Origin of the sequence: Chryseobacterium sp. 1B4 (genome assembly GCF_036631475.1) — a bacterium.
GTDB lineage: Bacteria > Bacteroidota > Bacteroidia > Flavobacteriales > Weeksellaceae > Chryseobacterium.
This window is the reverse complement of sequence record NZ_JAPNUF010000011.1, coordinates 1-57,671: the sequence shown is the minus strand read 5'-3', so window position 1 is coordinate 57,671 and position 57,671 is coordinate 1. Positions and strand designations below refer to the sequence as shown.

Here is a 57,671-nt window from a genome sequence, read left to right as displayed (position 1 = left end):
GATGAAAAGCTGCACAAGCTGATCTCAGGAGTGATTCACAAGCAGACTGCTTTCATCCTGAAGGATCCTTATGCGAATGCTTTCTATAACGATGATCAGAAGATCAGTAAATGGAAAGAGTATGATCATACTGATATGAAACCGGGTACCCATGAAAGAAAATGGGAGATAGACTCGCTTTGCTATCCTATCCGTCTGGCCTACCACTTCTGGAAAACAACAGGAGATACAAAACCTTTTGATGCCAACTGGCTGAAGGGAATTAAGCTTACCCTGCAGACCTTTACAGAACAGCAGAGAAAACATGACCTCGGACCCTACAAATTCGAGCGTACAACAGCCTGGGCAACAGATGGAGTTCCAATGGGAGGATATGGGTATCCAACAAAACCGGTTGGTCTTATCAGCTCTATGTTCCGTCCAAGTGATGATGCTACTATTTATGGATTCCTGATTCCGTCTAACTTATTTGCTGTTGTAAGCTTGCGTCAGGCTGCAGAAATGGTTTCTCAGATTAAAAATGAAAAAACGTTGGCTCAGCAACTGAACAGCCTTGCAGATGAGGTAGAGGCAGCCATCAAAAAATACGGAATTTACAATCATCCTGAATTTGGAAAAATCTATGCTTTTGAAGTGAACGGCTTCGGAAGTTATAACCTGATGGATGACGCGAACTGTCCAAGCTTGCTGGGACTGCCTTATCTGGATGCGGTGAAAGCTGATGACCCTGTTTATCTGAATACAAGAAAATTTGTATGGTCAGAAAACAACCCGTTCTTCTTCAAAGGTAAGCTGGCAGAAGGAATAGGAGGGCCGCATATCGGATTGGATATGATCTGGCCAATGAGTATCATCATGAAGGCTCTCACTACCAAAGATAAAAGTGAGATCAGATGGTGTATAGATACCTTACAGAAAACGCACGGAGGAACAGGCTTTATGCATGAGTCCTTCCATAAAGACAATGACAAAAAGTTCACCAGAGAATGGTTTGCATGGGCAAATACCCTGTTTGGCGAATTGTTATGGAAAACCTTTAACGAAAACCCTGAGCTACTGACATAGCCGATCCTTTTATATGGTTTATTCATCTGAGATACTTTCCTGAAAAGAAGGTATCAGGGGAAAGCTATATAAAAATCCAGACACCAAAGCACCTTAAAAAAATTATACAATGAAAAAAATCCATCTTTACCGCACTGATTGCCATGATGCTTCAATCCGGTTCTCTGATCAACGCACAACAGCTTAGCCCTACAGGGATATGCTATGTGGAAGTGAATAACAACAACCTCCTGAATGCAGGAGCGTACAAACTGCAGACATCGAACAGCTATCTGTTCAATGTGGTGAATATCTTTGCGGCCAATATTAATTATGATACCAGCCGTGGAAGAGCTTATCTGTATTCCAATAACAACGTTACCAAAGTGCTTACCAATGCAGATACCTATATAAAGCCCCTTCAGCAAAAGGGAATGAAAGTAGTACTCACTATTTTGGGAAACCATCAGGGAGCAGGAATCTGTAATTTTCCTACCCGTGAAGCCGCAAAAGATTTTGCTTTACAGCTTGCCAATACAGTGAATACCTATGGTCTTGATGGAATTGATTTTGATGATGAATATTCAGAATACGGAAATAACGGAACAGGGCAGCCTAATGACAGCTCTTTTGTAATGCTGGTTCAGGAGCTCAGAGCATTATTGCCGAATAAAATTATTTCATTCTATTACTACGGTCCTGCTGCTTCAAGGCTTTCCTGGAACGGAGCAAGGGTAGGAGACAATGTCAATTACAGCTGGAATGCGATGTACGGAACCTTCTCAGCTCCGAATGTACCTCCGCTTACCAAAGCACAAATCTCTCCGGCAGCTGTATGGATGGGAAATACGTCTAACTCTACAACAACCAGTTTAGCCACTCAGACTAAGAACGGCGGTTACGGAGTATTTATGTGGTATGATCTGCATGGAACCAATGAAACTGCACAGCTTTCAGCAGGAACCCAGACATTGTACGGAGAACCTACTGTTTTAAGCGGTACTTTACAGTCATGGACACAAGGTACAAACTGTGATGCCCCTATCGGGCTGTACACAAGCAATCTTACAGGAACAAGTGCAAAACTGAACTGGTCAGCCGTGGGAACCAATACCTATGATGTTGATTATAAACCAGCTTCTTCAACAACCTGGACGAATGCGGTAACAGCAACGGGTTCCACTTCTGTAACGATTTCCGGATTAACAGCCAATACTGATTACGACTGGAGAATCAGAACCAATTGCAGCGTGAAAAGTGCCTATATGTTTGCTCCAAGGTTTACCAGTGCCTCAGGAACAACTCCTACAGGATCTTATGCCTTATCTCTGGACGGAAGCACAGAGTCAGGAGCTGCCGGCAGTATGAATCTGAGCGGTTCTGCATTATCTTTTGAGGGCTGGATTAAACCTTCGTCCTTCAAATCTGCATCCCCATATATTTCTTCTATTATGGGAACAGAAGTGAGCGACAGCAATTCTGCGTTCCTGAGATTAGGGGATGCCAGCCTGGCGAATAATAAACTTCAGTTTGTGGTAAGTATTAATAATGTACAGCAAAAACTGGCCTCTGCAACAGCCTTAAATGCCAACACCTGGTATCATGTGGCAGCTACTTATGACGGTGCCAATATGAAAATTTACATCAATGGTGTTCTGGATGCGACTAAAGCTCAAACCGGAAGTGTGAATTCAACAGGAGCATTCAATGTAGGATATTTATATAACACGTCAAGGAATTTCAATGGAAAAATAGATGAGGTAAGAGTGTGGAAACGCGCCTTGAGCCAGACGGAAATAAGTCAGAATATGTGTAATGTATCCGTTCCTGCTGCTTCACTGGCTGCTTACTGGAAGTTTAACGAAGGAAGTGGTTCTACTGTTCAGGATACTTCAGGAAACGGAGTGACTTTAACGTTGACGGGTGTAGACTCTTCTAATTGGGGAACAGATCTGCCATGTACAACTGGAAGCTCACTATTGGCGAGAAATGCCGGAAACCAAAAGGCTATAAACCCAGAACAGGTAAATGTCAAAAATCAAATAAAACTATATCCTAATCCGGCAAGCAAATCTTCATCACTGACAGTTTCTGTTCCGGATGAATACAGCAACGGAAAATTGACAATTTATGATTTTAATGGAAGAATCGTAGACACAAAATCACTGAACTCAGGAAACAATCAATACGAATTGAGCAGAATTTCAGCAGGAAACTACATCGTTCAGTTTGAATCTCATGACGGAAGTTTAAAACAATCCGAAAAACTAATTGTAAAATAACAAAACCAGTCATTGGGCTTCGGCCCAATGATTTTCTGCTACAAAATTGATAGACTATGAGAAAAAATTCCTTTTTATTCCCTTAATGGCGCTCATGCTTCAATCTGCTCCGCTGCTCAAAGCACAGCAGCTTGATCCCTTGGGAGTCTGCTATGTGGAAGTGAATAACAATAATATGCTGAATGCAGGTTCCTATACTTTGCAGAACACCAACAGACAGCTTTTTGATGTTGCGATTATTTTTGCCGCCAATATCAATTATGATGTTTCCAAAAGCAGAGCTTACATCTCAAACAATAACAACGTCACCAAAGTCCTGAATGATGTTAATACCTACGTAAAGCCTTTACAGGAAAAAGGAATAAAAGTTCTTCTGGATCTCTTGGGAAACCACCAGGGAGCCGGAATTTCCAATTTTCCTAATCGGGAAGCGGCAAAAGATTTCGCAATGCAGGTGGCTCATACTGTTTATACCTATGGACTGGATGGTGTGGACCTGGATGATGAATACGCAGGATACGGAAATAACGGAACAGGGCAACCTAATAACAGTTCTTTTGTAATGCTTTTGCAGGAATTGAAAGCAGCAATGCCGGATAAACTCATTACATTCTATTATTATGGACCGGCTACAACCAGACAAACTTATAACGGAGATTTAGCAGGAAACTATATCAATTATACATGGAATGCCATGTACAGTACCTACAATGCTCCTGTTGTTCCTCCACTTGATAAATCCAGGATTTCTGCTGCGGCAACATGGATCCAAAACCCCAATCCCGGCTCAACATCCGCCGCTACACTGGCAAGCCTTGCTACCAGCACAAAGAATGACCAATACGGCGTTTTTATGTGGTATGATCTGGCCGGAACCAATGTAGCCAGCTATCTGAGCACAGGGTCTAATATACTTTACAATGAAAATACAATCTTAAGCGGCCAGCTATATTCATGGTCGCAAGGACAAACCTGTGATCCTCCATTGGGACTCGATGTTTCCAATATAACAGGAACTTCAGCTCAACTGAACTGGACTTCCAATGCTTCCCAGTCTTACAATATTGATTACAAGCCGGTCAGTTCAGCAGTATGGACGAATGTAGCCAGCAATTATTCAGGAAACAATATTGTTATTAATAACCTTACCCTGAATACGGATTACGACTGGAGAATACAGTCCGGCTGCTCACCGGCCTTAACAAGTACTTATATTTTCGCACCAAGGTTTAATTCCGGAAGTGGCTGCACTACGCCATCAGGATTAACTTCCGGAAGTTTCCTTGGAAATACGGCTCAACTGTCATGGGATGCAGGAAACGCCACTTCATATACCCTGCAATACAAAACAGCTTCAGCAACAACCTGGTCTGAAATTCCGAATATTACTACCAACTCCTATTCATTACAGAATCTGACCCCAAACACAAACTACGTATGGAAAGTACAGGCTTCATGCGCGGGAGGAACTACAAGTACCTATTCTGCTGAAGGATCATTTAACAGCGGTTTTGCACCGGTTACAAGCCCCGGAGCAAGATCACTTTCTTTTAACGGAAGCACGCATTATCTTAACGCAGGACAATTTAACCTGAGCGGAAATGCTGTGACATTGGAAGGGTGGGTAAAAGTAAATGCTTTCAAAACAGCTTTTCCTTACATTTCATCAGTATTAGGAGTGGAAGTAGGAGATAATAATTCGGCTATGCTTCGTTTCGGAGATGGAAATCTGGCGAATAATAAGCTTCAATTCATTTTGAGCTTCGGTTCATCACAGGTGAAACTTAATACCAATACAGCATTCAATACCAATACCTGGTATCATATAGCAGCCACTTACGATGGCGCAGCCATGAAGATCTATGTCAATGGTAATCTTGATGCAAGCTTTGCGGTGACAGGCAACTTTACGGCAAACGGAATCCTTTATCTGGGTAGGAATTATGATAATTCCCGTACACTCAACGGTTTCCTTGATGAATTCAGAGTTTGGAAACGAGCACTGACACCACAGGAAATATTGAGTAACAGCTGTAGTGTTCCCGCCAATTATACAGGTCTTGAAGCCAACTGGAAAATGGATGAAGGAAGCGGAATGGGAGCCTTAGATGCTACAGCAAATACCCATTTTGCGACCCTGGTCAATATGACAGATGCCAACTGGAGAACAGACGTTGCCTGTACATCATCTCTTGCCGTGAAAGATCTTGAATCTGTAAAAGAGAGCAGTGCCGTTTATCCAAATCCTGTAAAGGGAGGAAATGATATTCACTTTGCCATCAGCGATAACTCTGCAAGTGAAGTGGCATTGTATGATGCTTCAGGAAAACTGTTCAAAAAACAGAATATTGATCAAAATAATAATGCAGTGAATACGCAGGATTTAATCAGTGGTACTTATATTTACAAAATTACATCCTCAAACAGTAAAGTAATATCAACGGGTAAAGTAATTGTAAAGTAAAATTCAGATAATGAAACAGTTATCAGAATTGAAAATATAAAGTCTGAAAATGCAATACAGGCAGGCAGGGGTGGTATTTCCTGTTTGTCTGTTTTTCAGTCAGGGAATTAAAAATTAAAAATAATGCAGAATATAGTAGGAATCGATATCGGAGGGTCGCACATCACGCTGGCTCAGGTAGATCCGGAAAAACGTGAAATTATTTCTTCCACTTATGTAAGAGAACATGTGAATGCTTTTGATAACAAAGAAGTTATTTTTGAGGCATGGGTTTCAGCCATTCATAAAGTGGCTCATGATCTGGTAAAAGAAGATCTTCTGATCGGTATCGCAATGCCGGGACCTTTCGATTATGAAAACGGGATATCCCTTATGCAGCATGGAAAATTTATTGATATCTATCAGGTTAATATCAAAGAAGAACTGGCAAAAAGGCTGGATATTTCTCAGGAGCAGATTCATTTTGTAAATGATGCGGCAGCCTTTATGGAAGGAGAAGTATTCGGAGGATGTGCTCAGGGATTCGACAGGATTTTTGGAGTCACTCTCGGTACCGGATTGGGAACCACTTTCTATAATGGGGAATTTGCTACCGATGAAGACTTATGGGATTCTCCTTTTAAAGATTCTATCAGTGAAGAATATCTGGCGACGCGCTGGTTCGTGAATCACTACAAAGAACTTACCGGTGAGGAAATTTCAGGAACGAAAGATCTTCTGGACAAACCTGCGGAAATACAGAAAAGAATGTTTGATGAATATGCAGATTCTTTCTCTGAATTTATTGTGAAATATGTAGACCATTACAAACCGGAAGTTTTAGTTATAGGAGGAAATATTGCCAAGGCTTATCCTCATTTTGAACAAAGATTTATTCAGAACTTAACAAAGAATAATATTAACTTGCAGGTTAAAATTTCGGCAATATTTGAAGATGCGGCCATTCTTGGAGCTGCCAGCTATGCCTTAAAAAAGCTTATATAAATTAACAAACGAAAAGATACAATGAAGTTTATATTTTCTACTTGCTTACTGTTATTACAGGCCTGGGCTTTAGGTCAGAATGTATCTCCCGTAGATTATGTGAATCCTTTGATGGGGACCCAATCCAAACCTTCTTTATCCAACGGAAATACCTATCCTGCTGTAGGACTTCCATGGGGAATGAATATCTGGACACCGCAGACCGGTAAAATGGGTGACGGATGGGCATATACCTACGATGCAGATAAAATAAAAGGATTTAAACAAACCCATCAGCCTTCTCCATGGATGAACGATTATGGCGCATTTTCCATCATGCCGGGAGTAGGAAAAGTGAAATTTAAAGAAGATGAAAGAGCAAGCTGGTTCAGTCACAAAGCTGAGGTTACGACGCCTTATTTCTACAGTGTTTATCTTGCTGATATCAATGTTACCACAGAATTTACCCCTACGGAAAGAGCTTCTTATTTTAAATTTGACTTTCCAAAAACAGACAGTGCTTACGTAGTTGTCGACGCTTTGAACAAAGGCTCTTACATCAAAATTTTACCAAAAGAAAGAAAGATCCTGGGATATACAACGAAATATTCTACCGGGAAATACGAAAACTTTAAAAACTACTTTGTCATTCAGTTTGATAAAGATTTTGAACTGACAAAAACCTGGAAAGATGATAAACTTGTCAATGACCAATTAGAAATTACCAGTGATCATACCGGTGCTGTAGTAGGTTTTAAGCTTAAAAATAAAGAAACGGTTTATGCAAAAGTAGCCTCTTCATTCATCAGTTTCGAACAGGCAGAACTGAACCTTAAAAGAGAAATCGGTACCAGAAACTTTGAGCAGGTGAAAACCGATGCTAAAAATATCTGGAACAAAACATTAGGGAAAATAGACGTAAAAGGAGGAACAGATCAGCAGATGAGAACTTTTTACTCTTCTTTATACAGAACTTTATTCTTCCCACAGAAATTATATGAAATTGATGCTCAGAATAAAATAAAACACTGGAGCCCTTACAACGGTAAAATTGTTGACGGAAGAATGTTTGCAGGAACCGGATTTTGGGATACTTTCCGTGCTTTGTACCCTTTCCTGAACCTTGTTTACCCAGGCATCAATGTAGAAATGCAGGAAGGATTGGTGAATGCTTACAAAGAAGGAGGATTCTTACCGGAATGGAGCAGTCCGGGATATTCTGATATTATGATTGGAAATAACTCTGCATCCGTAGTGGCAGACGCTTACATCAAAGGTCTTCGCGGGTATGATGTGGAAACGCTTTGGCAGGCTGTAAAACACGGAGCAGATAACGAAGGGCCTATAGAAGCTGTAGGCCGTGCAGGAGTAAAGTATTATAATGAATTAGGCTATGTTCCTTACGATGTAAAAATCAATGAGAATGCAGCCAGAACATTGGAGTACGCTTATGACGATTTTTCAATTTATCAGTTAGGGAAAGCATTAGGAAAGCCAGCTTCAGAAATTGATATTTATAAGAAAAGAGCTTATAATTACAAAAATATATTCGACAAGGAGACAGGCTTAATGCGTGGTAAAAATAAAGACGGTAATTTCCAGAGACCTTTCAATCCTTTCAAATGGGGAGATGCTTTTACAGAAGGGAACAGCTGGCATTACACTTGGTCTGTTTTCCAGGATATCGACGGTCTGGCGGAGCTGATGGGTGGGAAAAAGAAATTTGAAGCCAAATTGGATGAAGTATTTTCATTGCCTCCCGTTTTTGATGATAGCTATTATGGAGGCGTGATCCACGAGATCAGAGAAATGCAGATCATGAATATGGGGCAGTATGCCCACGGAAACCAGCCTATCCAGCATATGATCTATCTGTATAACTTTGCAGGGGCACCTTACAAAACCCAATATTGGGCAAGACAGGTGATGAATAAACTGTATCATGCCACTCCGGACGGATACTGCGGTGACGAAGATAACGGACAAACGTCTGCATGGTATATTTTCTCAGCCCTTGGGTTTTATCCTGTAACGCCGGCAACAGATCAGTATGTGTTGGGAGCTCCTTTGTTTAAAGAAGCAACCATTCATCTCGAAAATGGTAAGAAAATTGAAATAAAAGCTCCTGAAAACAATGCGGAAAACTTATATGTAAAATCTTTGAATGTAAACCAACAGCCTTACTCTAAAAACTGGCTGAGCCACAAGGAACTGATGAAAGGTGCTGTTTTGGATTTTAAAATGGATAGCAAACCTAACAAAGAAAGAGGTTCACAGGAAAAAGATTTCCCATATTCAATGTCAAAAGAAGAATCAAATAAATAATCGCTAATTTAAAAATATAGCTGTATGAGTACAGAAAAAAAGAAATATTCGAGAGAGTAGAAAATATGCTGCAAACACAGGGTTTTAACATTGCAGCAAAAGATGATACAAGACCATGGGGAGGTTTCTTTGTCATTGATGAAACACAGGCACAGGATTTTGCCAACCGGTATTTTGACGGGATTGATGTAGACAGCCTGAGAATAGGAGGAAAGCTGAGCCCGAAAATCCTTATCGTGGCTCCGGAAGCAAGATTAAGCTGGCAATACCACCACAGAAGAGCCGAAATCTGGCAGGTAGTGGAAGGAACCGTAGGCATCAAAAGAAGCAATACTGATGAAGAGGGAGAGTTGAAAGAATATGGTCCGAAAGATCAGGTAAAACTTCAGCAGGGTGAAAGACACAGATTAATCGGCCTTGAAGGCTGGGGAATCGTTGCCGAAATCTGGCAGCATACCGATGCCTCCAATCCTTCAGACGAAGATGATATCGTAAGAGTTCAGGATGACTTTGGAAGATAAATAAAAAAACCGCTTCAATGAAGCGGTTTTTTTATTGGTCAGGAAGCTTGAGGCTGGAAGAGGGAAGTTTCTGGAGGTTATCAGAAGTTTTTATTCTCCTTTATTAATGCTGATGAATTTTACCTGCAGATGGTAAAAATCAAACCTTATAGGTTTCAAAAACCTGTAAGGTTTTGTTTATTCAGAGAGCATCTGTCAGTAATTTATCCCCAATAAGAACTCTACCGGCTAACAGCACTCCCAGCTTCACTCTTCCATCTTCCCGCCTTAAAACGTCGCATCAATTAAAATATCGATTATACAGGAAGTGTATCCCCAATAAGAACTCTACCGGCTAACAGCACTTCCAGCTTCACTCTTCCATCTTCCCGCCTTAAAACGTCGCATCAATTAAAATATCGATTATACAGGAAGTGTATCCCCAATAAGAATTCTACCGGCTAACAGCACTCCCAGCTTCACTCTTCCATCTTCCCGCCTTAAAACGTCACATCCAGCCCCACATAGAAGTTCGCTTTCATAATCGGAGCGTATACCATTCCACCGTCAAAATAACTTCCGAAAGGATTTTTAAAATCTACAATCGCGTTTTTCTGATAATAAGAAGTAAGGTTTTCACCTCCCAGATAAGCTCTGATCTTTTTATTGAAGTTTCTTGATATCTGAGCATTCAAAACAGCATAAGATTCAGAATAGGCTGGCAGCTGAAACTCTGCCGGGTTACTTGATGTATCAGGAAGTCTCTGTTTTCCCACCCAGTTTAAAGTAGTATCAAAGCTCCAGAATCCTCCATTATTATTTTTATTGGTTGAATACGCTAAGTTTACAAATCCTCTGTGCTTTGCCATAAAAGGAACTTCTCTTCTTCCACTGATATAATCAGCCTGTACATCATAGTATTTATAAGCCAGTCTTACCTCAAGATTTTTTACAGGCATGAAATCCCATTGGGTCTGGAATGAATTCGCAAAAGATTTTCCATCCAGGTTATAGAATGTCAGCTGTTGAGGAGATTTATCCAGATCCACCAATACCTGATCCTGGAAATCCGTTCTGAAGAAGTCCGCAATAATGCTGGATTTCCTCCCGAACAACTTAAATTCCTGCTGTAAACTTGCACCGTAATTCCAGGCAATTTCAGGCTTTAAACCGTAAATATTTCCTCCGTTGGGTAAAATATTGATAGCCCTGTTTGAGGCAAAATACTGCTGGCTTTCCGCAAATACATTTGCAGTTCTGAAACCTCGTCCTGCAGAAAGTCTTAAAATTGTCTGAGGCGTGAAGTCATATTTGAAATTAAGCCTTGGGGTAAACTGAGTCCCTGCCAGATTATGAAAATCTACTCTGGAACCTGCTACTAAAGTGTATTTTAAACCTGTTAAAGTATATTCAGCAAAAATTCCCGGCACAATTTCATTTCTTCTCATATCATCCAGTAAATACGTTTCTTTATAGCCGTCATATAAGAAACTTGCACCTGCCTTATACTTATGGTTGGTATTTCCGATGATACTTTCAAAAATTAAATTGGAATAGTACGTATGCTGCTGTCCTGCATAATTTCTCAATCCGAAGAAACTGTCCTGTTGGTGATAAACGTACTGGTTCATCCAGCCGATACTTTGATAAGGCTTTCCCTTAAAAACATACCCCGTCTTATTCCAGACCTGGAACCTTGAAATATCGATTCCTACCCCATAAAAAGGCTGTTTGTCCTGACCCAGTTTTTTATCAAAACCAATTTCTCCCGCCGTTCTTTCATCTCTGATAAAATTAATTCCGAAGTGAGACCCGAATCCCGACTTTTCAAGATCGTTATAATTCAGCAAATAGGCTGCGTTGATCTGTGTTCCTTTCGGTCTGTCCAGAAAGCCGTCATGATTCATATCCGTATTCCCAAAAGTTCCGTTGCCGTGAAGAAGAAAGGTTTGTGACCATTTATCGTTGATAGGAGAAACATTGGTAATATTCACTTCAGCTCTTCCATTAAAATCAGAGAAAAGGTTTAATGATGTTTCCGGAGTCTTTGCATTCTTCAGAAGTTCAGTGTTGATCTGTCCTGTGATACTTTCATAGCCGTTCGTTACGGTACTTCCTCCTTTGGTAAGCTGAATACTTTCAATCCATCTTCCCGGAATAAAATTTAAGCCATAAGCAGAAGCCAGTCCTCTGATTTCTGGTAACTGTTCTTTTGTTAAGCTGGTATATTTCTGATCCAGACCAAGCATTTTCAGCTGTTTTGTTCCTGTAACAGCATTGCTGAAAGAAACGTCCACTGTTGCATTGGTTTCGAAACTCTCTGACAGGTTACAGCAGGCTGCCTTTAACAGCTCTTTTTTATCAATATTAAAAACAAGCCCGGCTTCTTTCTTACTTAAAGCTGTTGCTGCCTTAGAACCGGTTACGACAACTCCATCAATACTTTTTTCATGCTGGGAATGATCTTCTTTAGCTGATGAGGTCTCATGGATGTTATGATCTTCGTGCTTTGTTTCTTCTTCGTAATGTACTGTTGGATTAGCTTCCCCAAAAGTAAAATCCCTGTCATACAGGCAGCATCCCGGAAGACTATGGTAAACAGCATCTGAGGCTTTGTATCTTTCATTGTCGTGACCAGCATCAGCAATAGCTTTTAAAATCTTATCTGATGAGGTTTTTGACGGATCGAAATTTAAAGTAACCGTTTGTTTCTCTGCATTCCATTCAGCAGTACCGGCACCTGCTTCTTTTGCTGCCTTTTCGATTCTGGCTTTACATGACGCACAGTTTCCTCTTACATAGAATTCATTCACTTTTTTAGTGGAAATAGTAGCTTCTGCATGGTGTTCATGATGTGCTTCTGCCTGTGAAGGCTGCAGATCTCTATCGTAATGACAACATCCCGGGAGCCCTTCATAAGTAGTATCAGGAGCCTTGAATTTCTCATTATCATGGCCGGCTTCTGCTACCTTTTTTAAAATATCGTCGGCAGATGTCTTGTCTGTTTCTAACGTTAAGGTTTGAAGATCAACAGAGTAAACTGCTGTTTTAGCCCCTGCTTTTTTAGCAGCATTTTCAATTCTTGTTTTGCACATTTCGCAGTTCCCTTTTACTTTGAACTGGTTTTTAGAAAGTGTCTGAGCAGATATTAATTGTGTAAACAGGAATAATACACCAAGTATCAACCTGGAAATAGATAATTTCATTTTGTTTAAAGTTTAAATTAATTAAAACAGTTCACTATAAGACATAATGAACCCTTGAGATTTAATTAACCTATCTTGGGCGGCTGCCAGATTTCCTTTAAACGGTCTGAAAGATAAGGATCTGAATATTGAAACTGAGCATTCTTATTCGCTTTGTAATAAGACAGTTCCAGACGCAGATTTTTTGAGAAGGGGTTTCAATAAAAGTGTAGCAGGCCACACATGATGAGCAGCAGTCATCATTACATGATTTTTTGTTGTCATGCTGGCTGTCTTTTTTTGAATGATGATTTTTACAGCAGTCCGTTTTTTGGGAAGATTCTGCCTTACAGCATGTTTCCTGCATAGATTGCGCATAGAAGTTATCCTTGGGAATCAAAAAACTCCCAGGCAAAACACTATGGCAAGTAGGTGAAACAGCTTCATCTCTGCAAAAATAAGAAATTTATGGCAAAGGATCACCAACTTTCAGAGAACAGCTGTGCCAGGGTTCACCATGAGCAGGATTTAACTTTGGTTTTTCTCCCATTGCGAGATTCTGTGAAGCAGGCGCTGGCGCTGGGGCCGGAGTTGTCTGTACTGCATTTTGAGCGGGTTGGGGAGCCGGAGCAGGCTTGCTGTTTAATGGCTGCCCTACAGGAATATCACATCGATGGCCAGGTTGCCCGTGAGGCGGATTCATTCCCGGGGCGGTTTTTACCTGTTTTCCGTTATTATCCAGGGTAATTTTTCCTGGTGATACAGCATTAGGATCAATCTGGACAATATTGTTTCCCGTTGTATTTATATTTTGTGAAGCAGGAGTGGCTGTTGCAGGAGCACTGTTTAATGGCTGGCCTACAGGGATATCACAACGGTGTCCCGGCTGTCCGTGTGGAGGATTCATCCCCGGAGCGGTAGCCATAGGAGCCGGGGTTGGATTAGACTGAATGCCTGCCTGATCCATAAGTGCTGTTTTTGAGGTCGTATTAAGGGCTACGTTGGGTTGTCCGGCATTAGCTTCTTCTTTTAAATAAGTAGCTCTTTCATCTTTTTTACAAGATGCAGCTAATAATGATACGGCGATCAAACCTATAAATGTATTCTTCATATCCATGGGTATGAAACAAAATTAGCAAAACATTTTCAATTGTTTTGCTAATTTTATACTTATAATTTGATTTTTGGATTAATTTTTTACCAAAAGCCTAAATCCTTCTCCATGAACGTTGATGATTTCCAATCCTTCATCATCTTTTAACAGCTTACGAAGTTTTGCAATATAAACGTCCATACTTCTTGCGGTAAAATAATTTTCTTTTTTCCAGATTTTTCTTAAAGCAAGATCTCTAGGCATAAAATCATTTCTGTGAATGCAAAGAAGCTTCAATAATTCATTTTCTTTCGGTGAAAGCTTGTACTCCTTATCACCTACTTTTAGCTGTCTCAGCATAGAGTCGAAGAAAATGTTGCTGATCTTGAACTGCTCCTGCTCTTCATTTTCCAGGGTAGAACTTCTCTGAAGAATTGCTTTGATTTTATATAAAAGAAGCTCAGTATCGAAAGGTTTTGTAATGTAATCATCAGCGCCTAACTGGTATCCCTTTAAGATATCTTCTCTCATATTTCTTGCGGTAAGGAATATGATGGGTGTATTTTTATCAATCTTTTTTACGTCTTCTGCTAATGAAAACCCGTCTTTTTTAGGCATCATTACATCAAATATGCAGATGTCGAATTCATTTTCTGTAAATTCTTTAAGTCCCTGCTCCCCGTCAGTGGCAAGAGTTACTTCAAAATTATTGATGGTCAAATAATCTTTAAGCACCGCCCCGAAACTCTGATCGTCCTCTACTAATAATATTCTGTTGCTCATAATTTTAATAATTAATAATTAACAATTAAGAATGAACTTTCTCACTCTATCTTCTATATTTTGATATTTGGTTTAACTTTTATAATGGATGAATGATCATTGATAATTGATGTGAAGAAGGTTTTTTATCATTTATCGTTTATCATCTATCATTTAATTTTCTAGCTCATTGGCAGCTTTATCGTAAACGTACTTCCTTTTCCTTTATGAGAGTCCACGATAATCTGTCCTTTGTGCAGTTCTACAATTTTTTTAACGTAGGAAAGTCCTAATCCCTGTCCTTTTACGTTGTGTATATTTCCGGTTTCTTCCCTGAAGAATTTCTCAAAAATTTTGGTTTTATTCTGAGTATCCATTCCCATCCCCTTATCAGAGATTTCAATCACATACCAGTGCCCTTCATTTCTTGTTTTCACATGTATTTCCGGTGCCTCAGGAGAATATTTATTGGCATTGTCCAGTAAGTTGACCAACATGTTTGAGATATGGAATTCGTCTATTTTAAAATTATAATGAGTGGCGTTGAACTCCTGTGTAAGGGTTCCGTTTCTTTGCTGTACAATCAGATTGAAAGATTCTGTAGTTTTTTTGATAAGCTCTCTTACATTGGTTTCTTTTAAGAACAGCTCTACTTCATTTCTTTCAAGCTTCGACATATTAAGCACGTTTTCCACCTGCTTTTTCATCCTCAGGTTCTCCTGCTTGATCAGTTCGGAATAGTATTTTACCTTATCCGGATTGGTGGCAATTTTGTCATTAGCCAATGAATCCGTTGCGACAGAAATGGTTGCCAATGGTGTTTTAAACTCATGGGACATATTGTTGATGAAGTCGGTTTTTACTTCAGCAAGTTTCTTCTGTCTCATCATATAATTGATGGAAATAATATAAATTCCAAGAATGGTAAGAAGAGAGAGGAATGTTCCCAGCAACATTGGCCAGTTGTTCATCGCAAGGGAATATTCTTTTTAGGGAATACCAGTGCAAGGCTGTATAAGGTATTTTTCTTATCTGCAAACAGAGGAAAGCTGTAAGTATTACTGTCTTTTTTCTTTGTAGGCTTTGTTCGCAATACTTGTAAGTTTGTTGTTGCGGTCAAGAACTCCATATCCGAACTTGGCAGTAATTCCTCTTATTTTAAGTTCCTTCGCAATGACGGAATCAAGTGTTTTTGAATCTACTCTTTTGGTAATCGGAAGATTGTTTCCATATACTTTCACAAATTCTTTCATGGAATAGTCGCCGGTTTCAATTTCCTGGTTAATATCCGTGGTAAGAAGTTCGCGATTGGTAGTATCTCTTTTTATTTTATAGGCTGCTTCGTCTGTATATAAGGTTGTCAGCTTAATAGAATCTCCTTTCTGAGAAATCGGAAGCTGCGTTTTTTCAATAATATTCTTGGAATAGATGATCTGTCTCTGGGTGCCGGAGTCTTCCACCTGCTGAATCGTAGTTAAGGATGGCTGCTTACTGTTGGCAATAATATTTTTTCTGAAATCTTTGTAATCCTGATTCAGGTACTTGTCGGCTTCAATCTCTTCAATACTTTTTGAAGTACTTTCCAAAACTGCATATACTTTGTTTGAAAAATCCTGTTCCAGTACACCGTAATAGCCTTTCAACCAATAAAATTGGAGCGTTACAAAGACAATCAGTGAGATGGTCATAAACACCGAAATTATTGGGATGAATTTGTTATTCATTATTTATTTATATATGTTTTGGAAAAATGAATGTTAAAATTAATTGTTTTAAGACTACGTAAACAAAAAACGAGCCAAAAAATTGTGTTTTTTTTCTTAAAACAGTGTTTTTTAACAATTATTTATGAATTATCTTTTACTTGCCATATGAAAAGTCCTTTCAGTAAATAAAGTCCTAACTTTATTAAAAATTAATATGTATGGAATCTAATATCATTTTCAACAAAGATTTTGATGCGCTCAGTACTTATGTCATGAAAATTTATAAGGCTGATGTTTCAACAGTATGGAACCATTTTACCCAGGCTGAGTTATTGGATCAATGGTGGGGGCCTAAACCCTGGAGATGTGAAACGGTAAGCCAGGACTTCAGGGAAGGAGGGGTTTGGTTTTATGCCATGGTAGGGCCCAACGGGGAAAAAGGATATTCCCGTTCTGAATACGGAGAAATTACAGAGCACAGAAGCCTTGACTGGATGAGTGCTTTCTGTGATGAGAAAGGAAATGTAAATGAGGATTTTCCAAAATCAAAATGGCTGATCGGCTTTACAGAAGTGGAAGAAGGGACCAAAGTAACCATTAATATTCATTACCAGTCTCAGGAAGTGATGAAAAAGATGCTGGATATGGGGTTTGAACAGGGATTTACCATGGGATTGAATCAGTTGGAGGAACTGATCGGATAAATTTAACATACGATAGTTATTGATAAATAAAAGAGGATTTTCCATGGAAAATCCTCTTTTTATTATCGGCAGGGATTAACTTCCTGCTTCATTCTTCAAGCTTCGATCCTTTATAAAAGCTCTTCCTCCTGAAAATACTGAATAATTGCCTTTTTCATCAGCAAGGTCTGCTCATTTGGCTTTAATTCCGGAAGTTCTTCCAGTTTATCAAACTGCGGCCATCCGTCTTCATAGTGTGTGAATTTATAATATCCAAAGGGCTCCAGCAGCCTGCACACAGCAATGTGAATCAGGTTTACTTTGTCGTCTTTTGTATATTTCTGCTGGCCGCTTCCCAGCTCCTGTAACCCTATCAGAAATAAAAGGGTTTCGATGGGAGGGTTCTTCTCAGTCTGAAAATTGTCTTCGAAGAACTGTTCTATTTTTTTCCAATATTCGGACTCGTTCATATAATTGATAAATGATGATTAATGATTGATATTGTTAACGCTTTAATTCTTCTCCTGATTTCTTTTGTAGGCGGAGGTTACTTTAAAATTTCACTGGCTTCTTGCTCTGCACATTGCTCTATAGTTACTTGCTGTAGATGGAACAGATCTGAAGACTTGTTTTCTTATATTTGGATATTCATCAGAATATGGAATACCAGACAACTCATTAATGATAGCAATGGTTAAAGATTGGTCTTTTGTGCAAACATCTGATTGTAGTTGTTGTCTGTGTTCATATCAATTATCGTTTATGAATTATCATTTATTTTTAAAAGAAATGCATACTCCAACGCGTCTTCTTTCAGGGATTCAAATCTTCCGCTTGCTCCTCCATGTCCGGAACTCATATCTGTTTTAAAAATTAAAATATTATCATCTGTTTTCAGCTCTCTCAGTTTTGCGGTCCATTTTGCCGGTTCCCAATACTGTACCTGTGAATCATGGAATCCTGTAGTGATCAGCATGTGTGGATAGTCTTTAGCTTCTACATTATCATAGGGAGAGTAGTCTTTCATATAGTGATAATATTCCTCATCGTTTGGATTTCCCCATTCATCATATTCTCCGGTAGTCAAGGGAATAGTATCATCCAGCATGGTGGTAACAACATCTACAAAAGGAACCTGTGCTACAATCCCATTGAATAACTGAGGCTCATAATTGACCACAGCACCTACCAGCAGTCCGCCGGCACTTCCTCCCATTGCATACATGTGTTTTGATGAAGTATAATTTTCCTTGATCAGATATTTTCCTGCATCAATAAAATCGAAGAAAGTATTTTTCTTGAACAGCATTTTTCCGTCTTCATACCATTCTCTTCCAAGATATTCTCCCCCGCGGATATGAGCAATAGCATAAATAAATCCTCTGTCCAGAATCGATAATCTTACATTCGAGAAGCTGGCGTCCACGGTATGTCCATAACTTCCGTACCCATACAGAAGAAGAGGTGTGTCAGCTGATTTTTTGGTGTCTTTATGATACACTAAAGAAATAGGAATTTTTGTCTTGCCATCCCTTGAATCTGCCCATATTCTTTCCGAAACATAGTTTTCAGGAAAAAATTTTCCGCCCAGGACTTCCTGCTGCTTCAGCAGTTTTGTAGTCTTCTCCTTCATGTTATACTCATAAGTTGAGCTTGGCTGGGTAAGAGAAGTATAACCGTAACGTAAAATTTCTGTATCAAATTCCAGATTGACACCGATATAAGCCGTATATGTTGGATCAGAAAAAGGCAGATAATGCGATTCCTGTGTTGTTTCATCAATGATTTTGATCTGAAGCAATCCTTTTTCTCTTTCTTCAAGAACCAGGTAATCTTTAAAGATTTCAAAGCCTTCCAGCAAAACTTCTGCGCGGTGCGGAATGACATCAACCCAGTTTTCCATACCGCAATTATCAATTTTTGTTTTTACAATCTTGAAATTGAAGGCATCATCAGCATTGGTAATGATATAAAATTCATCCTCATAATGCTCAACCGAATATTCAAGGTCGTCTATTCTAGGCTGGATTATGGTCCATTCTGCAAATACATCGTCAGAAGGAATAAAGCGGTGCTCATCAGAAATAGTGCTTGAGCTTGCAATAAAAATATATTGTAAGGATTTTGTCTTAAATACATTCACATCAAACGTTTCATCTTCTTCGTGGAAGATCAGAACATCATCCGCTGAATCTGTTCCCAATTGATGTCTGTATACCTGGAATGCACGAAGATTCTTATCTTTTCTGATATAAAAGACATGCTGGTTGTCATTAGCCCAGACAGCTTTTCCTGTAGTATTTGGAATTGTATCAGGAAGGATTTCTCCGGTTTTTAAGTTTTTGAAATTCAGCGTGTAAATTCTTCTTCCTACATTATCTGATGAAAAAGAAGCCAGTTCGTTATTGGGACTCACAGCTACACTTCCTACTTCAAAGAAGCTTTCGCCTTCCGCAAGAATATTAACGTCAAGCACAATTTCTTCTTCATTATCAAGGCTTGTGTGCTTCCTGCAGAAAATAGGATATTCCTTGCCTTCTTCATAACGCACAATATACCAGTATTCATTAAAGAAATAAGGCAGAGATTCATCATCCTTTTTATAGCGTGCCTTCATTTCTTCGAAAAGCTCTTCCTGAAGGGCTTCGGTATCTTTCATGATAAATTCCGCGTAAGCATTTTCTTCTTCAATATATTGGATGACTTCCGGGTTTTCTCTTTCATTCAGCCAGAAGTAATTATCGATTCTTTTATCGCCGTGGGTTTCTAATATTTTTTCTATTTTTTTTGCCTGTGGAACTTTCATCCGGATATTTTTATTTTTACGTCTTATATTTTTTCTTTTTTAGAATGTTTTTTCAGAGACGTTTTTATTCAATGTTAATTATTGTTCAAATATAAGAAAGGCTATCAAATTTATGATAGCCTTTATAATTAATATTAATTATAGGGTTATTTTTTTATTGTTTTAATGGTTTTTGTAGTTCCGTCATTTAGTTTTAATATAAGTAAATAGACTCCTTCTTGTACCTCTCCAAGCTGTAGTGATGATGAAGGTTTTTCAATGGTTTTAACCAGGCTCCCTGAAGCATCCACTACTGATATCGATTGTACTTCAGAGATATTGGAAACAGTAAGGATATCAGTAAAAGGATTTGGAGATACCTGGATTTTTTTACTGTTTTCAGAAACTTCATGTGTAGACAATGCCGTATTATCATAAGCTGAAATCTGGAACTCTCCATTGTCTGAGATTGAGTCATATTTCCATACACTTACATACAAGATGGTGCCTGGGATCTGTCCGGTTAATGAGATTGGGGAATAGATATCGTTGCTACAATTAATTTCTGCTAATGAACCGCAAGTTCCTCCGTAAACGGTAAGTACAGGGTCATAAAATGGAGAGCCTGAAGCTTCCTGTGCTTCTATCTTTATATTTCCGCTCTGTGGTACCACTACCGTAAACCATACATTCTCAACAGCATTTGAATTGCAGGATGGCAGAGATCCGTCAGTAATTGCGCCTGCATTGTTTGAAGTGATGGCTCCTGAAGCGAAATCTGTTCCTACTGTTAATAGTTTTGCCTGTGCGCATTTATCATTAGCAGGAGGAATAGGGTCATAAGCTGAAATCTGGAACTCCCCATTGTCTGAGAATGAGTCATATTTCCATACACTTACATACAAGATGGTGCCTGGGATCTGTCCGGTTAATGAGATTGTGGAATAGATATAGTTGTTACAATTAATTTCTGTTAATGAACCGCAAGTTCCTCGGTAAACGGTAAGTACAGGGTCATAAAATGAAGAGCCTGAAGCTTGCTGTGTTTCTATCTTTATATTCCCGCTCTGTGGCACCACTACCGTAAACCATACATTATCAATGGCATTTGAATTGCAGGATGGCAGAGTTCCGTCAGTAGTTGCGCCTGCATTGTTTGAAATGATGGCTCCTGAAGCGAAATCTGTTCCTACTGTTAATAGTTTTGCCTGTGCGCATTTATCATTAGCAGGAGGAATAGGGTCATAAGCTGAAATCTGGAATTCTCCATTGTTTGTATTGGAATCATGTTTCCATACACTTACATACAAGGTAGTTCCAGGAGTCTGGCCCGATAATGATACTAACGAAAACCCTGAGTTGTAATCATCATTACAACCGATTTCGGTTAAAGCACTACAATTGCCGCTGTAAACAGTAAGTACTGAATTATAAAAAAGTGAACCGCCCCAGCCTGTTCTTATTGTGAGACTGCCACTTGCCGGCACTACTACTGTAAACCATACATTGTCGGCAGCTTGTGGGCTGCATGCAGGTAAAGAGCCGTCAGTAGTTGCATTTAAATTTGTAGAGGTGAGTGCTCCAGAGGCAAAGTCTGTTCCCACTGTCAGCGGTATTGCTCCCGAACAGTTATCGTTTTGTGCATTTACAAATACAATAGTTAAAAAGAGTACACCGAATAATAATAATTTTTTCATATTTTTTCTCTTAAAGGTAATGAAAAATTCAATCTGTCAAGAAAAAATATGATTTAACTATTTGATTTACAGGCGTTAAAGTTGTATTATTTTAACTGGTTTTGAAATAAATAAGCCACCTTTTCAATAAAGAAAAGATGGCTTATTTATTTTATACTAAATTATTTATGAAGAGCTTTAATATATTTTTCTAAAGCCATCGTCATAGAAGGTGTTTCTTTTGTAGGTGCCATAAGATCTACTTTTAATCCCGCTTCTTCCGCAGCTGCCAAAGTCGTATTTCCGAAAACACCGATTTTGGTTTCTTCCTGCTTGAAGTCAGGGAAGTTTTGTTGCAGTGATTTGATTCCCTGCGGACTGAAGAAAATCAACATGTCATAATCTTTGACGTTGATATCTGTAAGGTCGCTGCATACGGTACGGTACATAATTGCTCTTGTCCAGTCTACATTAGATGCATCCATGGTTTTTACAATATCCGGACTTAAAACATCTGAAGATGGCAGCAGATATTTTTCAGATGGGAATTTTTTGAAAAGAGGCAACAGATCTGAGAAATTTTTCTCCCCAAAACTGATTTTTCTTTTTCTGTACACAATATGCTTTTGAAGATAGTTGGCAATTGCTTCCGACTGGCAGATATATCTCATCGTATCCGGAACGGCAAAACGCAATTCCTCTGCGAGTCTGAAGTAATGGTCAATCGCATTTTTACTGGTAAAAATAATACCGGTATACTGCGTCAGATCTATTTTCTGTGTTCTGAGCTCTTTATTGTCAACCCCTTCGACGTGGATAAATGGACGGAAATCAATCTTTATTTTTTCCTTCTTCGCTATATCCAGATATGGAGAAGACTCACTAGGCGCTGGTTGAGAAACCAATATAGACTTTATTCTCATCATTGACTTTTATTAAAAAAATAACAACTTCCAAAGCAATAATAATGGTGCGATTTGGAGGGTGCAAATATACAAAAATTTATAATACCATTTCTCCGGAAGAATCTTGTTCTTGTGAAATAAATAGAAAAAAACCTTGAAAATGAATACAAAAGAAAAGAAGCAGAAATAATATAAAAACATTTTATTTCTGTCTATCGGGAAGTAATAGTGGGCTACACAAAGAATTATCAGCAAAAAAGATAAGATGAAATAAAATTTTGTGGAGGTAAAATAAAAAATAGTCCATTTTTTTCCATCCCCTATACTTTGATAAAATAAAAAGCCTAATGTAGATTTTATTACATAAAAAAACAGCACTGCCAGCATAGTATACCCGAATTTATTAAGCTGATATCCGAAAAGCTGAAGGTCCGCAATAAATTTCGGTACAACAGGAACGTACTGTGAAATTAATACAGAAAGGGTAAGGGTGGTTACACAGGATGTGATAATCCAGCTGGGAAGGTTATTACTCGCATCAAAATATTTCTGAAGCAGAAAATCTTTGAGACTGGCATCCCTTTCTATGATGTTCATCATAAAAACATATAAAAAGATACAGCCCACAAGGATAAAGATTACCCAATCATTATGCTCAGGTATTCTTACGTGATTGATGAAGTGTTGTTGTGATGATGGCAAAATTTAAGTTTTTTATTTATTATTTAACTCCGGATTACACAGTGCGGCATACATTTTCCTATTACCTGATCCATGCATCTGCAGTTAAAATATTTGCTCTCATCGATTTTACGTATTGTTCAGATCTGTTGAATAAAAGTTTCTGTTTCATCCGCTTAATCCCCGAGAAATATTTTTGCAAAATTATAGATTATTTTGTATAAAATAAAAAGGTTAAATAAACTATCTTTGCAAACTGAAATGAAAAAACTTGTCATCATCCCAACCTATAACGAAAAGGAAAATATTGAAAATATTATTTCCGCAGTTTTTGCATTGGAGGATGACTTTCATATCCTGGTAGTGGATGATACTTCTCCGGATGGAACGGCAGAGGTTGTAAAAGAATTGCAGAAGAAATATCCGCATTATCTCCACCTGTCAGTAAGACATGTGAAAGACGGTTTGGGAAAGGCATATATTCATGGGTTTAAATGGGCTATCGAAAATAAGTATGATTATATTTTTGAAATGGATGCCGATTTTTCACATAACCCGAATGACCTGCCGAGACTTTTCGAAGCCTGTCTAAATGCAGATATGGCCATCGGCTCCCGCTATTCAAAAGGGGTAAATGTAGTGAACTGGCCTATGGGAAGAGTATTGCTTTCTTACTTTGCCTCAAAATATGTAAGGTTTGTGCTGGGGCTTCCAATTCATGATACTACAGCAGGATTTGTCTGCTTTTCAAGAAAAGTATTGGAAGAAATAGGGTTGGACAATGTAAAATTAAAAGGCTACGGGTTTCAGATAGAAATGAAATTCAGGGCATTTAAAAAAGGCTTCAGAATTGTGGAAGTTCCAATCATATTTACCAACAGAATTTTAGGAGAAAGCAAAATGAACGGCGGAATTATCCATGAAGCTGTTTTCGGAGTATTGAACTTAAAATGGAAATCAATCATCAACAGATTATGAAACTGATGAAAAAGCTGATCTTTATTTTCGTTTTGCTGGGGCTGTTTTCGTGCGGCGATTATATTGATAAGCCTAAAAACCTGGTCGATAAAGGTATGATGGCAGAAATAATTGCTGATCTTGCGATCAATGATCAGGCTATCTATGTATATCCTGACAAAAATATGGAAGCAGGTACAAGAGCTGTCCTGAAATCATATAAGGTAAAGCCTGATGATTTTGTAGACAGTTTCAAATACTATGTAATTAAAGAAGAAATGGATGGGATTGCTAATGATGCACAGGAAATATTACTGAAAAAAGATCCCAAAGCAGATAAATACATAAAGGATAAAATGAAACAGAATGGTGCTGTAATACCTTTAGTAAGGTAAAAGAGCATACGAGTTTCTGTCCTGCAGGAAATCACTGATAAAACAGTGCATTAAAAAAGTATAGAGATGAAATTTTTTACTATAGAAAAGACCTCTGAAGGAAAAGCAAGAGCAGGGAGATTACCACAGATCACGGGAAGATTCAAACACCTATTTTTATGCCAGTGGGAACTGTAGCAAGTGTGAAAACAGTTCATCAGAGAGAATTAAAAGAAGACATTAAAGCCCAGATTATTCTGGGAAATACTTATCACCTTTACCTTCGTCCCGGAATGGAAACGATGCAGGATGCAGGTGGTTTACATAAATTCATGAACTGGGACCTTCCTATCCTTACCGATTCAGGAGGTTTTCAGGTATTTTCACTGGCCAGTAACAGAAAGATGACGGAAGAAGGAGCGAGATTCAAATCTCACATCGACGGAAGTTATCACATGTTTTCCCCGGAGAGATCAATGGAAATTCAAAGACAGATCGGAGCCGATATTTTCATGGCTTTTGATGAATGTACTCCTTACCCATGTGATTACAATCAGGCAAAATCATCCATGGAACTTACCCACCGCTGGCTGAAAAGATGTATTGAATGGACCAATAATAATCCTGAATTATACGGACATAAGCAAAGACTTTTCCCGATTGTTCAGGGATCTACTTATTCCGACCTTAGAAAAATTTCTGCTGAAGTGATTTCCGAAGCAGGAGCAGAAGGGAACGCGATCGGAGGACTTTCCGTTGGAGAGCCAGAAGAAGAAATGTACAGAATCACCGATGAAGTAACAGACATTCTTCCTAAAGAAAAACCAAGGTATCTGATGGGAGTAGGAACTCCATGGAATATCCTTGAATCTATCGGCCTGGGTATTGATATGATGGATTGTGTAATGCCAACAAGAAATGCAAGAAATGCAATGCTTTTCACATGGCAGGGGGTAATGAATCTTAAAAATGAAAAATGGAAACGTGACTTTTCACCTTTGGACGAATTCGGGACCAGTTTTGTAGATCGTGAATATTCAAAAGCGTATCTTCGCCACCTGTTCGTATCTAAAGAATATCTGGCAAAACAGATTGCTTCAATTCATAATCTTGCATTCTATCTGGATCTGGTAAAAGTAGCCAGAGAGCATATCATTGCAGGAGATTTTTATGAATGGAAAAACTCTGTAGTACCGGTTCTCAGACAAAGACTATAAGAAAATATGCTTAAAATTGTAGACAGATATATCATAAAAAAATACCTTGGAACTTTCAGTTTCATGCTCGTATTGTTGTCTATAGTGGTCCTCGTAATTGACGTACAGCAGAAAATCCCAAGGATAGAAAATGCCAAAGCCATTGATCCGAAACTGGATCTGATGTATTTCCTGATCCATTTCTATCCCTTCTGGATTATTAATCTTGTGGTAACCTTTCTTTCCATCCTGGTTTTTATTTCGGTAATTTATTTTACCTCCAGAATGGCAAATAATACCGAAATTGTTGCCATCATCAGTAGCGGAGCCAGCTTTCACAGGTTTTCAAAACCATATCTTCTTACCTCTATTTTTATTGGTCTGATTGCCCTGGTGGTATATCATATGGTACTTCCATGGGCCAATATCAAGAAAAATGAGCTGGAAGCCTATACCTATAATGCAGCCAATAAAGAAAAAATCTTAGGAACCGCTCCGGCTTCTTCACAGCTGAGCAAAACAGAATATATCTTCGTTGATTCCTGGAACAAAAGGGAAAAAAGAGGATCAAGTTTCGTTTATCAGAAATATGATAAAGACAGAAAAATGACCTACGAGCTAAAAGCCAGCGAAGTATATTGGGACAAAGACAAAAAGCAGTTTGTCTTAAATAATTATTTGGAAAAAACAATCAATAAAGACAATTCAGAAAAGCTTAATAACGGAATAGAACTAAGGAAAAACTATGGGCATTCCCCGGAAGAGCTTTTCCCGAACGAGCTTTTGGGGCAGAATAAAACCACTCCGGAACTCTTAAAGTTTATTGAAAGAGAAAAGGCAAGAGGTAACAGTAACCTGAATTCTTACCTGAATGAGCTTCATCAGAGAACTTCAATGCCTGTTTCAATCATCATTCTGACATTTCTGGCGCTTTCCCTGTCATCACAAAAGAAAAGAGGAGGGTTGGGAATTAACCTGGCGATAGGGATTTCATTGGCCTTTATTTTCGTGTTTTCATTTGAAGCTTTAAAAGTAGTTTCGGAAAATAAAAGTCTGTCTCCGGCGCTGGCAATGTGGCTGCCCAATCTGGTCTTCCTGCCGCTTACTCTTTACCTTTATATCAAAAGAGCCAATCAGTAAAGTAATTTTACTTCCTTGTGGTAAAAGGAACGCATCCCGTCTTCCAGCTCTATCCAGAGTTCACCTTTTTCGTCTGCTTTTCGGATGATGCCATTTTGTCGCTCTTTTTCAATTTCAAAGACTGATATCTCATCCTTTCTGAAAAGGTTGGTATTGAATCCATCCAGTATCTCCTGATCAGATGGAATGTTTTTCAGTTTTTCGGACAGGAATTCATGAAGGTTTTGGGCAAGGTCTTCAAGGTCAAATTCTACTCCTGTTTGCGTCAGGAGTGATCCTGCGTTGGATATTTCATCAAAATTTTTCTGCAGAATATTGATTCCGGCTCCTATAATGAAATAATTATTTTGATTAATTTTTTCTTTTCTATTAAAATTCCAACGATTTTTTTACCTTTAAGGATAATATCATTCGGCCATTTGATTTTTACCTCTGAGTCAGACAATTTGGCAAGGAAATCCCGGATTATCATTGCGGTATAGTAATTGAATATAAAGTCGGAGCACAAGATGTTCTGAGTATTCACTGCCAGCGTATATGCCAGGTTTTTCCGGCAGTCTGAGTCCAGGTATTTCCATACTGACCACGGCCTTTAGTCTGATTAAAAGTATGAAGCCCTGTAAAATCTGAATTTCCGTAAAGTAAAAACTTTGATATTTCGTCATTAGTAGAAGAACATTCTTTCAGGTAGAAGAGTTGGCTCATTTAAGAAAACTTTAAGACATTAAGAGGGTAAAAGTAAGGTTAAAGTAAAGAAAAAACAATAAATTTGCAGATTATAGTATTTTTTTAATGAATAAAACAGCAGAAAAACAAGCATTAATAGATAAAATCGTTGAAGCTATCCAGGATGTAAAAGGTGAAGACATAATGATCTTTGATCTTTCCAACATCGAAAATTCCGTAGCAGAAACATTCGTAATATGTAGTGGAAACTCGAATACACAGGTGGCTGCATTGGCAGGAAGTGTTGAGAAAAAGTAAGAAATGAACTGCACGACAGACCTTGGCATGTGGAAGGTGCTGAAAATGCGATGTGGGTACTGGTAGATTACGTTTCAGTGGTGGTTCATATATTCCAGAAACAGGTACGTGAGTACTACGACATAGAAGAGCTTTGGGGTGACGCAGTCATTACCAGAATTGAAAATGAATAATAAAAATTTTAAAAAGTTTAAATGAATAATAAAGGATTCAACTGGTTCTTTCCTATTGCAATCATAGCTCTTTTGCTATTCTTTGGCTCCAATTTCCTTGGAGGCGACAGTGCAAAATCTATTGATGAAGATGGTTTCTTTAGAGAAATGCAGGCGGGGAAAGTCCAGAATATAATTATATACAAAGACATAGAGAAAGCTGATGTTTTCCTGACAAAAGAAGCAAAATCGGCAATGGTTTCCAAAGCCGGAAAAGAAAACAACCCGCTTTCTGCCTTCGAAATGGCTCCTAAAGCAGATTTTTCTGTAAAATATGGAGACCTGCAACTTTTCCTTCAGAAATTTGAACAGATCAAAGCGACCAACCCGGCAATCAAAACAACCAAAGATTACGGAACGGGTAAAAGTGCATTAATGGATATTCTGATTCCTGCACTGGTTTGGATTTCAATTTTAGGATTATTCTATTTCCTTCTTTTCAGAAAGATGGGTGGCGGCGGAGGTCCCGGCGGACAAATTTTCTCTATCGGAAAATCCAAAGCGAAGCTTTTGATGAAAAAGAAAGAATTCAGGTGACATTTAAAGATGTTGCAGGTTTGGAAGGAGCAAAAGAAGAAGTTCAGGAAGTAGTGGATTTCCTCAAAAACTCTGAAAAATATACAAAACTGGGAGGTAAAATTCCTAAAGGTGTCCTGTTGGTAGGGCCTCCGGGAACCGGTAAAACCTTACTGGCAAAAGCTGTTGCTGGTGAAGCCAAAGTTCCGTTTTTCTCACTTTCAGGTTCTGATTTCGTCGAAATGTTTGTTGGGGTAGGAGCTTCAAGGGTAAGAGACCTTTTTGCTCAGGCTAAAGCAAAATCTCCGGCAATTATCTTCATCGATGAGATTGATGCCATCGGACGTGCAAGAGGAAAAATAATTTCTCCGGCGGAAACGATGAAAGAGAAAATACCCTGAACCAGCTTCTTACTGAAATGGATGGTTTCGGAACCGATACGAATGTTATCGTAATGGCAGCAACCAACAGAGCAGATATCCTTGATAAAGCTTTGATGAGAGCAGGACGTTTTGACCGTTCTATCTATGTAGACCTTCCGGAGCTTCACGAAAGAAGACAGATCTTTGATGTTCACCTGAAGAAAATCAAGCTTGATGATAATGTAGACAGAGAATTCCTTGCAAAACAAACTCCTGGTTTCAGTGGAGCAGATATTGCGAACGTTTGTAATGAAGCGGCGCTTATTGCAGCAAGAAATAATCATACTTCAGTAACCAAACAGGATTTCCTTGATGCTGTGGACAGAATCATTGGTGGTCTTGAAAAGAAAATAAAGCAATCAAACCTTCTGAAAAGAGAAGAGTAGCTTACCACGAGGCAGGACATGCAACAATTTCCTGGCTGGTAGAGCATGCATCTCCACTTTTAAAAGTGACTATTGTTCCTAGAGGACGCTCATTAGGTGCAGCATGGTATCTGCCTGAGGAAAGACAGCTTACCACTACTGAACAGATGCTGGACGAAATGTGTGCAACACTGGGAGGAAGAGCTGCAGAGCAGGTAATCTTCAACAATATTTCCACAGGAGCACTTTCTGATCTTGAAACAGTGACGAAGAGAGCGCAGGCCATGGTAACAATCTACGGATTAAGCCCGAATATCGGTAATATTTCTTACTATGACAGTTCAGGTCAGTCTGAATATAATTTCGGAAAACCTTATTCTGAAGAAACGGCTACAAAAATTGATGCAGAGATCAAATCGATTATCGAAAATCAGTATGACAGAGCTGTAAGAATCCTTGCAGATAATAAGGATAAGCTGGATGCTTTAGCCAACAAGCTGCTGGAAAAAGAAGTGATCTTCCGTGAAGATCTGGAAGAAATTTTCGGAAAGAGAGCATGGGATCCGGAATTGACAGAGAAGCCTGTTACCAATACTATTCCTGAAAAAGATCAGCCAATAGCAGAGGCAGCACCTCAGATCAAAGAGAAAGAAGAAGAAAGCGAAATTCAGGCTCCTGAAAGCCCGACGCAGCTTTAAGACCTTTAAAAAATATAAATAACAAAAACCTGGCAACTGTAAAATTGCCGGGTTTTTTCATATTTCAAGAGATATTTTGAACACTATTATAATTTATTTTCTATTTTTGTATAAAGTTGACTAAAAATAGATTAAGTTGAATTTATTCAAGAGGATTGTAAGCAAACTTACCAACCAGCCTGAAGAAGAGGAAAAACAGAGCCTGGAGAAGCTTGGGGATTCGCTGAAAAATGCGGATCTTGACTATAAGTTTGCGCAATTATTTACGCATTCGGGAGGATTTTTTAATTATTGTGCAGATGAAGCGGAGGCTCTACAAACTTTAAATCAAATTATCAAAATAGAAGGCATCCACAATCTCTTCTGCTGGGATAAAGAACTTCAGAACTTTTTGAACGTTGTGAAGACTTCTTATACCTCAGAACTGCAGCAGTCTAATGATGCTGCATTCATTACCTGTGAATACCTCATTGCCTATGACGGCAGAATCATGCTTTCTCATAATAATATCCTTCACTATCATTCTTCCAGGCTTCCTGATAAAATTATCATCATTGCCAATGTTTCCCAGATTGTAAACAACCTGAATGATGCTATGGGAAAAATAAAAAGAAACGGAAATATCAAGAACCTTACTTCCATCAGCGGAAGCCAGTCTAAAATGGACAGTTCTTCCAATTCCAATACAAAACTGTTTTTATTGCTGCTTGAAGATTAAGCAACCACTTCTAAATTTTAAATTTTGGACAAAAATCTCATTCAAAGAACCGTATCAGGTATCGTTTATGTAGCCATCATTATTCTTTGTTCTACTCCCCTGGGAGCACAATTGCTGAACAGTATTGCTCCTGGTTTGGTCAAACAGCAATATCTTTATCATGGCCTGATGAGCTTACTCCTGATCGTAGGAACCTGGGAATGTGTCAAAATCATGAAATTTGGAAACGGGTACGAAAAATGGGTAGTATTTCCACTGGTCATCTTTATTTTTTATATTTTCTCCAAAAGATATTTTAACCACGATTTCTTTTTTGATTTCAGGCTTAGCGAAATATTGGCCCTGGCCCTGATCGGGATTGCTGTGGTAACTTTATTCAAATATCCTAACGAATTATACTTCGACAGCGGGAAGCTTATTTTTACCGTTATTTACGTGGCGCTCCCGTTCAGCTTTGCATTAGGGTTGCCAAAGTTCTCCAGTTATAACGAAAGTTTTTCTCTCGAGGTGCTGTTTCTGTTTATTCTGATCTGGAGCAGTGATACTTTTGCTTATCTGGTAGGGAAATTCTTCGGTAAACATAAAATGGCTCCTAAAATTTCTCCTAAAAAAACTTGGGAAGGCTATGCGGGCGGTGTTGTTTTAACATTGGTCTTATCTTACTTTATTGAACATTATCAGCCTGAATTGAGAGGAAACTGGATGATCGTAGGATTTCTGGTTGCAGCCTTTGCTCCGTTAGGAGATCTGGTAGAAAGCCAGTTGAAGAGAAACTTCGGTGTGAAAGACAGTGGAAACATCATTCCGGGGCACGGAGGAGTTTTAGACAGGCTGGATAGTTTTATTATCTGCGTTCCTGTCGTATATTTGTACTTTATTTTAGAAAAATTTATTTAGTCTCATGAAATTACATAGAGAATCAAAAGGAACGATTACCGTTGCTACCATACTTTTTATCATCCTGGGAGCCTTAGCGATCTATTTCCTTAAAATATGGTCCCTGCTGATCATTATGCCTTTGCTGGTCATTTACAGTTTAGTCTTCTGGTTTTTCAGAGTTCCGGACCGTACTATCCTTGACCACAGAGAAAATGTGATTGCCCCTGTGGACGGAAAAGTGGTCATGATCAAAGAAGTGGAAGAAGATGAATTTATAAAAGGAAAAGCCATCCAGGTTTCCATTTTCATGTCTCCACTGAATGTTCATATCTGCAGATATCCGGTTTCGGGAGAAGTAATTTACAAAAAGTACCACCCGGGAAAATATCTGGTAGCATGGCATGAAAAATCCTCTACAGAGAATGAAAGAACTACCGTAGCAGTTCAGACGATGACCAATCACAAAGTTGTCTTCAGACAGATTGCCGGATATGTTGCAAGAAGAATCGTTTTCTACTGTAATGAAGGTGATAAAGCAAAAGCAGGACATGAGTTCGGATTTATTAAGTTCGGTTCCAGAATGGATGTATTCCTTCCTTTGGACACTGAAATTATCTGTAAAATCGGAGATATTACAAAAGGCGGTCTGGATGTGATTGCCAAACTGAAAGAAAACTAAAATTCCTGTCGCAGATAAAATCAATAGAGAGCTTTTAAAGCTCTCTTTTTTATTTGAGGTATAAAAGGGTATATTTTGTTGTTTGAGTTTAATTACGCATGAGTATTATTGCGTATTGGAAGAGTTATACTTTTCCATTGGAATCAATAATTTTGCCTGCTTAAAAACACAAGCTCATGCTTTTAAGTGATCCGAGGTAAATGATGGTTAATTTATTGTCAAAAATGCTATTTCATTTGATAATTTTAACATCGGATTTTAGTAAATTGTAGCTAGAAAACACCTTAATCATACCCTTTAATGCTGAAAAATACTGATAGATTTCGTTTTGAAGATTTTTATTTTGCATGAAAGGCTGTTAATATTGGAAAATTTATACTTTCAAAAGTACAAATGCCAACTTAAGCTTGTGAAAGCATAAAAAAACAACAAGATGATTTATAAGTTTTTCTTTAAGGTGATCAATGACGAAGCGGAGAATATGGATGATGGTTTTGAAAGCAATTATCTTCATCTTATTAACCGGTATTTGCTTTTATTGTTTTTCATATTCCTGTTTTACTCCATTTTTATTATTATTTTTTTCGGGGATATGCTGATCTCCATATTTCTTACGGTAATTACCTTCTTCTGGCTGTTTCTGATGGCTGTAAAAGGAAAAACCAAAAGGTTCAAAACGGTTTTAAAGCCTTTCATTATCGGTATATTTGTTTTACTCACATTTATAGTGAGCTTTTTTAATATCTATACATACAAAAACGCCGGAGTAGAATACTTTTACTTTTGTCTTCTGTTTGCTGTTCCGTTCTTTCTGAAATACAAACAAGATTCCCTCATCATCTTTTTTATTACATTCATCATCAGTATCAATTTCATTGCATGTCTGTATTTTGATTTTGATTTCCTACCAAAGAGCAGGTTCATAGAAAAAGAAGATTTTAAAACTATAAAACTGCTGAATATTTTATTCTCCGTTGCTTCTTTCCTGATGGATATTGTATTTATTACTCAGAAGGATGAGCTTATTCATGGTTTAATTTCCGATAAAAAAGAAAAGGATTCCACCATCAAGGATCTGGTAAAAACGAATTCGGAATTGATGAAACAGCAGATGCTGATCAACCACCTTTCAGAAGAAAATATTCAGGAAATTTTAAATCTGGCGGAAAGCAATTCACCCGTGTTTTTTGAAAAATTTCAGGTATTTTTTCCACATTTCATTCCTGATATTTTAAGAATAAATCCTAATCTGATCCATTCTGAGCTCTATTTCTGTGCATTGATGAAGCTGGATTTTGATACCAAAAAAATAGCACAGTGTACCAATAACAGTATCCGGGCTGTAGAAAGTAAAAATACAGGATACGGAAAAAACTGAATATTTCCTCGGAGATCAATATCAACAGCTTTTTAATTAAAATTTAAACAGAATTCTGATTTTTGTTACTCATACGTAATCTTGAGTAGGTTCTGATAGTGTTTTTTGATGTTCTTGTCAATATTTTTACCTAAAAACATTGTGATGAATATTAAGAACATCCATATTGGAAGCCTGGTCCAATCCAAAGTGGAAGAGTATCAGATTCCAATAGAAAGAATTTCCCGGTTTTTAAACAGTACGGAAGATGAAGTGGAGAGGATGTATCATGCAAAAAGTATCGATACCGATGTGCTCCTCAAATGGTGTAAACTATTAAAATTCGATTTCTTCCGATTCTATACCGGACATCTGATTTTGTATGCTCCACAGGCGAGAATTGATAATGCCTTCACTCAAAAGGAAAATACCCTGGTTTTCAGGAAAAGCATTTATACGCAGGAGGTTAAGGATTTTATTCTTGATAAAATAAAAACAGGGAAAATGACAGCCAATGATGTGGTTAAAAGGTATAAAATACCCAAGACCACTTTAAATAAATGGATGAAAAAGATATAATATGATGCCGGATTATAAGCAGATTTATAGCGACATTCTTGAAGAAAAATTTCCCGGAAAATTATCAGACCCCACCATCAGGCTCAAGCTGGAAACATTACATTCAGCTTTTGACATTCTGAAATTTAATCAACTGGTTTTTGGAGAAACAGGATATACGGTGGAACGTAAAAATCAGAGGCTCCGTTCTTATGATAAGGAATCAATACTGAAAATTCTCAGTTATCAGAAAAGAAATGAACTCACTAATCTTCAGGTGAGTGGCCATTTTAAGATAAGCCGGAATACCATTGCGAAATGGAAAAGTATTTTTAAATAATGAGTGATAATGTGTTTTTTTAACTTAATGATTTTATTTTTTGTGATAAATAAAAAGTAATTGTTTTTTATGTTGTTTTGATTTTGATATTTGAATTTATAGTTGGGTTTTGTTAAAAAACTCAACTTTTTATTTGTGTTTTTTATCAGGATAAGTCATTGGCATTTATGAGTTTTACTACGCGTGAGTAGTATTGCGTAGCAGGAATTATTTTGTAATCATCTGTGGTTGATAATTTTGTGGAAGTTAAATGCCCAGATTAATATTATCAAACAATTATAACTTATACAATGATGGAAACAAAATTTACAATGCCTCCAATCAAAGTCCTGCTCGTAGCAATGCTCTTTGTTTTTGGAGAAGCTTTTTCTCAAACCAATAATGGTGCAGTAGGAATCAATACGACAACGCCGAACACTAATTCGGTTTTGGATGTTGTTTCAGGAAATAACAACAAAGGGGTACTTATCCCAAGGTTAACTGAAGCGCAGCGAAATGCAATTGTAATGAATACTGCCAAGGATGATGGTTTGACAATTTATAACATTACTGAGGACTGTATTAATTACTGGAGTCTTGCTGATAACGAATGGAAAAGTGTCTGCGGACAAATGGGCAAAGCTGTTTTTACGGTCGACTGTTCCAGTACAAAAGCAATGGGAACTTATGTTCAGACAAAAGAGCTTACAGCATCCAATTATTTAAGTGTGTCCGTAAACGTAACTAAAATTGGAAATTATACGATTACAGGTACTACAACAAATGGATATAATTTCTACGGAACAGGTGTTTTTCTTTCTACAGGAACGCAAACTATCCAAGTTCCGGGACAGGGAGCGCCTGCTGCAATACAGGTAGATACCGTAGGACTAAATGCCAACGGGACAGATGTTTCATGTACACCTGCTGTTACAGTGAATGTATTAAGTCCTGCAGGAATCTATACCATGAGTTGTGGAAGTGCTGCGGTAAACGGAGTATACAAGGTTGGGACAGCTTTAACCGCTTCCAATACAATTACTCTTCCTGTTAATGTAACAGCACTGGGAAGCTATACTGTTACAACTAATACTGTTGACGGAATTTCTTTCAGCGGGTCAGGGACATTTACCTCTACGGGAAATCAGAATATTACATTAAGCGGAACAGGAACTCCAACTTCTACATCGGTGAAAACAATGACAATTACTTCTGACAGCCAGGGCGGGGTATCTACAACATGTTCTGTAAATGTAGTCGTCGTCATTCCTAAAAAACGGTTCTCCATATCGGATTAGAAACAGCTTACGGTTATAGTGCCTATACCGGTCCGTCAAGAAGTCTGATGGATTCTCCAACAAACTTTGGTACGACAGCTTCCAGTATTGTTAAATATGAAGGCTTTACGCATACCTCTTTAGGGAACTCACCTTCTTCAGCAGCTCTTCAGGCGGCTCTTAATAATAAGCCGGATATTGTTGTCATTGGTTACAACTACACACCTAATGCTACAGATGCAGGTTATATTGCTTCCTATCTTAATAAAAAAGGAGTTGTTATTGCGATGACAGATGATACGGGCACTGCACAGAATCTATTCAGAGGAATATTCTCCGATCCTACGATTTCAGCATCTTATGGGGGTGGTGCAGGTTCTGTGTATGCTCTTACCAATTCTGATGATCCCATCCTTAACGGGCCTTTTGGAGACGTAAGAGGAAAAACTGGGGTGAAGATGCTTCTACCACAGTAAATATTTCAGGGTTGACAAGTGGATTTGTTCCTTACAGCTATGCGCAGCCTATTAACAGCACAACTACCAGAACAGGAATTTCAGGATTAAGAAATACGAGCCTAAACTTTATATGGTTTGGTGACGGTGGTTTTTTAAGTAATGAAAATGCCAATGGAAATCAGTATCCAAGTAATACCATTGAGCCTTTTGTAGCGCCAAGTTCAGGAGGATATTTACCGGTTCAGAAATCCTCTTACGGATATGCAGGAAACGGATATACAACAGGAGGAATGCAGGTTCAGAATTCAATCCTTTTTGCCAATATGATTGCCTGGGCAATTAAGCAGGCAGAATTTAACGGAATAAACACACAATGATGAAAGGTTTTTAAAGATGGCTCCGGCACGATTATTCGTGCCGGAGTTTTTTATTTTATATGTCTTTTAACCTCCTGTACAAGGTTCAGTATCAGTTCTACGGGAATGTCCTCTTCCCTATCAATAAGAAGGATTTTAAACTTCTTTCTGCCATCCTGGATCAGTTCAGGATAATCAAGTCTGTCACCATGATAAAAGCTCAGGTAATGCTTTTGATATTTTTTGCTGTAATAGAAGTAACACAGCATTTTCTTTTTGTATTTGATGAACGGAAGTCCGAAACTGAAAGTTTCTGTAATATTTTCCGGATCTGAAGCCAGGATCTTATCACGTAAAAACAAAAGAGTACTTCTTTCAGGCTCTTCGATTCTGTAGAAATACTCTTGTATAGGGTTCATTTTAATTCGATTAAAAGATTAGTCGAAGTTTTGAAGTTCAACAAGTTTGTGATACATTCCTCTTTTTGCAATCAGGTCGTGGTGGGTTCCCTGTTCCACGATATCACCTTTATCCATCACTACAATCCAGTCTGCTTTCTGAATCGTTGAAAGACGGTGGGCAATCACTAAAGAAGTCCTGTTCTCCATCATTTTCTCCAGGGCATCCTGAACAAATCTTTCAGATTCTGTATCCAGGGCGGATGTGGCTTCATCAAGGATCATAATCGGCGGGTTTTTCAATACAGCTCTTGCGATAGAAACCCTCTGTTTCTGGCCTCCGGAAAGTTTGTTTCCATCATCACCGATATTGGTATCATACCCTTCAGAAAGGTTGGAAATGAAAGAATCCGCATTGGCAATTTTTGCAGCAGCAATTACCTCTTCTTTGGTGGCATCGGGTTTACCCATCAGGATATTGTTATATACAGAATCGTTGAATAATACGGATTCCTGCGTTACCATTCCCAGCAGCTGGCGGTATTCCTGTAATTTTAAATGTTTAATGTTTGTCCCGTCAATAAGGATTTCTCCTTCCGAAACATCATAGAACCTCGCTAAAAGATTGGCGATGGTTGTTTTACCACTCCCGCTTTGGCCTACCAAAGCAACCGTTTTTCCTTTAGGAATGGTTAAGTTGAAGTTTTTAAGGATAAGATTTGCTTTGTCATAATAGAATCCAATATCCTTGAATTCAATATTATTCTGAAGTGTTGTAATAGAGACAGGTTCTGCAATTTCTTCAATTTTCACATCGGCTTCAAGGATTTCCAATACCCTTTTCAGGGAAGCTTCTCCTTTCTGTACATTGGAAATAGAAGTAGATAAGCTTTTTGCAGGAGGAAGGATCTGGAAGAACATTCCTAAAAATACAAGGAAATCTGCCGGAGAAATACTCTGCTCAACAATAATTTGTTTCCCACCGTACCATGCAATAATCAGGAAGGTAATAGAACCTAAGAATTCACTCATTGGAGACGCCAATTCTTTCTTTTTACCCAAATTGATAGAGCTTGAGATCCATTTGTTCATAGAATGCATGAATCTGTTATTCATGATTTTTTCCCCATTGAATATTTTAATAACCTTTGAAGACTTCAATGTTTCATCCACAATAGAGAAAATAGTTCCAAGCTCACTTTGTGCTTCATGTGAGTCTTTTTTAAGGCTTTTTCCGATCAATGCAATCATTGTTCCCATCACAGGAAGAACCAATAGCGAGAAAAGAGTCATTTCAGGACTCAGGAAAAATAAGGTCACCAATGTACTGATCAGCATAAAAGGTGCATTTATCAGTTCAATCAAGCTTCCTAAGATATTTCCTTCCACTTCTCCTACGTCATTGGACATACGGGACATCATATCTCCCTTTCTGCTCTCTGTAAAGAATGAAACAGGAAGGGAAAGTATTTTTCTGTACATCGCTCCACGCAGGTCTTTGGTTACTCCCACACGGTAATTGATCAGCAATAAAGAACCGAAATACCGGAATGCATTTCTCAAAAAGAACATAAATGCAGTAATGATGCACAGCCAGGCAAGGACAGTAAGTGCCCCGTAATTACTCACCAGTGTTTGTACATAATAATTGGAATATTCTTTTATATAGGAGAAAAAATCAACAATATCACCGGAATATACTGGTGCTTTTTCATATTTTTCTGGTTTTATGGTTCCAAAAAGCATTCCCAGAACCGGTAGAATAGTCCCCAGGGAAGCAATCTGAAATACAGAATACAGAATATTGAAAAATAAACTTCCGTAGATATATTTTTGATGCGGCCTCGCGAACTTTAAGATTTTTTTTATATTCGTTCATTCAATGAAAAAATTGGATAGCAAAATTACGTAAAATTAAAAGATAAGACGTTCTTAATCCTGTTTTACTTTAACGGATATGTTTCAAAAATCGTTTTTTTGTTACAACTCAGGGCTGTTAAACTTTGTTTTTAAAATAAATAAACGAAACTTTAATACCGGAACAAAAGGTGGAACAGCAAAGCAGTTTAATAAAAAAACCGCTTATTCAGCGGTTCCTTTTATAATGGTTTAATTAAAATTTCACCTGATCGTTATATTTTGGGCTAAAGTTTTTAGGATTCAGCTTATCCAGTGTTTTTCCAAAATTATTGATGATCTGTGTCATATTATCAAAATCAACAATATTGATATCATCATTTTCATGGTGATAATGAGACGCCTTTGTCATATCAACCGTAGAGAATGAATGGGCAATAATTTTCTTTTTTACAAAACTTACATTATCCGAACGGTAAAACAGCTGCTGCTTTGCATAAGGATCAGCATTAATTTTTAATCCGTTTACTGCATTTTTATTGAAAAGCTCATCAAGATCTGAGAATCCGTCTCCTGTCATATATAATGCATTTTTGCCCCATTGGGATTCTGTAGCTACCATTTCAAAATTAAAAAGGGCAGTCATTTTATTATAAATGTGATCCAGATTAGAATCTGTTGCAATAGCTCTTGAACCCAGCATTCCTTTTTCCTCTCCGTTAAATGCCATAAATACCATGGAGAATTCCGGTTTTTTATTTTTAAAATAATCAGCAATACCTACCAGAGTCGTGATTCCGCTGGCATCATCATCCGCTCCGTTATAAATATTGTCTCCGCTTTTATCACTGGTTCCGATATGGTCGAAATGCCCTGAAAAACCCAGATACTGATCAGATTTTCCTTTTTTGATTCCACAAACGTTGTATACTGTTTTTCCATGGTAGTCAAATGGCACCAGATAAGAATTTCCCGTACAATATTCCAGGTTGTTTTCTTTAAAAAGTTTAGCGATATAATGGGCTGCATTTTCATTTTCCCGGGTTCCGATTTCACGGCCTTTCATTTCATCTGAAGCGAGAGTGGAAAGAACTGTTTTTACTTTTTCCCTGGAAACTTCCTGTGCAAAGGTAAATATGGAGAATAGTGATAAAGTAAGATACGTAAGCTTTTTCATTGTCTTTTATTAAAAGTTATATGATCTGTCGTGTTTCTGACTAAAAAGTTGCAATGAATTTACATAAATTAAATAAGAAAGTATGGAAAATAAAAAACAGCTCCTGAAAAGAAGCTGTTCTCACTCAAAAAATCGTTGTAAGGTTATCGAAGTCTGTCTACAGATTTTACGAGCCTCTCATCTTTGCGGATGTAAACGTTTGCAATAAGCAGACAGATCACCGCCATCAATGGGAAAATCGGCTCAATACCCTTCTCAGGAAACTGAATTCCTCCGGATAAGTTTAGTAACCAGTACGCCAATACACCAATCAACAAAGCGTTTATAATGATGCTGATGGTATTCAGCAAAATTTGTCTTTTTCTGTTTTTGAAACTGAAAATACTTAATGCTCCAATAAGAACAAGGGCTATACAGCTGATATTAAGTAAAGGAATACTGTCTGAAATGACAACATCCTGACCTGTTATGAAAAGGAAAACAGCAGCCAAAACTGCTAATAAAGTCCATATAGTTTGTATTCTCTGTAGCATTGAATATTAAATTCTTGGCAAAAATAATATAAATTTTGCACAATTCAAAAATAAGTGTAGATTTGCATTATACAATGTACTTGAAAACAAAAGTCACCGGACTTACTTTTCTTACTCACAATTAATTACATTTTTACATTAAATATGTTTAACATAGAAACGTTAAGGTCAAAATCCGTAACGGAACTGACTAAAATCTTAAAAGATTTAGGCGTTAAAGTTGCAAGAAACAGCAATGAAAATGACAAGATCTTTGCTATTCTTGACTTTCAGGCTTCTAACCCTAAAGTTGCAAAAGATTATTTCAACGCCACTGAAACCGCCAGTATAACTACTGAAGAGGCTCCGGCAGAAAAACCTGCCAAAGCCCCGGCAAAAAAGCTGCCCCGAAAAAAACGGCAGCCAAGCCAAAAGCAAATGCAAAAGCTCCGGTAGAACCTAATGCAGAGGAAAAACAGAAGAAAAGGTGCCGGCTTCCGAAGAAATAAAACAGGAAGAACCAAAAGCTGAAGCTGCTGCAGTAACAGAAGAACCCACAGCAACAGCCCAGGCAAAAAAGAAAAGAAAAAGAGTTTCTGCCAACACCGCTAATGCAGAAGTAGCCCAGGAAAGAACAGAAGTTCCCAAAAACACAGAATCCCCAGAGCCTGCCCAGGCAGAAGAAAAGCCTAACAATTCTCAACAACCACAGGCTAACAGACCTCAAAAAGGACAAAACCACCCACAGAACAGTGGAAACCAGCATAAAAACCAAAACCAGCACCAACAGCACCAAAACCAAAACCAGCACCAACAGCACCAAAACCAAAATCAGAACAGACATTCTGAAAAGGCTGAGGAGCAGAACGATCCTAAAAAAGAATTTAATTTTGATGGATTGGTAAGTATTGAAGGGGTTTTGGAAATCTTACCGGATAACTACGGATTTTTACGTTCCTCAGATTTCAGCTATATCTCTTCTCCTGATGATGTGTATGTTTCTACGGCACAGATCAGAAATTTCGGTTTGAAAACCGGAGATACAGTGAAAGGAATTGTCAGGCTTCCTAAAGAAGGGGAAAAATATTTCTCATTATTAAGGCCTACAGAAGTTAACGGACGTGATCTTGCCTTTATCAAAGACCGTGTAGCTTTTGAATATCTGACACCACTTTTCCCTGAAGAGAAATTCAACCTGGCAGGAAGCGGATCTACAGTATCCACAAGAATTGTAGATTTATTTGCCCCTATCGGGAAAGGTCAGAGAGCAATGATCGTTGCGCAGCCTAAAACAGGTAAGACAATGTTGCTTAAGGATATCGCTAATTCTATTGCAGCGAACCATCCGGAAGTATATATGATGGTTCTTCTGATTGATGAACGTCCGGAAGAGGTTACCGATATGGAAAGAAGTGTGAATGCAGAAGTAATTGCTTCTACATTTGACGAAGCCGCCGAAAAACACGTAAAAGTAGCTAACCTTGTCCTTGCAAAGGCCCAAAGAATGGTTGAATGCGGACATGATGTAGTCATTTTACTGGATTCTATTACAAGACTGGCAAGAGCATACAACACCGTGACACCTGCATCAGGTAAAGTTCTTTCCGGTGGGGTAGATGCGAATGCTCTTCACAAACCGAAAAGATTCTTCGGAGCAGCAAGAAAAATCGAAGGCGGAGGTTCTCTGACGATTATTGCTACCGCATTGATTGATACAGGATCCAAGATGGATGAAGTAATCTTTGAAGAATTCAAAGGTACAGGTAACATGGAGCTTCAGCTGGACAGAAAAATTGCCAACAGAAGAATTTATCCTGCTATTGACCTTGTAGCATCAAGTACCCGTAGAGATGATCTTCTTCTGGATGAAGTAACTTCACAGAGAATGTGGATTCTCAGAAAATATCTTTCTGAGATGAATCCTGTGGAAGCTATGGAATTTGTAGATAAAAACATTAAAGGAACTCTCAATAATGAAGAATTCCTGATGTCTATGAATAAATAAATTAATTTAATTATTGTTAAATAGAAAGCACGGATCATTAGGTTCGTGCTTTTTGCTGATATTGCATAAAAAATAAAACTTAATTCATTCTAAATCAATATATCAATGTTAAAGATTTATTAAAGTAATCCAGAATTCTTGATAATCCCTTAAATATTGGCTAATTTTGAATCATAACATTAAAAATAAAGATTATGTCATTTGAATTACCAAAACTAGGATATGCATACGATGCATTAGAGCCAACGATCGATGCAAGAACTATGGAAATCCACCATACAAAACACCACCAGGCATACATTGACAATTTAAATAAAGCCATTGAAGGTACTGAACTAGCAGGTAAAACAATCGAAGAAATCTGCCAGACAGGAACTGATAAACCAGCAGTAAGAAATAACGGAGGAGGTCACTTCAACCACTCTTTATTTTGGGAAATCTTAACGCCTGGAGGAAGCAAAGAGCCTGTAGGAAATGTAAAAGCTGCTATCGAAAATTACGGAGGTCTTGATAAATTCAAAACTGATTTCTCTGAGGCTGCTAAAACAAGATTCGGTTCAGGATGGGCTTGGTTGGTAAAAAATGCTGACGGTTCTGTATCTGTTTCTTCCACACCAAACCAGGATAACCCGTTAATGCCTGTAGCAGACGTTAAAGGAACTCCGGTTTTAGGATTAGACGTTTGGGAGCATGCTTATTATTTAAACTACCAGAACAGAAGGCCTGATTATGTTTCAGCTTTCTTCGATGTAGTAAACTGGGATAAAGTAGAAGAATTATTCAATAAATAATTTTCAGCTATTATAAAAATAAAAGGTTCAGAAACTCTGAACCTTTTTTATTGATTTTAAATTTACCTTATCGCATCGCTTCCGGATAAGCCGTTCAGTCTTAATTTATATTTCCAGTTGACATACACGAAGACCTGGTATAATTTATATTCAAACTTGATCCCGTAATTTTCCTTCGGATCATAATCTATCCCGGATTCAATAATATTTCTATATCTGCCGGAATTGTAATAACTGTTCCATTCGTTGACCAGAAATGTATTTTTTGTCTTCAGATAAGATTCTGAGTATTGGCTGATAGGTTTGGCTACAGCATTCAGAAAATAATCAAACTGAGTATCAATGACTGTAAGATCCCATTCTCCGTCCTCATTTTTGGAGGGCTTCATCTCGTGTTGCTCTTTATCTTTCTTTGGTGTTTCCTGAGAAAAACAGCTGAAAGGGACTAATGCAATCAATACCCATAAAATAATATTTTTCATGATTAAGATATTTATACAAAAAAAGCACTCCAATAAGAGTGCCTAACTTTTTTATGGTTCTTTCTGGAGAACTACAAATGCCGGGAAGTGGTCACTGTAGCCTCCTGTAAACTGGTCTCCGTTCCAGGATCTGAAAGGATAACCTTTATAATTTCCTTCTTTATTCACAAGATATGGCGGTGCAAAAATTTCTGTTTTGTATACAGAGTATTCTTTTGTTACCTGATCTGAAATTAAATTTTTGGAAACGATAATCTGGTCAAACAGGTTGGGTGCGTCCTGATAAGCCAAAGAAGCAACTCCTTTCTTATATAAAGGGTACATCAGGTTAAGATAGGGTGTTTCTTCGCTTAGGTCTTTTGGATTAGCCTGTGCTTTCAGATGGTTTTTAAACTTGGGCTTACAGGGTCGTCATTAAAGTCACCCATTGCAAAAAGCTTTGTTGTTGGGTCTGCCGCTCTTACGCTGTCCATCTGCTGTTTTAATAATGCGGCAGCGGCATTTCTTTTAGGTAAGGAAATGGCTTCACCACCTCTTCTTGAAGGCCAGTGATTCATAAAGAAAGCTACTTTTTCATTATCTAAAAATCCTGTTACCACAAGGATATCTCTCGTATATTCTCTTTTTCCGTTGTCGCCGTAAATAACCAGTTCTTTTTTTAATGAATTGGTAGGCGTGAATCTTCTTTTCTGGTAGATCAAAGCAACATCAATTCCCCTGTAATCATAAGAATTGTAGTGAATGATTCCGTAATCATATTTCTTTAAAGCAGGTTCATTGATAAGATCCTGGATTACCTGTCTGTTTTCAACCTCAATGAGGCCCACTACTGCAGGAGCAGTTTTGGTGTATTGTGCCCCCATTTCGGAAATTACTTTGGCCTCGTTGGCAAGTTTTGCTTTATAGATTTTTGTTCCGTAGTTTTTGGACTTTTGGGAGTAAACTCTTCAGAACCCCCTGTTCTCTAACTACTTTTTTGCCGATCAAAGCTCCGTCACTCCATGGTCCGTCATATTTTTCTGCTTCCAGAAACTTGATGGAATCCATGGGGATGCTTCTGTGAAAAGCAGGATTTTTAATGTCTTTGGTTCCGTCAATATAATCTGCTGAGCGGATAGTGTCCCAAAGGTTTTCTACATTCAAAAACCCAACGGTAGCTACTTTTCTCAGTTTCCCCTGTTGTTGTGAGAATGCCACAATTGAAATAAATAGGGCAAACAGACTCGAAAATCTCTTCATCTCTTTAGAGTTTTATTATACTATTAATTACAAATTTACTTTTTTTAATTCACTGCGTTTTAAATATTTGTAAATTTAAAAGCAGTAATCCGAATCTCTCTTTTATAATGATTCTTAAAAGATTGCAATGTTAAGAAAAATAACGTTAAAAAAGTTCTGAATTACAAAATTTGATTAAATTTGTGCCCCCAACTTTTAAACTGTTGAAAATTAACAAGAAAAGTATTAAAAAATAAATATACTCATGATTAAAAAACTATCATTGATCTCTTTATTTACTTTGCTGCCTGCTTCATATTATTATGCGCAGACAACAGTGTTTGCATATCTTAAGGATGCAGACGGTAAGCCTGTTGAGCAAGCAAATGTAGATTTAAAAGGAGCAGGAAATGATGCAAAGGCAGACAAAATAGGATATTTCCAATTTACGGATTTGATGCCCGGACATTATCAGATTATGGTTACAAAACCCAATTTTGAAACTAAAATGTTTGAATTTGATGTAACCAGCGATGAGAAAAGAAAAGATCTTGGAGTAATTACTCTTTATTCTGCATTGAACGGTGCAGACCAGGGATTAGCTATTGTAGAAGATTCCGGAGAAAGTGACAGTGGTGGTGCACAGCAAACTGCAACTGTAGGATTATTACAGTCTTCACAGGATGTTTTCAATAGGATTGCAAGTTTCGATTTAGGGCCGTACTGGTTCCGTCCGAGAGGAATTGATAGCAGAACAGGTGAGAATATGATCAACGGTGTTTCTATGGCCGCTGCAGATAATGGAGATGTAGACTTCAGTACCTGGGGAGGATTGAACGAAATTACCCGTTACCCGGAGATTGCAGCTAACCATGCCCCTTCAGAATATGCCTTTGGAGGAACTACCGGGGTATTTTATAAGAATACGAAAGCCAGTGAGTACAGAAAAGGAAGTCAGCTGACATACTCTCTTACCAACAGAAATTATAGAAACAGATTATCCTACAGATTCTCTTCCGGAATGAACAAGAACGGATGGGCGTTTACAGGAATGATTGCCAGAAGATGGGCACAGGAAGGGATACAGGATGGAACTGCTTATGACGCATACAGTGGGTATATTGGTATTGAGAAGAAATTCAGCGATAGTCACACGATGACGTTAAACGCCATTGGTTCTAAATATGAAAGAAGTTCTTCAAGTCCAAGTACTCAGGAAGTATATGATTTCAGAGGAGTTCATTATAACTCTTACTGGGGATGGCAGAATGGAGATAAGAGAAATGAAAGAGTGAAAAGAGGGTTCCAGCCAATGATCCAGTTGCAGGATTTCTGGAAAATTAATAAAAATTCTCAATTATGGACCTCTGTTTCTTATCAGTTCGGAAAAGAATACAGTTCCAGATTAGACTGGTACAGAGCGAATAACCCATCACCAACTTATTACCGTAATTTGCCAAGTTACTGGTTAAATTATAAAGATCCGTCTCCGGAGCAGGCTGCCAATATCGGAATCACCAGAGACTGGTGGACGAATGATGACCAGTCACATACGCAGATCAATTGGGATAATCTTTATAATGCCAACAGAAATGTGGAATACAATGCATTATTGGGTGGAAGAAGAGCAGCTTATTATCTTGTGGATGATGTAAAAGATGATAAAGTATGGAATGTGGCAACTCACTATACTTATAATTTCACGGATACTTCCCGTTTTATCTTAAACTTATCTTACCAGAACTACAGATCTGAGCAGTACAGAGAAGTAAACGACCTGTTAGGTGCTGATTTTGCCCTGAATATGGACCCGTTTGCATCCAATACGAATGCTGGAAGTGTTTGGGGAAAATTCAACACAAGAGAAGGCGATACTGATGTTGCCAAAAGAGAAGGTGATAAAATCGGGTACAGCTATATTTTCAGAAGACAGGAATTCAAAATAAATCCAGCCTTTAAATTCTCAACAGGAAGATTCGATGTATTTATTTCCGGGCTATTCGGGTATACTACGAACAGCAGAAGGATTGTTTCAGCACTATCTGTATGAATCTTCTTACGGAAAAGGTGCAGATCAAAACTTCTGGAATGCAGGTATTAAAGGGCAGGTTACCTATAAAATCAATGGTAGGAACTTCCTTGTTTATAACGGGGCCTACTTCTCACAGTCTCCTTTCCTGAATGATATTTATTTTAATACAAGAGTAAGTGGTGTTACAACTCCCGGGATCAAAAACGTTGTTATTGATGCCAATGATTTGAGTTATGTAATTTCCACTCCGATTGTTAAACTTAGACTGACAGGTTATCTTGTTAATACACAAAATGAAACAAGTGTACAAAGATACTTCGCACAGGAGTTAAACTGACAAATCTTACTGAAAGCGGAGATCAGGCTCCTATTCAGGACGGTGCTTTCATTACACAGGTGCTGGCAGGTGCCAACAAAAGAAATATGGGTGTTGAGCTTGGTGCACAGGTGAAACTTAGTCCTACTTTAACCGCCAGCGGATTATTAAGCTTAGGACAGTATACTTATACCAATAACCCTACCGTTTATTTTGCATCTGATGCTGTTGGAACTTTCAGAGAGCTGGACGGGAACGGAAATATCGTTTCAAGATCTTATACCAATATGGGGGAAGCAACGCTTAAAAACTACAGACAGGGCGGAACTCCTCAGGAGGCATATACGCTAGGTCTTCGTTACAGCAGTCCTAAATACTGGTGGTTAGGAGCAACATGGAACTATTTCGGACATTCATTCCTGGATCCGTCTCCTGTAACCAGAACAGAAAGATTCTATACAAATCCTAACACGCCGGGAGTGCCTTATGACCAGGTAAATGATGAAGAACTTGCAAGAGTTCTTACGCCTACAAAACTGCCTTCAGCATTCTTCTTCAATGTCAATGCAGGGAAATCGTGGATGATTGGTAAGTATTATGTGCTGGTGTCTGCATCTGTCAATAATATCCTTAATAACAGAAATTATATTACAGGAGGATTTGAACAGACCAGAAACGTTAACTATATTGATTATGCTAATGATTATGACAGCGGAAATATGGTATTCGCGCCTAAGTATTGGTATAATCAGGGTAGATCTTATTTTGTTAACCTTCAATTCAGATTCTAAAAAATTAAAATTAAAAATCGAAAACAATGAAAAATATATATTTTAAAGCGGCGATCTTTAGTGCTATTTCAATGCTGTCATTCTCATCATGTGTAAAAACTGATGATTATGAGATCCCGGAAATCAAGTGTACCAATAAATTTGCAGCAGCAAATCACCCACTAACTGATCTTGCTACCATTGCAAAAGCAAAACCAACTGAAGCTGATATCATTAAAGAAGATTACATCGTTGAAGCATATGTTTCCTCAAGTGATGAATCAGGAAATATCTATAAAATGATGTTCCTTCAGGATAAGCCTGAAAACCCGACGCAAGGTATCGAGATTGATATCGATGGTGGAAATCAGTATCTTGATTATCCTACAGGATCTTTAGTAAGAATCAACCTGAAAGGATTGATCGTTCAGGGGTTAATGGAAACATTAAAGTAGGTTCTTTTGATCCTAACTATCCTATCGGTAGAATCAACCCTAATAAACTATCCAATTATATGGCAAGAGTTTGTGACGGACAAAAGGCTGTAGTGACTGCAATAAAGCCATTAGAGTTTAATTCTATTGCTGATGCTCTTAAAAATGGTGCTCACATCAATCAGCTTGTAAAAATTAAAAATGTTCAGTTTGAAGAACCGGAACTGACAAAAACTTTGCTGACGAATCTGCTACAGGTGACCGTTATATTACGGATAAAAAAGCTGGAAGATTGGATCTTCGTTTCAGCAACTATGCAACTTTTGCGAAATCTCCTATCTCTCCTAAATATGAAAAAAGTGGTGATATCGTTCTTCTTTTGAGCCGTTTTACAAGTTCAAGTAACGCAACTATTTTCACAGATCAGGCTTATATCAGAACTCTTGATGATATTAACTTCCCGAACCCAAGATTCAATCCAGGTGAACCAGATGCTCCTTCTGCTTCTGCTGTAAACCTTTTCGCAGGTTCAGATTTTGAAAACTGGGCAACTTTCTTATCAAGTGTAAACGGTTTCGGACTTAAGCCTTACGCTACACAAGGTGTTGGTTTAGGATATAATGGTACAAATTCACTTCAGATCAAAGGTACTCCGACCGCTAACGATTATGTATTTACATCTGTTGCTGCTACAGGAATACCAGCTGTACCAAAAAGAATTACAATGTATATCAAAGGTACTGCAACAGGAAAGTCACTGTCTTTCAACGTATATAAAGCAGGTGGAGGTTTCTACGTATTTAACTTAGGTACATTCTCTACCGGAGCTACTTTAGGAGTAGAAAGTGCCAACTCTTACAACGGTTCTATCAATACAAACGGTCAGTGGAGATTGGTTGAGCTTACCCTTACAGGTATTGCAGATATTAACACTACAGCAGGAAAAGACATGTTTGCTATCAAAACCGGAAATGGTGGAGTGTATGATGTTCAGATTGACAATATCAAAATTGAGTAATATTTTAGATAGAATATATTCTCATATACTATAAAATCAGGCAGCTTGAAAAGCTGCCTGATTTATTTTAAGGACAGGAACAATTTGAATCAGGTGATAATTTTATTCTACCGGGATTCATGGTTTTAAAGATCGTCAGAATGATTTTAATATCAGTGAGCTGAACCTTGCGACCCTTTTATGGAGTACAGGATTTTAACCCGTTAAAATAAAAAACACCGCATCTGTGGTGGTTTTTATTTCCTCTTATTAACCGTAATGGTTATCCAGCAAAATTAACTGCACAGAATCTTTTTGTTACTGTCATTAGGATCTAAAATATAAAGTCCGAACTGTACATAGAAATTCTCTTTCCCGGTAGTCTTTACTTTAGAAATGTTTTTTGAATAAAAAAATACCCTGAAAAATTTAACTTTCCAGGGTACCCATTTATAATGGTTAAATCTAATTTACATTAAAAAGAAACTTCATTCACTTCTTTTCCTCGCTGGAAGTTCATTGTTTTCTGGCTGCCTTTGTAGGCGATATTAACAATGTTGATCTGCTTAGGAAAAGCGCTTAAAAGGATCGTATTTTTAATCTTTAAGGTGTTGATATCCGAAACGCCTCCGGTTTCAAAATACACCCATACAGTTTCTCCGCTGACCTGACTTCCCGTGAAGGTAATCGTTTTAGGAGCCCCATTGACAAATACATCAAAATTATTGTTCACATATTTTTTTACCTCCGCTTCAAATCCAGCCGTGTTAGGGTTTATTTTAATAGCATCAGAGATATGGCTTGTATTCATTTTTGTGGTAAACTTCAATGTCTTGCTTCCATCAATATAGTCAACTTTGGTCATTGAAGAGAAAAAGTCTACATACATAAAACTCATTAACACAAAAAATGTTAAAATTCCTGATATATATAAAAGTTTTTTCATCTTAATTAATAGATTTACAATCATACTTGTTAGTTATAAGTCACAAATAATATGCCAATTAAAAATTTACATTTACAGAATATTTATCATAAAAGGCCTTAATATGTGCCACAGCCTCGTCAGCACTATCTACCACACGATAAAGATCAAGATCGTCCTCAGCAATCATTCCTTCTTTTAACAGGGTTGCCTTAAACCAATCCAGCAGTCCTCCCCAGAATTCACTTCCTACAAGAACAATCGGGAATTTCCCGATTTTATTGGTCTGAATAAGAGTCATCGCCTCAGTCAGTTCATCCAGGGTCCCGAAGCCTCCCGGCATTACCACAAACCCCTGGGAATATTTTACAAACATTACTTTTCTCACGAAAAGTAATCGAAATTCATAGAATAGGATTTGTTGATATAAGGATTAAAATGCTGTTCAAACGGAAGATCAATATTGAGCCCGATAGATTTTCCCTTAGCATTGAAAGCTCCTTTATTTCCTGCTTCCATAATTCGGGTCCGCCTCCGGTAATAATTCCGAAGCCCAGTTTGGTAATCTTTTCAGCAATATCAACTGCCATTTCATAATATTTGTTCTCCGGCTTCAGTCGGGCAGAACCAAATATTGAAACGCATGGGCCAATCTTAGCCAGTTTTTCATAACCGTCTACAAATTCAGCCATGACCTTGAAGACCATCCAGCTGTCTTTAGTGATCGTTTCATCCCATGTTTTTTGTCTGAAGCTATTGTGTAGTTTTGTTTCGTTAATATCAAGTTCTGGATTTACCAAACTTTCATCTCTGGTTCCATCAATTTCCATTGCAAAATTTATTTAAAATGTTTTTCGGCTTCTATTATGGATGATGGTCTTCCAACATCAATAAGAATACTGTCATGCACAAAGCCATGTATATGCTCGGTGTGCATCAGATCCAGATATTCTTCCATAACAGAAAATTTGCCTGTTCTTTTTATTTTTTCAAAGATAATAGGATTGATACAATGGACACCGCTGAAAGCAAGTGCTTTAAAGCCTTTGTTGAATTCTGCAAGCCTTTGTTCCCCGGTTTGGACATTAAGCCAGCCTCTTAATACCAAATCATCATTGAAAAGGAGTTTTCTCGAACTTTCTCTGTCCGAAACCGCTAAAGTAGCAAAATCTTTTATCTTTTTGTGGTATTCTACCAAAGTATTGATATTCAGGTCCGTCAGAATATCAGCATTCATAATTAAAAAATCTTCTCCGTGATCCAGGAATTTTCGTGCAAAAATCAAGCCGCCACCTGTCTCCAGAAGTTCGTTGGTTTCATTCGAAATTTCGATCTTACACCCGAAATTATTATTTTTATTTAAAAAATCAACAATCTGATCTCCAAAATGATGGATGTTGATCACAAAATCCGTGATTCCGAAACTTTTCAGATAACTGATATTCCTTTCCAGAAGCGGAACTTCATTTACTTTTGCCAGTGCTTTAGGGTGATGATCTGTAAACGGTTTCAGTCTGGTGCCTTTCCCTGCTGCGAAAATTAAAGCTTTCATAATAGTATAAGTAATGAGTGATGAATAATGAGTAATGGATAATTGTAATAAGAAATTACTTATTTACTCATTACTGATTACTAATATTGAGTTGTGGCTGTTCATCATGTTGAAGGGTGATCTCAGTACCTTCAGGATATTTTTCTTTGATAAATTCAGCGATCTTTATTGCACAATATACCGACCTGTGCTGCCCGCCGGTACATCCGAAATTGATCTGCAGATGTTCAAAACCTCTTTCTAAATAATTGTCAATATTAATTGAAACAAGAGATTTTACCAGTTCCAAAAACTTTGGCATTTCGGTTTTTGTTTCCAGATATTCCTGAACTCCTATATCATTTCCGGTCTGGCTTTTATATTCTTCAATTCTTCCCGGATTTAATATTCCACGGCAGTCAAAGGCGAAACCTCCGCCGTTTCCGGAATTATCCTTGGGAATTCCTCCTTTTTTGTAAGAAAAACTGTGTATCTCGATGTGTAGCATTTGTATGTTTTTAATTTTTTAGACCAATAAGCCTTAATAACTTAAAGCTTCTTAATGGTTCAATTTTATAATTTCTTCAATTTTTTGTTGTGCCTTTTCCGATTCCAATTGCTGAATAACCTTATTCAGTTCAGGATAATCCTTCATATGTTCCCAGGCGTTTGAAAACTGTATAATATTCCGAATTCCTTTTTCCAGGCTGGCCATGAAATGTTGTTTCCTCTGAATCAAACCTCTGAATCCGTAAGCTCCCAAAACCTGTAAAAATCTCATCATCTGAATAGGCCTCACTGCATTTTTCAACTGAATTCTTGTTTCAGGATGATCAAACTGCCCAATATAAAAATCCAGCATTTCCTGTTTGAAATCTTCAGGAAAATTGGCTTTAGCCTGAAAAAGAAAAGAGATGACATCATACATCAACGGACCTTTCATTGCCGACTGATAATCGATAAAAGAGACTTCATTCTGTTCGTTCACCATGATGTTTCTTGCCTGGAAATCACGGATCATAATTCCTTTAGGTTCAAGATTCTCAATAAGTACCGCAATCTTTTTGAATTCTTTCAGAAGAGCCGACTTATTATATTCAAGCTCCAGAAAATCGGCCACAAAGTTTTTAAAATAATAAAGATCATGCGTCACGGGAAGCTCATCATAACTTTCATACTCAAAGGTTTTTGAAAAATCAATTTTTCCCTGAGTCTGTACCTGCAGCTGGTAAAGCTTTTCTAACGTCTGCTGTACCAAAGATCTTACGGAGGGAGACAGCTGTTCTTTCGCAATCACTTCAGAAAGGGTATACTGTCCCAAAAATTCCTGGATATACATCTTCCTGTCCTCTGAAATGGCAAGGATGGAAGGAGTATTAAGATTCAAACCTGAGAATACTTCAGAATAGTAAAGAAAACTTTCATTTTCCGGAATATTTTCATTGTATGTAATGATGTATTTTTCTGTACCGGCAGTGGCCAGGAAATTTACCCTCGCAGAGCCGCTTTGAGCTAATGTGACAAATTCAGAAGATTTTTTACCTAGCTGGTTTTCAAAAAATCGTTTTGCGTTTTCAGAAGTCATAATATGGAAACAAATATACTAAATTAACATGAGTTGGAAATGATAGTTTAAAGAACTCACATATGAAAGCTTAAGCCTGTTATAACAGATCTGTAGAATATTATTTTTATTGAATGTTTTAGAGAAAAATTTCTATTTTAAATCCCATAATTCTGGAGCTTGTTCCATTATTTTTAAGTTTCCTGATTCAAATCCAGGATATTACATGCTAATTTTTATCTTTGCAGTATGCTGAAAGACTTTAAGCCTGTTTTAGGTATTTTATTGCGCTTTATTGTTATTTATCTGGTGCTGCTTTTCGCTTATCAGTTTTATCTGAACAGCGGAAAAGATTCCGGGCTGGATTCGTTTTCAAGGATGATTGCCAATCAGGTGACTTTCATTCAGAATGCGATAGGTTATCCTACCCAGCTTTATGATGATGTAAAGAATGAGCAGGTTTGGTTTTATGTTAAGCAAAATTATGTGACAAGAATGGTAGAAGGATGTAATGCCGTTTCTGTCATTATTTTATTTGTGTCTTTTGTGTTTGCCTTTTATAAAGGAATAAAGACTTTTGTTTTTGCGGGTGCAGGATTAGTCATACTCTATATCATGAATCTCCTGAGAATTATGGGATTAAATATCGTGATGACTGATCATAAGGAGTATGGAAAAATATTCCACGATTTTGTTTTTCCTGCTGTTATTTACGGGAGTGTTGTTGTACTTTGGCTGATCTGGATTAAATTTTTTGCTTTAAAACATGAAAATTCTTAGCTGGCTTCTGGTTATCGCAGGAATCTGCGGGTTGATAGGGGTAAGAATCCTGGAAGGAACTGTTTTTTATGATCCTTTCCTGGATTATTTTCATGAAGCCAATAAGAATATTGATTTTCCCTCATTTGAATGGAGCAAACTGATTGCCGGGCATGTTTTCCGATTTATTTTAAATTCATTTTTTTCCTGCCTGATTATTTATGGCTTATTTAGAAATAAGGCTTGGACGATACAGGGAGCAGTGATGATGGCTGTTGTTTTTGCCATTACATTGCCTATCTATCTGTATTGTATTCATGACAGATTTGAAATAGGGTATCTTTTTTCTTTTTATATGAGGAGATTCGTAATCCAGCCGTTAATCATACTTCTAATTGTACCGATGTTTTATTACAGAAAACAAATAGCTCATAAAGAAAGCTGAATCAGCCTGATTTATTTTCTTACTCATCCTTAGTTGCTGTGTGCTTATCTACACTGGTTACGTTTTCCGGGGTCCATTTGACACGTTTGATAAAATCTTTTTCACGGACAGGACATTCTTTGATCTGGCAAACCGGACACGAAATCGGTTTACAGTCGTCCATATGGAAATTGAACTCAATATTGCGTCTTATATTTTTGGCAAGCAGGAGAATTACTTTCTCCATTTCATCGTGAGCATCACGAAGGTCATAATACCAGGGAAGGGTAATATGGGCATCAATATGCAGGGAAGCACCAAACTGCTGGATTTTCATATTGTGTACATCAATCCATTCTGTATGTCTGTTTTCTTCAAGAATTTTAATAACCTGATTAAGTATCTCAGGATCCTGTTCATCCATAATACCACTTAGGGATTTCCGGACGATTTTATAACCTACAAATATGATATAAAAGCCAAAGCTTAATGCTACTACGGAATCCAGCCAATAGATTTTGGTGAAATAGACAATTACTAAACTGGCCACCACCCCAAGCGTTGTAATGGTATCGGACTGAAGATGCTTACCGGATGAAATAAGAACCAGGGAGTTCTCTCTTTCTCCTTTTTTATGGAAATATAGCCCAGAAGATAGTTAACCACTGCAGTGGCAGCAATAATCAAATTCCGAGATCAATTTTGCTTAATGTTTTTCCTACAATAAGGCTATGAACTCCTTCATAAATAATCATAACACCGGCAATAGCGATAAGGGCACCTTCAATACCGGAGGTTACGAACTCAACCTTTCCATGGCCGTACGGATGGTCCTCATCTTTAGGTTTTGCTGCAAGATGGAGTGAATAAAGCCCCATAAATGCACTGATGACATTCACGATACTTTCCATGGCATCGGAAAAGACTGCGTCAGAGTTGGTTAGCCTCCAGGCAATAATCTTTCCGATAAAAAGCATTACTCCAAATACGGCAATAAGCTTTTGGAATCCTATTTTCTCTTGGTGTGCATTTTTCTGGGTATTCATATGGAGTTTGATAAAAAAGAATCTCAATTCTGAGACTCTTTTTTATTTTGTTAGTTTATACTAAGTTGTTTGCTACAAGGTATTCTGCGATTTGTACAGCGTTTGTTGCTGCTCCCTTCCTCAGGTTGTCTGCTACGATCAGAGGTTGAGCGTTTTAGGCTGTGACAGATCCCTTCTGATTCTTCCAACGAAAACCTCGTCTTTTCCTTCTGAGTACAGAGGCATAGGGTAGTGGTTGTTTTTCACATCGTCCATTACAATTACACCAGGTGTTTCAGATAAGATTTTTCTTACTTCGTCAAGGTCAAATTCATTTTCGAATTCGATATTTACACTTTCTGAGTGTCCACCCTGAACCGGAACTCTTACAACAGTTGCTGTCAGGTTGAAAGTATCATCTCCTAAAATTTTCTTAGGCTCTTTCATCAGTTTGATCTCTTCTTTTGTATAGTCATCATCAGCAAATACATCACAGTGTGGCAATGCATTTTTGAAGATCTGATAAGGGTATACTTTTTCAGTAGATTCATCTCCACTGATCTCACCGTTTAACTGGTCTACAGCAACCTTACCTGTTCCTGTTACAGACTGATACGTAGAAACGATTACTCTTTTTAAATCATATTTTTTGTTCAACGGTCCAAGAACCATTACCAATTGGATGGTAGAACAATTCGGATTGGCAATGATTTTATCTTCTTTCGTTAAAACATCAGCATTGATCTCGGGAACGACTAATTTTTTATCAGGGTCCATTCTCCATGCAGAAGAATTATCAATTACTGTTGTTCCTGCTTCTGCAAATAAAGGAGCGAATTCAAGTGAAGTAGATCCTCCTGCAGAGAAGATGGCAATATCCGGTTTGGCAGCTATAGCGTCCTTCATGCTTACGATGGTAAATTCCTTCTGTTTATACTTCACCTTCTTGCCTACAGATCTTTCGGATGCTACCGGGATTAATTCTGTTACAGGGAAGTTTCTCTCCTCCAAAACTTTAAGCATAACTTGTCCAACCATTCCTGTTGAACCTACTACAGCTACTTTCATTGATTTAATTAAAAATTTAAGATTAAACTATTTATAAATTATAACGCATATAATTTCTTTATTTTTTTTTAAGCCCCAAAGACTCTTGTCCAGGGAATGCGAATGCAAATAAGCCTACTGCAATCAGCCCCATAATGACTACTCCCAAAGAAATAGTATCATTGGATTTTACTTTTTTGTTGACAATGGTCATCAAAACCGCAGCAATAAGCATAGAGAACGGATGTTCAACATATTGGAATCTTAATGCCGCATTTTCATTACTTCTCCCATATTTAATCCTTTGCTGAAAGTGGTGATCAGCATAATGATTCCCAATAAAAACTGAACATGAAAGAAAATCATCGTAAAAAGAGTCGTTTTCTTCAGAAATTTGTTCACTTTTCCACTGAAACCGAACATGGTAGCTAAAAGGGCAATGATAAATAATGTTACCAAAAGAATCTCAAGATACCCGAATCCTTTGTGGGCATTAAGTAAAATGTTGTAAAAATCCATAATCCTATTTTTTTGTACACAAAGATAACAAAAATCCCGGCTCAAAGCCGGGATTGATATTGAGAAAATCTAATATTATAATATTATTAGAAGTTGAATGATAATGTTGCTGCCCAGGTAGTTCCGAAACCGAAATAAGCACGGTTACCAGTTGCTAGACCTTTGTACATCATACCAAGTTGTTCGTAAGTCTGATTTTTGTATTAAGTGTTTTCCCATCAGCCAGATATTTTGGTTTATCGTCAGCAAATACACTTGTAGCAGAGTCAGAAATATATACAGTATCAAATAGGTTGTAAACGTTAGCACCAATAGTGAAGTACTGAGCCTCGTTCTGCAATCTGATTTTGTAGGAGAAACCTACATCGA

The 57,671-nt window shown here is 37.8% G+C and carries 52 protein-coding genes and 8 pseudogenes (1 of these 60 running past the window's edge); 33 read left to right on the top strand and 27 right to left on the bottom strand.

The annotated features are described in order from the left end of the window. From OWR28_RS22230 to OWR28_RS22205, 6 genes are all read left to right on the top strand, one after another. Positions 1-1,065: the 3' portion of a glycoside hydrolase family 125 protein gene (locus OWR28_RS22230; protein WP_332388564.1), read on the top strand. Its footprint begins 363 nt before the window's first position; 1,065 of the gene's 1,428 nt are visible here — the last part of the coding sequence; the start codon falls outside the window, past its left edge; its stop codon occupies positions 1,063-1,065. A 143-nt stretch (positions 1,066-1,208) separates the two neighbouring features. After that, positions 1,209-3,326, top strand: a complete 2,118-nt coding sequence (locus OWR28_RS22225) for an endo-beta-N-acetylglucosaminidase H (protein WP_332388563.1) — start codon at positions 1,209-1,211, stop codon at positions 3,324-3,326. Between the two features lie 46 nt (positions 3,327-3,372). Beyond that, positions 3,373-5,790, top strand: a complete 2,418-nt coding sequence (locus OWR28_RS22220; RefSeq protein WP_332388562.1) for an endo-beta-N-acetylglucosaminidase H — start codon at positions 3,373-3,375, stop codon at positions 5,788-5,790. 123 nt (positions 5,791-5,913) lie between these two features. Further along, positions 5,914-6,774 (top strand): ROK family protein, encoded by an 861-nt coding sequence (locus tag OWR28_RS22215; protein ID WP_332388561.1) that lies wholly within the window; start codon positions 5,914-5,916, stop codon positions 6,772-6,774. A 21-nt stretch (positions 6,775-6,795) separates the two neighbouring features. Further along, positions 6,796-9,078 carry a GH92 family glycosyl hydrolase gene (locus OWR28_RS22210; protein WP_332388560.1) on the top strand — a complete coding sequence of 761 codons (2,283 nt, stop codon included), beginning with the start codon at positions 6,796-6,798 and terminating at the stop codon, positions 9,076-9,078. A gap of 65 nt (positions 9,079-9,143) precedes the next feature. Next, positions 9,144-9,599, top strand: a complete 456-nt coding sequence (locus OWR28_RS22205) for a phosphoheptose isomerase (protein WP_332388559.1) — start codon at positions 9,144-9,146, stop codon at positions 9,597-9,599. A 479-nt stretch (positions 9,600-10,078) separates the two neighbouring features. Here the strand turns inward: OWR28_RS22205 and OWR28_RS22200 are convergent, their stop codons facing one another. The 4 genes and pseudogenes from OWR28_RS22200 to OWR28_RS22185 form a co-directional block, all read right to left on the bottom strand. Further along, positions 10,079-12,784, bottom strand: a complete 2,706-nt coding sequence (locus tag OWR28_RS22200; RefSeq protein WP_332388558.1) for a TonB-dependent receptor domain-containing protein — start codon at positions 12,782-12,784, stop codon at positions 10,079-10,081. A 445-nt stretch (positions 12,785-13,229) separates the two neighbouring features. Continuing rightward, complete coding sequence (locus OWR28_RS22195; RefSeq protein WP_494168510.1) at positions 13,230-13,880, bottom strand: hypothetical protein; 651 nt, start codon at positions 13,878-13,880, stop codon at positions 13,230-13,232. A 72-nt stretch (positions 13,881-13,952) separates the two neighbouring features. Next, entirely contained in the window at positions 13,953-14,639 is a 687-nt protein-coding gene (locus tag OWR28_RS22190; RefSeq protein ID WP_002982671.1) for a response regulator transcription factor, read from the bottom strand. A gap of 161 nt (positions 14,640-14,800) precedes the next feature. Continuing rightward, positions 14,801-16,342, bottom strand: a pseudogene (locus OWR28_RS22185) (sensor histidine kinase). Between the two features lie 200 nt (positions 16,343-16,542). Here OWR28_RS22185 and OWR28_RS22180 point away from each other — a divergent pair. Then, entirely contained in the window at positions 16,543-17,028 is a 486-nt protein-coding gene (locus OWR28_RS22180) for an SRPBCC domain-containing protein (RefSeq protein WP_332388556.1), read from the top strand. Between the two features lie 110 nt (positions 17,029-17,138). Here OWR28_RS22180 and OWR28_RS22175 read toward each other — a convergent pair whose 3' ends face one another. From OWR28_RS22175 to OWR28_RS22155, 5 genes are all read right to left on the bottom strand, one after another. Beyond that, positions 17,139-17,477, bottom strand: coding sequence for a hypothetical protein (locus OWR28_RS22175; protein ID WP_312286669.1), 339 nt, complete (start codon positions 17,475-17,477; stop codon positions 17,139-17,141). Between the two features lie 290 nt (positions 17,478-17,767). Continuing rightward, complete coding sequence (locus OWR28_RS22170) at positions 17,768-19,813, bottom strand: S9 family peptidase (RefSeq protein ID WP_332388555.1); 2,046 nt, start codon at positions 19,811-19,813, stop codon at positions 17,768-17,770. A gap of 146 nt (positions 19,814-19,959) precedes the next feature. Then, entirely contained in the window at positions 19,960-21,489 is a 1,530-nt protein-coding gene (locus OWR28_RS22165) for a T9SS type A sorting domain-containing protein (RefSeq protein ID WP_332388554.1), read from the bottom strand. Between the two features lie 161 nt (positions 21,490-21,650). Continuing rightward, positions 21,651-22,391 carry a uroporphyrinogen-III synthase gene (locus tag OWR28_RS22160; protein ID WP_332388990.1) on the bottom strand — a complete coding sequence of 247 codons (741 nt, stop codon included), beginning with the start codon at positions 22,389-22,391 and terminating at the stop codon, positions 21,651-21,653. A 12-nt stretch (positions 22,392-22,403) separates the two neighbouring features. Then, positions 22,404-23,075, bottom strand: coding sequence for a DUF4271 domain-containing protein (locus OWR28_RS22155; RefSeq protein ID WP_332388553.1), 672 nt, complete (start codon positions 23,073-23,075; stop codon positions 22,404-22,406). A gap of 240 nt (positions 23,076-23,315) precedes the next feature. Between OWR28_RS22155 and OWR28_RS22150 the strand changes: the two genes are divergently transcribed. From OWR28_RS22150 to OWR28_RS22135, 4 genes and pseudogenes are all read left to right on the top strand, one after another. After that, positions 23,316-24,032 (top strand): polyprenol monophosphomannose synthase, encoded by a 717-nt coding sequence (locus OWR28_RS22150; RefSeq protein ID WP_002982694.1) that lies wholly within the window; start codon positions 23,316-23,318, stop codon positions 24,030-24,032. Beyond that, a complete protein-coding gene (locus OWR28_RS22145) occupies positions 24,005-24,406 on the top strand; it encodes a DUF4296 domain-containing protein (protein WP_332388552.1) in 402 nt (133 codons plus the stop codon). The genes OWR28_RS22150 and OWR28_RS22145 overlap by 28 nt, the downstream gene beginning before the upstream one ends. 66 nt (positions 24,407-24,472) lie before the next feature. Beyond that, positions 24,473-25,602, top strand: a pseudogene (gene tgt / locus OWR28_RS22140) (tRNA guanosine(34) transglycosylase Tgt). A 6-nt stretch (positions 25,603-25,608) separates the two neighbouring features. Continuing rightward, positions 25,609-26,721 carry an LptF/LptG family permease gene (locus tag OWR28_RS22135; protein WP_232722906.1) on the top strand — a complete coding sequence of 371 codons (1,113 nt, stop codon included), beginning with the start codon at positions 25,609-25,611 and terminating at the stop codon, positions 26,719-26,721. A gap of 328 nt (positions 26,722-27,049) precedes the next feature. On the opposite strand, the gene OWR28_RS22130 is transcribed toward OWR28_RS22135, so the two are convergent. Then, positions 27,050-27,247: a hypothetical protein gene (locus OWR28_RS22130; RefSeq protein WP_332388551.1), complete on the bottom strand. Its 198-nt coding sequence runs from the start codon at positions 27,245-27,247 to the stop codon at positions 27,050-27,052. After that, positions 27,244-27,426, bottom strand: coding sequence for a hypothetical protein (locus OWR28_RS22125; RefSeq protein WP_332388550.1), 183 nt, complete (start codon positions 27,424-27,426; stop codon positions 27,244-27,246). Before OWR28_RS22125 ends, OWR28_RS22130 begins: the two co-directional genes overlap by 4 nt. A gap of 87 nt (positions 27,427-27,513) precedes the next feature. On the opposite strand from OWR28_RS22125, the pseudogene rsfS reads away from it, so the two are divergent. The 11 genes and pseudogenes from rsfS (at position 27,514) to OWR28_RS22070 (ending at position 36,540) form a co-directional block, all read left to right on the top strand. After that, a pseudogene (gene rsfS / locus OWR28_RS22120) lies at positions 27,514-27,878 on the top strand (ribosome silencing factor). Between the two features lie 21 nt (positions 27,879-27,899). After that, a pseudogene (gene ftsH / locus OWR28_RS22115) lies at positions 27,900-29,918 on the top strand (ATP-dependent zinc metalloprotease FtsH). A gap of 136 nt (positions 29,919-30,054) precedes the next feature. After that, a complete protein-coding gene (locus OWR28_RS22110; RefSeq protein ID WP_232722903.1) occupies positions 30,055-30,636 on the top strand; it encodes an LUD domain-containing protein in 582 nt (193 codons plus the stop codon). Between the two features lie 24 nt (positions 30,637-30,660). After that, entirely contained in the window at positions 30,661-31,533 is an 873-nt protein-coding gene (locus tag OWR28_RS22105; protein ID WP_332388549.1) for a phosphatidate cytidylyltransferase, read from the top strand. Between the two features lie 4 nt (positions 31,534-31,537). Further along, positions 31,538-32,194 (top strand): phosphatidylserine decarboxylase family protein, encoded by a 657-nt coding sequence (locus OWR28_RS22100; RefSeq protein WP_332388548.1) that lies wholly within the window; start codon positions 31,538-31,540, stop codon positions 32,192-32,194. A 433-nt stretch (positions 32,195-32,627) separates the two neighbouring features. Then, a complete protein-coding gene (locus OWR28_RS22095) occupies positions 32,628-33,572 on the top strand; it encodes a Two component regulator three Y domain-containing protein (protein WP_332388547.1) in 945 nt (314 codons plus the stop codon). A 144-nt stretch (positions 33,573-33,716) separates the two neighbouring features. Beyond that, complete coding sequence (locus tag OWR28_RS22090) at positions 33,717-34,130, top strand: transposase (protein ID WP_332388546.1); 414 nt, start codon at positions 33,717-33,719, stop codon at positions 34,128-34,130. Between the two features lies 1 nt (position 34,131). Next, positions 34,132-34,449 (top strand): helix-turn-helix domain-containing protein, encoded by a 318-nt coding sequence (locus OWR28_RS22085; protein WP_332388545.1) that lies wholly within the window; start codon positions 34,132-34,134, stop codon positions 34,447-34,449. A 311-nt stretch (positions 34,450-34,760) separates the two neighbouring features. Then, the gene (locus OWR28_RS22080) at positions 34,761-35,726 is read left to right on the top strand and encodes a phage tail-like protein (protein ID WP_332388544.1); all 966 of its coding nucleotides are present in this window, start codon (positions 34,761-34,763) and stop codon (positions 35,724-35,726) included. Positions 35,727-35,773: 47 nt separating this feature from the next. Continuing rightward, on the top strand, positions 35,774-36,181 hold the full coding sequence (locus tag OWR28_RS22075; protein ID WP_332388543.1) for a hypothetical protein: 408 nt from the start codon (positions 35,774-35,776) through the stop codon (positions 36,179-36,181). An 11-nt stretch (positions 36,182-36,192) separates the two neighbouring features. Then, on the top strand, positions 36,193-36,540 hold the full coding sequence (locus OWR28_RS22070) for a hypothetical protein (protein ID WP_332388542.1): 348 nt from the start codon (positions 36,193-36,195) through the stop codon (positions 36,538-36,540). 50 nt (positions 36,541-36,590) lie between these two features. Here OWR28_RS22070 and OWR28_RS22065 read toward each other — a convergent pair whose 3' ends face one another. The 4 genes from OWR28_RS22065 to OWR28_RS22050 all read right to left on the bottom strand — a co-directional run bounded on the left by OWR28_RS22065 (position 36,591) and on the right by OWR28_RS22050 (position 40,484). Beyond that, on the bottom strand, positions 36,591-36,938 hold the full coding sequence (locus OWR28_RS22065; protein ID WP_332388541.1) for a DUF1801 domain-containing protein: 348 nt from the start codon (positions 36,936-36,938) through the stop codon (positions 36,591-36,593). Positions 36,939-36,956: 18 nt separating this feature from the next. Next, a complete protein-coding gene (locus OWR28_RS22060) occupies positions 36,957-38,663 on the bottom strand; it encodes an ABC transporter ATP-binding protein (RefSeq protein ID WP_332388540.1) in 1,707 nt (568 codons plus the stop codon). 367 nt (positions 38,664-39,030) lie between these two features. Beyond that, positions 39,031-39,951: a M28 family peptidase gene (locus tag OWR28_RS22055; protein WP_332388539.1), complete on the bottom strand. Its 921-nt coding sequence runs from the start codon at positions 39,949-39,951 to the stop codon at positions 39,031-39,033. Between the two features lie 143 nt (positions 39,952-40,094). Beyond that, positions 40,095-40,484, bottom strand: coding sequence for a DUF4293 family protein (locus tag OWR28_RS22050; RefSeq protein WP_332388538.1), 390 nt, complete (start codon positions 40,482-40,484; stop codon positions 40,095-40,097). 144 nt (positions 40,485-40,628) lie between these two features. Between OWR28_RS22050 and OWR28_RS22045 the strand changes: the two genes are divergently transcribed. From OWR28_RS22045 to OWR28_RS22035, 3 genes are all read left to right on the top strand, one after another. After that, entirely contained in the window at positions 40,629-40,919 is a 291-nt protein-coding gene (locus tag OWR28_RS22045; RefSeq protein ID WP_332388537.1) for a Rho termination factor N-terminal domain-containing protein, read from the top strand. Between the two features lie 31 nt (positions 40,920-40,950). Further along, complete coding sequence (gene rho, locus OWR28_RS22040; RefSeq protein ID WP_332388536.1) at positions 40,951-42,468, top strand: transcription termination factor Rho; 1,518 nt, start codon at positions 40,951-40,953, stop codon at positions 42,466-42,468. A 194-nt stretch (positions 42,469-42,662) separates the two neighbouring features. Beyond that, a complete protein-coding gene (locus OWR28_RS22035) occupies positions 42,663-43,259 on the top strand; it encodes a superoxide dismutase (RefSeq protein WP_047427203.1) in 597 nt (198 codons plus the stop codon). 62 nt (positions 43,260-43,321) lie between these two features. On the opposite strand, the gene OWR28_RS22030 is transcribed toward OWR28_RS22035, so the two are convergent. Continuing rightward, complete coding sequence (locus tag OWR28_RS22030; RefSeq protein WP_332388535.1) at positions 43,322-43,741, bottom strand: DUF6146 family protein; 420 nt, start codon at positions 43,739-43,741, stop codon at positions 43,322-43,324. Positions 43,742-43,792: 51 nt separating this feature from the next. Continuing rightward, positions 43,793-44,980, bottom strand: a pseudogene (locus tag OWR28_RS22025) (endonuclease/exonuclease/phosphatase family protein). Between the two features lie 244 nt (positions 44,981-45,224). On the opposite strand from OWR28_RS22025, the gene OWR28_RS27270 reads away from it, so the two are divergent. The 6 genes from OWR28_RS27270 to OWR28_RS22000 are packed head-to-tail and all read left to right on the top strand — an operon-like array spanning position 45,225 to position 49,529. Further along, positions 45,225-47,009, top strand: a complete 1,785-nt coding sequence (locus OWR28_RS27270) for a carboxypeptidase regulatory-like domain-containing protein (protein ID WP_494168509.1) — start codon at positions 45,225-45,227, stop codon at positions 47,007-47,009. Continuing rightward, a complete protein-coding gene (locus OWR28_RS27265) occupies positions 46,987-47,328 on the top strand; it encodes a hypothetical protein (protein WP_494168508.1) in 342 nt (113 codons plus the stop codon). Before OWR28_RS27270 ends, OWR28_RS27265 begins: the two co-directional genes overlap by 23 nt. 59 nt (positions 47,329-47,387) lie before the next feature. After that, positions 47,388-48,098: a hypothetical protein gene (locus OWR28_RS27260; RefSeq protein ID WP_494168507.1), complete on the top strand. Its 711-nt coding sequence runs from the start codon at positions 47,388-47,390 to the stop codon at positions 48,096-48,098. A 26-nt stretch (positions 48,099-48,124) separates the two neighbouring features. Continuing rightward, positions 48,125-48,532 (top strand): DUF5689 domain-containing protein, encoded by a 408-nt coding sequence (locus OWR28_RS22010; RefSeq protein ID WP_332388533.1) that lies wholly within the window; start codon positions 48,125-48,127, stop codon positions 48,530-48,532. Continuing rightward, positions 48,469-48,894 (top strand): DUF5689 domain-containing protein, encoded by a 426-nt coding sequence (locus OWR28_RS22005; protein ID WP_332388989.1) that lies wholly within the window; start codon positions 48,469-48,471, stop codon positions 48,892-48,894. Before OWR28_RS22010 ends, OWR28_RS22005 begins: the two co-directional genes overlap by 64 nt. Continuing rightward, positions 48,804-49,529, top strand: a complete 726-nt coding sequence (locus OWR28_RS22000; RefSeq protein ID WP_332388532.1) for a hypothetical protein — start codon at positions 48,804-48,806, stop codon at positions 49,527-49,529. Before OWR28_RS22005 ends, OWR28_RS22000 begins: the two co-directional genes overlap by 91 nt. Positions 49,530-49,983: 454 nt before the next feature. Here the strand turns inward: OWR28_RS22000 and OWR28_RS21995 are convergent, their stop codons facing one another. The 5 genes and pseudogenes from OWR28_RS21995 to OWR28_RS21975 all read right to left on the bottom strand — a co-directional run bounded on the left by OWR28_RS21995 (position 49,984) and on the right by OWR28_RS21975 (position 53,549). Beyond that, on the bottom strand, positions 49,984-50,454 hold the full coding sequence (locus OWR28_RS21995; RefSeq protein WP_228370574.1) for a DUF6702 family protein: 471 nt from the start codon (positions 50,452-50,454) through the stop codon (positions 49,984-49,986). A 58-nt stretch (positions 50,455-50,512) separates the two neighbouring features. After that, positions 50,513-51,140 (bottom strand): annotated as a pseudogene (locus OWR28_RS21990) (LOG family protein). A 131-nt stretch (positions 51,141-51,271) separates the two neighbouring features. After that, positions 51,272-51,985, bottom strand: coding sequence for a nucleotidyltransferase family protein (locus OWR28_RS21985; RefSeq protein WP_332388531.1), 714 nt, complete (start codon positions 51,983-51,985; stop codon positions 51,272-51,274). A 70-nt stretch (positions 51,986-52,055) separates the two neighbouring features. Further along, on the bottom strand, positions 52,056-52,472 hold the full coding sequence (locus tag OWR28_RS21980) for a RapZ C-terminal domain-containing protein (RefSeq protein ID WP_332388530.1): 417 nt from the start codon (positions 52,470-52,472) through the stop codon (positions 52,056-52,058). 51 nt (positions 52,473-52,523) lie between these two features. Further along, positions 52,524-53,549 carry a phosphotransferase gene (locus OWR28_RS21975; RefSeq protein ID WP_332388529.1) on the bottom strand — a complete coding sequence of 342 codons (1,026 nt, stop codon included), beginning with the start codon at positions 53,547-53,549 and terminating at the stop codon, positions 52,524-52,526. Positions 53,550-53,777: 228 nt separating this feature from the next. Between OWR28_RS21975 and xrtF the strand changes: the two genes are divergently transcribed. Further along, positions 53,778-54,308: an exosortase family protein XrtF gene (xrtF, locus tag OWR28_RS21970; protein WP_332388528.1), complete on the top strand. Its 531-nt coding sequence runs from the start codon at positions 53,778-53,780 to the stop codon at positions 54,306-54,308. Then, a complete protein-coding gene (locus tag OWR28_RS21965) occupies positions 54,295-54,732 on the top strand; it encodes an exosortase F system-associated membrane protein (protein ID WP_332388527.1) in 438 nt (145 codons plus the stop codon). Before xrtF ends, OWR28_RS21965 begins: the two co-directional genes overlap by 14 nt. A gap of 19 nt (positions 54,733-54,751) precedes the next feature. On the opposite strand, the pseudogene OWR28_RS21960 reads toward OWR28_RS21965, so the two are convergent. The 5 genes and pseudogenes from OWR28_RS21960 to OWR28_RS21945 all read right to left on the bottom strand — a co-directional run. Further along, positions 54,752-55,757: pseudogene (locus tag OWR28_RS21960) on the bottom strand (cation diffusion facilitator family transporter). Positions 55,758-55,812: 55 nt separating this feature from the next. Continuing rightward, positions 55,813-56,804, bottom strand: a pseudogene (locus tag OWR28_RS21955) (aspartate-semialdehyde dehydrogenase). A gap of 58 nt (positions 56,805-56,862) precedes the next feature. Continuing rightward, a complete protein-coding gene (locus tag OWR28_RS27255) occupies positions 56,863-57,018 on the bottom strand; it encodes a hypothetical protein (protein WP_494168506.1) in 156 nt (51 codons plus the stop codon). A 29-nt stretch (positions 57,019-57,047) separates the two neighbouring features. Then, the gene (locus OWR28_RS27250) at positions 57,048-57,302 is read right to left on the bottom strand and encodes a hypothetical protein (protein WP_494168505.1); all 255 of its coding nucleotides are present in this window, start codon (positions 57,300-57,302) and stop codon (positions 57,048-57,050) included. A 169-nt stretch (positions 57,303-57,471) separates the two neighbouring features. After that, positions 57,472-57,671, bottom strand: a 200-nt coding sequence (locus OWR28_RS21945; RefSeq protein WP_332388526.1) for a hypothetical protein, incomplete at its 5' end; no start/stop codon positions are given.

What these genes read in the sequence shown, in the direction of transcription:
- OWR28_RS22180 (WP_332388556.1), top strand. Translation starts at nt 16,543, where the DNA reads ATGGAATCTAATATCATTTTCAACAAAGATTTTGATGCGCTCAGTACT.
- OWR28_RS22065 (WP_332388541.1), bottom strand. Translation starts at nt 36,938, where the DNA reads ATGAACCCTATACAAGAGTATTTCTACAGAATCGAAGAGCCTGAAAGA.
- OWR28_RS22210 (WP_332388560.1), top strand. Translation starts at nt 6,796, where the DNA reads ATGAAGTTTATATTTTCTACTTGCTTACTGTTATTACAGGCCTGGGCT.
- OWR28_RS22075 (WP_332388543.1), top strand. Translation starts at nt 35,774, where the DNA reads ATGGATTCTCCAACAAACTTTGGTACGACAGCTTCCAGTATTGTTAAA.
- OWR28_RS22030 (WP_332388535.1), bottom strand. Translation starts at nt 43,741, where the DNA reads ATGAAAAATATTATTTTATGGGTATTGATTGCATTAGTCCCTTTCAGC.
- OWR28_RS27270 (WP_494168509.1), top strand. Translation starts at nt 45,225, where the DNA reads ATGATTAAAAAACTATCATTGATCTCTTTATTTACTTTGCTGCCTGCT.
- OWR28_RS22125 (WP_332388550.1), bottom strand. Translation starts at nt 27,426, where the DNA reads ATGAGCCAACTCTTCTACCTGAAAGAATGTTCTTCTACTAATGACGAA.
- OWR28_RS22200 (WP_332388558.1), bottom strand. Translation starts at nt 12,784, where the DNA reads ATGAAATTATCTATTTCCAGGTTGATACTTGGTGTATTATTCCTGTTT.
- OWR28_RS21980 (WP_332388530.1), bottom strand. Translation starts at nt 52,472, where the DNA reads ATGCTACACATCGAGATACACAGTTTTTCTTACAAAAAAGGAGGAATT.
- OWR28_RS22175 (WP_312286669.1), bottom strand. Translation starts at nt 17,477, where the DNA reads ATGAACGAGTCCGAATATTGGAAAAAAATAGAACAGTTCTTCGAAGAC.
- OWR28_RS27255 (WP_494168506.1), bottom strand. Translation starts at nt 57,018, where the DNA reads ATGCTTATTGCTGCGGTTTTGATGACCATTGTCAACAAAAAAGTAAAA.
- OWR28_RS22100 (WP_332388548.1), top strand. Translation starts at nt 31,538, where the DNA reads ATGAAATTACATAGAGAATCAAAAGGAACGATTACCGTTGCTACCATA.
- OWR28_RS22190 (WP_002982671.1), bottom strand. Translation starts at nt 14,639, where the DNA reads ATGAGCAACAGAATATTATTAGTAGAGGACGATCAGAGTTTCGGGGCG.
- OWR28_RS22010 (WP_332388533.1), top strand. Translation starts at nt 48,125, where the DNA reads ATGAAAAATATATATTTTAAAGCGGCGATCTTTAGTGCTATTTCAATG.
- OWR28_RS21985 (WP_332388531.1), bottom strand. Translation starts at nt 51,985, where the DNA reads ATGAAAGCTTTAATTTTCGCAGCAGGGAAAGGCACCAGACTGAAACCG.
- OWR28_RS21965 (WP_332388527.1), top strand. Translation starts at nt 54,295, where the DNA reads ATGAAAATTCTTAGCTGGCTTCTGGTTATCGCAGGAATCTGCGGGTTG.
- OWR28_RS22150 (WP_002982694.1), top strand. Translation starts at nt 23,316, where the DNA reads ATGAAAAAACTTGTCATCATCCCAACCTATAACGAAAAGGAAAATATT.
- OWR28_RS22135 (WP_232722906.1), top strand. Translation starts at nt 25,609, where the DNA reads ATGCTTAAAATTGTAGACAGATATATCATAAAAAAATACCTTGGAACT.
- OWR28_RS22165 (WP_332388554.1), bottom strand. Translation starts at nt 21,489, where the DNA reads ATGAAAAAATTATTATTATTCGGTGTACTCTTTTTAACTATTGTATTT.
- OWR28_RS22170 (WP_332388555.1), bottom strand. Translation starts at nt 19,813, where the DNA reads ATGAAAGTTCCACAGGCAAAAAAAATAGAAAAAATATTAGAAACCCAC.
- OWR28_RS22205 (WP_332388559.1), top strand. Translation starts at nt 9,144, where the DNA reads ATGCTGCAAACACAGGGTTTTAACATTGCAGCAAAAGATGATACAAGA.
- OWR28_RS22215 (WP_332388561.1), top strand. Translation starts at nt 5,914, where the DNA reads ATGCAGAATATAGTAGGAATCGATATCGGAGGGTCGCACATCACGCTG.
- OWR28_RS21995 (WP_228370574.1), bottom strand. Translation starts at nt 50,454, where the DNA reads ATGAAAAAACTTTTATATATATCAGGAATTTTAACATTTTTTGTGTTA.
- OWR28_RS22095 (WP_332388547.1), top strand. Translation starts at nt 32,628, where the DNA reads ATGATTTATAAGTTTTTCTTTAAGGTGATCAATGACGAAGCGGAGAAT.
- OWR28_RS22080 (WP_332388544.1), top strand. Translation starts at nt 34,761, where the DNA reads ATGCCTCCAATCAAAGTCCTGCTCGTAGCAATGCTCTTTGTTTTTGGA.
- OWR28_RS22085 (WP_332388545.1), top strand. Translation starts at nt 34,132, where the DNA reads ATGATGCCGGATTATAAGCAGATTTATAGCGACATTCTTGAAGAAAAA.
- OWR28_RS22160 (WP_332388990.1), bottom strand. Translation starts at nt 22,391, where the DNA reads ATGAGAATAAAGTCTATATTGGTTTCTCAACCAGCGCCTAGTGAGTCT.
- OWR28_RS21975 (WP_332388529.1), bottom strand. Translation starts at nt 53,549, where the DNA reads ATGACTTCTGAAAACGCAAAACGATTTTTTGAAAACCAGCTAGGTAAA.
- OWR28_RS22055 (WP_332388539.1), bottom strand. Translation starts at nt 39,951, where the DNA reads ATGAAAAAGCTTACGTATCTTACTTTATCACTATTCTCCATATTTACC.
- OWR28_RS22050 (WP_332388538.1), bottom strand. Translation starts at nt 40,484, where the DNA reads ATGCTACAGAGAATACAAACTATATGGACTTTATTAGCAGTTTTGGCT.
- OWR28_RS22035 (WP_047427203.1), top strand. Translation starts at nt 42,663, where the DNA reads ATGTCATTTGAATTACCAAAACTAGGATATGCATACGATGCATTAGAG.
- OWR28_RS22225 (WP_332388563.1), top strand. Translation starts at nt 1,209, where the DNA reads ATGATGCTTCAATCCGGTTCTCTGATCAACGCACAACAGCTTAGCCCT.
- OWR28_RS22090 (WP_332388546.1), top strand. Translation starts at nt 33,717, where the DNA reads ATGAATATTAAGAACATCCATATTGGAAGCCTGGTCCAATCCAAAGTG.
- OWR28_RS27250 (WP_494168505.1), bottom strand. Translation starts at nt 57,302, where the DNA reads ATGGATTTTTACAACATTTTACTTAATGCCCACAAAGGATTCGGGTAT.
- OWR28_RS22145 (WP_332388552.1), top strand. Translation starts at nt 24,005, where the DNA reads ATGGAAATCAATCATCAACAGATTATGAAACTGATGAAAAAGCTGATC.
- xrtF (WP_332388528.1), top strand. Translation starts at nt 53,778, where the DNA reads ATGCTGAAAGACTTTAAGCCTGTTTTAGGTATTTTATTGCGCTTTATT.
- OWR28_RS22060 (WP_332388540.1), bottom strand. Translation starts at nt 38,663, where the DNA reads ATGCTTTTTGGAACCATAAAACCAGAAAAATATGAAAAAGCACCAGTA.
- OWR28_RS22195 (WP_494168510.1), bottom strand. Translation starts at nt 13,880, where the DNA reads ATGGATATGAAGAATACATTTATAGGTTTGATCGCCGTATCATTATTA.
- OWR28_RS22045 (WP_332388537.1), top strand. Translation starts at nt 40,629, where the DNA reads ATGTTTAACATAGAAACGTTAAGGTCAAAATCCGTAACGGAACTGACT.